46 protein-coding genes and 4 pseudogenes (1 of these 50 only partly in view) are annotated in these 57,671 nt (G+C 45.1%); 27 read left to right on the forward strand and 23 right to left on the reverse strand.

The features are described from left to right. Positions 1-16 precede the first annotated feature (16 nt). The 3 genes from ONT08_RS11440 to ONT08_RS11450 all read left to right on the forward strand — a co-directional run bounded on the left by ONT08_RS11440 (position 17) and on the right by ONT08_RS11450 (position 4,139). The gene (locus tag ONT08_RS11440; protein ID WP_264959984.1) at positions 17-2,089 is read left to right on the forward strand and encodes a glycoside hydrolase family 127 protein; all 2,073 of its coding nucleotides are present in this window, start codon (positions 17-19) and stop codon (positions 2,087-2,089) included. A gap of 194 nt (positions 2,090-2,283) precedes the next feature. Next, positions 2,284-3,723, forward strand: coding sequence for an AAA family ATPase (locus ONT08_RS11445; RefSeq protein ID WP_194252622.1), 1,440 nt, complete (start codon positions 2,284-2,286; stop codon positions 3,721-3,723). A 272-nt stretch (positions 3,724-3,995) separates the two neighbouring features. Beyond that, positions 3,996-4,139, forward strand: a complete 144-nt coding sequence (locus ONT08_RS11450) for a hypothetical protein (protein WP_264959985.1) — start codon at positions 3,996-3,998, stop codon at positions 4,137-4,139. 346 nt (positions 4,140-4,485) lie between these two features. Here ONT08_RS11450 and ONT08_RS11455 read toward each other — a convergent pair whose 3' ends face one another. The 3 genes from ONT08_RS11455 to ONT08_RS11465 form a co-directional block, all read right to left on the reverse strand. After that, a complete protein-coding gene (locus ONT08_RS11455) occupies positions 4,486-4,959 on the reverse strand; it encodes an RNase H family protein (RefSeq protein WP_153091509.1) in 474 nt (157 codons plus the stop codon). A gap of 154 nt (positions 4,960-5,113) precedes the next feature. Then, positions 5,114-6,934 carry an arginine--tRNA ligase gene (gene argS, locus ONT08_RS11460; RefSeq protein ID WP_254974418.1) on the reverse strand — a complete coding sequence of 607 codons (1,821 nt, stop codon included), beginning with the start codon at positions 6,932-6,934 and terminating at the stop codon, positions 5,114-5,116. A 322-nt stretch (positions 6,935-7,256) separates the two neighbouring features. Then, on the reverse strand, positions 7,257-7,448 hold the full coding sequence (locus ONT08_RS11465; protein WP_117587888.1) for a hypothetical protein: 192 nt from the start codon (positions 7,446-7,448) through the stop codon (positions 7,257-7,259). 371 nt (positions 7,449-7,819) lie between these two features. On the opposite strand from ONT08_RS11465, the gene ONT08_RS11470 reads away from it, so the two are divergent. The 13 genes from ONT08_RS11470 (at position 7,820) to ONT08_RS11530 (ending at position 27,613) form a co-directional block, all read left to right on the forward strand. Next, positions 7,820-11,089 (forward strand): glycoside hydrolase family 2 TIM barrel-domain containing protein, encoded by a 3,270-nt coding sequence (locus tag ONT08_RS11470; RefSeq protein ID WP_264959986.1) that lies wholly within the window; start codon positions 7,820-7,822, stop codon positions 11,087-11,089. A gap of 140 nt (positions 11,090-11,229) precedes the next feature. Continuing rightward, positions 11,230-13,170 (forward strand): alpha-L-arabinofuranosidase C-terminal domain-containing protein, encoded by a 1,941-nt coding sequence (locus tag ONT08_RS11475; RefSeq protein WP_117587886.1) that lies wholly within the window; start codon positions 11,230-11,232, stop codon positions 13,168-13,170. 302 nt (positions 13,171-13,472) lie between these two features. Then, positions 13,473-15,662, forward strand: coding sequence for a glutamine synthetase III family protein (locus tag ONT08_RS11480; RefSeq protein ID WP_264959987.1), 2,190 nt, complete (start codon positions 13,473-13,475; stop codon positions 15,660-15,662). 325 nt (positions 15,663-15,987) lie between these two features. Further along, positions 15,988-16,449 (forward strand): 50S ribosomal protein L13, encoded by a 462-nt coding sequence (rplM, locus tag ONT08_RS11485; RefSeq protein WP_006848007.1) that lies wholly within the window; start codon positions 15,988-15,990, stop codon positions 16,447-16,449. A 10-nt stretch (positions 16,450-16,459) separates the two neighbouring features. Beyond that, a complete protein-coding gene (rpsI, locus tag ONT08_RS11490) occupies positions 16,460-16,846 on the forward strand; it encodes a 30S ribosomal protein S9 (RefSeq protein ID WP_006848006.1) in 387 nt (128 codons plus the stop codon). A 158-nt stretch (positions 16,847-17,004) separates the two neighbouring features. Then, complete coding sequence (gene rpsB / locus ONT08_RS11495; RefSeq protein ID WP_022120437.1) at positions 17,005-17,775, forward strand: 30S ribosomal protein S2; 771 nt, start codon at positions 17,005-17,007, stop codon at positions 17,773-17,775. A 108-nt stretch (positions 17,776-17,883) separates the two neighbouring features. Beyond that, entirely contained in the window at positions 17,884-18,879 is a 996-nt protein-coding gene (tsf, locus tag ONT08_RS11500; RefSeq protein ID WP_119236156.1) for a translation elongation factor Ts, read from the forward strand. 120 nt (positions 18,880-18,999) lie between these two features. Beyond that, positions 19,000-19,617 (forward strand): fumarylacetoacetate hydrolase family protein, encoded by a 618-nt coding sequence (locus ONT08_RS11505; RefSeq protein ID WP_022120436.1) that lies wholly within the window; start codon positions 19,000-19,002, stop codon positions 19,615-19,617. Positions 19,618-19,642: 25 nt separating this feature from the next. Next, entirely contained in the window at positions 19,643-23,281 is a 3,639-nt protein-coding gene (gene porU / locus ONT08_RS11510) for a type IX secretion system sortase PorU (RefSeq protein ID WP_264959988.1), read from the forward strand. A gap of 20 nt (positions 23,282-23,301) precedes the next feature. After that, complete coding sequence (porV, locus tag ONT08_RS11515; protein ID WP_264960167.1) at positions 23,302-24,480, forward strand: type IX secretion system outer membrane channel protein PorV; 1,179 nt, start codon at positions 23,302-23,304, stop codon at positions 24,478-24,480. A 23-nt stretch (positions 24,481-24,503) separates the two neighbouring features. Then, on the forward strand, positions 24,504-24,983 hold the full coding sequence (gene ispF, locus ONT08_RS11520) for a 2-C-methyl-D-erythritol 2,4-cyclodiphosphate synthase (RefSeq protein WP_117586436.1): 480 nt from the start codon (positions 24,504-24,506) through the stop codon (positions 24,981-24,983). A 588-nt stretch (positions 24,984-25,571) separates the two neighbouring features. Then, positions 25,572-26,840, forward strand: a complete 1,269-nt coding sequence (locus tag ONT08_RS11525) for a glycosyltransferase family 4 protein (protein WP_264959989.1) — start codon at positions 25,572-25,574, stop codon at positions 26,838-26,840. Continuing rightward, positions 26,837-27,613, forward strand: coding sequence for a glycosyltransferase family 2 protein (locus ONT08_RS11530; RefSeq protein ID WP_264959990.1), 777 nt, complete (start codon positions 26,837-26,839; stop codon positions 27,611-27,613). Before ONT08_RS11525 ends, ONT08_RS11530 begins: the two co-directional genes overlap by 4 nt. Before the next feature lie 218 nt (positions 27,614-27,831). Here ONT08_RS11530 and ONT08_RS11535 read toward each other — a convergent pair whose 3' ends face one another. Next, on the reverse strand, positions 27,832-27,930 hold the full coding sequence (locus tag ONT08_RS11535; RefSeq protein ID WP_228112321.1) for a smalltalk protein: 99 nt from the start codon (positions 27,928-27,930) through the stop codon (positions 27,832-27,834). A gap of 95 nt (positions 27,931-28,025) precedes the next feature. Next, the gene (locus ONT08_RS11540; protein ID WP_153089268.1) at positions 28,026-28,577 is read right to left on the reverse strand and encodes an HU family DNA-binding protein; all 552 of its coding nucleotides are present in this window, start codon (positions 28,575-28,577) and stop codon (positions 28,026-28,028) included. A gap of 540 nt (positions 28,578-29,117) precedes the next feature. Here ONT08_RS11540 and ONT08_RS11545 point away from each other — a divergent pair. Further along, entirely contained in the window at positions 29,118-30,008 is an 891-nt protein-coding gene (locus ONT08_RS11545) for an Abi family protein (protein ID WP_135940365.1), read from the forward strand. 361 nt (positions 30,009-30,369) lie between these two features. On the opposite strand, the gene ONT08_RS11550 is transcribed toward ONT08_RS11545, so the two are convergent. The 14 genes and pseudogenes from ONT08_RS11550 to ONT08_RS11610 form a co-directional block, all read right to left on the reverse strand. Then, complete coding sequence (locus ONT08_RS11550) at positions 30,370-30,846, reverse strand: hypothetical protein (protein ID WP_264959991.1); 477 nt, start codon at positions 30,844-30,846, stop codon at positions 30,370-30,372. A gap of 12 nt (positions 30,847-30,858) precedes the next feature. Continuing rightward, complete coding sequence (locus ONT08_RS11555) at positions 30,859-33,060, reverse strand: peptidase domain-containing ABC transporter (protein WP_264960168.1); 2,202 nt, start codon at positions 33,058-33,060, stop codon at positions 30,859-30,861. 23 nt (positions 33,061-33,083) lie between these two features. Then, complete coding sequence (locus ONT08_RS11560; protein ID WP_118201831.1) at positions 33,084-34,538, reverse strand: DUF6734 family protein; 1,455 nt, start codon at positions 34,536-34,538, stop codon at positions 33,084-33,086. Beyond that, positions 34,535-35,974 (reverse strand): DUF6734 family protein, encoded by a 1,440-nt coding sequence (locus ONT08_RS11565; protein WP_264959992.1) that lies wholly within the window; start codon positions 35,972-35,974, stop codon positions 34,535-34,537. Before ONT08_RS11565 ends, ONT08_RS11560 begins: the two co-directional genes overlap by 4 nt. Before the next feature lie 4 nt (positions 35,975-35,978). After that, positions 35,979-36,425 carry an SPASM domain-containing protein gene (locus ONT08_RS11570; RefSeq protein ID WP_264959993.1) on the reverse strand — a complete coding sequence of 149 codons (447 nt, stop codon included), beginning with the start codon at positions 36,423-36,425 and terminating at the stop codon, positions 35,979-35,981. Further along, a complete protein-coding gene (locus tag ONT08_RS11575) occupies positions 36,419-37,321 on the reverse strand; it encodes a radical SAM protein (RefSeq protein WP_264959994.1) in 903 nt (300 codons plus the stop codon). The genes ONT08_RS11570 and ONT08_RS11575 overlap by 7 nt, the downstream gene beginning before the upstream one ends. An 87-nt stretch (positions 37,322-37,408) precedes the next feature. Next, on the reverse strand, positions 37,409-37,570 hold the full coding sequence (locus ONT08_RS11580) for a hypothetical protein (RefSeq protein WP_182429315.1): 162 nt from the start codon (positions 37,568-37,570) through the stop codon (positions 37,409-37,411). Between the two features lie 63 nt (positions 37,571-37,633). Beyond that, positions 37,634-39,886: a TonB-dependent receptor domain-containing protein gene (locus ONT08_RS11585; RefSeq protein WP_264959995.1), complete on the reverse strand. Its 2,253-nt coding sequence runs from the start codon at positions 39,884-39,886 to the stop codon at positions 37,634-37,636. Between the two features lie 216 nt (positions 39,887-40,102). Further along, positions 40,103-40,836: pseudogene (locus ONT08_RS11590) on the reverse strand (hypothetical protein). Between the two features lie 114 nt (positions 40,837-40,950). Further along, entirely contained in the window at positions 40,951-41,298 is a 348-nt protein-coding gene (locus tag ONT08_RS11595) for a plasmid mobilization protein (RefSeq protein WP_264959996.1), read from the reverse strand. 184 nt (positions 41,299-41,482) lie between these two features. Beyond that, a pseudogene (locus ONT08_RS11600) lies at positions 41,483-41,611 on the reverse strand (DUF3408 domain-containing protein); the annotation flags it as partial. Between the two features lie 401 nt (positions 41,612-42,012). Next, positions 42,013-42,306 (reverse strand): annotated as a pseudogene (locus ONT08_RS16530) (tyrosine-type recombinase/integrase); the annotation flags it as partial. Continuing rightward, a pseudogene (locus tag ONT08_RS16535) lies at positions 42,302-42,478 on the reverse strand (Arm DNA-binding domain-containing protein); the annotation flags it as partial. The pseudogenes ONT08_RS16535 and ONT08_RS16530, both read right to left, overlap by 5 nt. Before the next feature lie 740 nt (positions 42,479-43,218). After that, positions 43,219-43,368: a hypothetical protein gene (locus ONT08_RS11610; protein WP_153073370.1), complete on the reverse strand. Its 150-nt coding sequence runs from the start codon at positions 43,366-43,368 to the stop codon at positions 43,219-43,221. Positions 43,369-43,437: 69 nt separating this feature from the next. On the opposite strand from ONT08_RS11610, the gene ONT08_RS11615 reads away from it, so the two are divergent. Further along, positions 43,438-43,758 (forward strand): Arm DNA-binding domain-containing protein, encoded by a 321-nt coding sequence (locus ONT08_RS11615; protein WP_264959997.1) that lies wholly within the window; start codon positions 43,438-43,440, stop codon positions 43,756-43,758. Here the strand turns inward: ONT08_RS11615 and ONT08_RS11620 are convergent. Continuing rightward, a complete protein-coding gene (locus ONT08_RS11620; protein ID WP_228112311.1) occupies positions 43,736-43,891 on the reverse strand; it encodes a hypothetical protein in 156 nt (51 codons plus the stop codon). The two genes, ONT08_RS11615 and ONT08_RS11620, sit on opposite strands and share 23 nt — an antisense overlap. A gap of 707 nt (positions 43,892-44,598) precedes the next feature. Between ONT08_RS11620 and ONT08_RS11625 the strand changes: the two genes are divergently transcribed. The 9 genes from ONT08_RS11625 (at position 44,599) to ONT08_RS11665 (ending at position 54,175) form a co-directional block, all read left to right on the forward strand. Then, positions 44,599-45,000: a hypothetical protein gene (locus tag ONT08_RS11625; protein ID WP_147380800.1), complete on the forward strand. Its 402-nt coding sequence runs from the start codon at positions 44,599-44,601 to the stop codon at positions 44,998-45,000. A 207-nt stretch (positions 45,001-45,207) separates the two neighbouring features. Then, the gene (locus ONT08_RS11630) at positions 45,208-45,720 is read left to right on the forward strand and encodes a spore coat protein (RefSeq protein ID WP_264959998.1); all 513 of its coding nucleotides are present in this window, start codon (positions 45,208-45,210) and stop codon (positions 45,718-45,720) included. An 18-nt stretch (positions 45,721-45,738) separates the two neighbouring features. Further along, on the forward strand, positions 45,739-48,315 hold the full coding sequence (locus tag ONT08_RS11635) for a hypothetical protein (protein WP_264959999.1): 2,577 nt from the start codon (positions 45,739-45,741) through the stop codon (positions 48,313-48,315). Positions 48,316-48,318: 3 nt separating this feature from the next. Continuing rightward, positions 48,319-48,879 carry a DUF5675 family protein gene (locus tag ONT08_RS11640; protein ID WP_264960000.1) on the forward strand — a complete coding sequence of 187 codons (561 nt, stop codon included), beginning with the start codon at positions 48,319-48,321 and terminating at the stop codon, positions 48,877-48,879. Positions 48,880-49,095: 216 nt separating this feature from the next. After that, on the forward strand, positions 49,096-50,319 hold the full coding sequence (locus ONT08_RS11645) for a transposase (RefSeq protein ID WP_264959370.1): 1,224 nt from the start codon (positions 49,096-49,098) through the stop codon (positions 50,317-50,319). A gap of 65 nt (positions 50,320-50,384) precedes the next feature. Beyond that, positions 50,385-51,359: a phage antirepressor gene (locus ONT08_RS11650; protein WP_264960001.1), complete on the forward strand. Its 975-nt coding sequence runs from the start codon at positions 50,385-50,387 to the stop codon at positions 51,357-51,359. A 262-nt stretch (positions 51,360-51,621) separates the two neighbouring features. Next, positions 51,622-52,119 (forward strand): hypothetical protein, encoded by a 498-nt coding sequence (locus tag ONT08_RS11655; RefSeq protein WP_264960002.1) that lies wholly within the window; start codon positions 51,622-51,624, stop codon positions 52,117-52,119. A 171-nt stretch (positions 52,120-52,290) separates the two neighbouring features. After that, the gene (locus ONT08_RS11660) at positions 52,291-53,124 is read left to right on the forward strand and encodes a hypothetical protein (protein ID WP_153087431.1); all 834 of its coding nucleotides are present in this window, start codon (positions 52,291-52,293) and stop codon (positions 53,122-53,124) included. A 178-nt stretch (positions 53,125-53,302) separates the two neighbouring features. Next, positions 53,303-54,175 (forward strand): Rpn family recombination-promoting nuclease/putative transposase, encoded by an 873-nt coding sequence (locus tag ONT08_RS11665; RefSeq protein ID WP_264960003.1) that lies wholly within the window; start codon positions 53,303-53,305, stop codon positions 54,173-54,175. Here the strand turns inward: ONT08_RS11665 and ONT08_RS11670 are convergent. The 3 genes from ONT08_RS11670 to ONT08_RS11680 form a co-directional block, all read right to left on the reverse strand. Beyond that, positions 54,147-56,471, reverse strand: a complete 2,325-nt coding sequence (locus ONT08_RS11670) for an ATP-binding protein (RefSeq protein ID WP_264960004.1) — start codon at positions 56,469-56,471, stop codon at positions 54,147-54,149. The genes ONT08_RS11665 and ONT08_RS11670 overlap by 29 nt on opposite strands. 162 nt (positions 56,472-56,633) lie before the next feature. After that, the gene (locus ONT08_RS11675; RefSeq protein ID WP_118080249.1) at positions 56,634-56,819 is read right to left on the reverse strand and encodes a hypothetical protein; all 186 of its coding nucleotides are present in this window, start codon (positions 56,817-56,819) and stop codon (positions 56,634-56,636) included. A gap of 246 nt (positions 56,820-57,065) precedes the next feature. Beyond that, positions 57,066-57,671 carry the end of a sigma-54-dependent transcriptional regulator gene (locus ONT08_RS11680; protein WP_118200276.1) on the reverse strand. The gene runs 768 nt beyond the window's last position, so only the last 606 of its 1,374 coding nucleotides appear in the window; its start codon lies beyond the right edge, outside the window — the gene reads right to left on this strand; it ends in the stop codon at positions 57,066-57,068.

Raw genomic sequence — 57,671 nt, forward strand, 5'->3', positions numbered from 1 at the left:
TAAAACCTATTTGAAAATGAAGAGATTAGTTTCAGCAGTATTGCTTTCGGCAGCCGTAGTTGTGCCAACCATGGCGAAGAATGCAAAGACATTGGGCAATGGTTATCCATTTACTCAGGTTCCTTTCACCAGTGTGAAGATTTCACAGAATACTTTCTGGGGTGCCCGCTTGAAGGCTGCCCGAGAAGTAACCGTGCCATTGGCTTTCAGCAAGTGTGAGAGCGAGCACCGTTACAAGAATTTCGATATGGCTGCCTATACCCTGCAGCATCCTAACCACCCGGGCTTGAACACCAAGGAGTGGGATGTGAGCAAGTTCATGGGCTTTTCTTTCGATGATACCGATGTTTATAAGACCATCGAAGGTGCCAGCTACATCCTCCAGACTTATCCGAACAAAAAGTTGAAGGCTTACATCGACAGCGTGCTCGATGTGGTAGCTGCGGCACAGGAGCCAGATGGCTATCTCTATACCGCCCGTACCATCAACCCGAAGCATCCACACCAGTGGTCGGGAAATAAGCGTTGGGTCAAGGACGAGGAGGCGAGCCACGAGCTTTACAACCTCGGTCACATGGTAGATGCAGCCTGCGCTCACTATCAGGCTACCGGAAGCACCAAGTTCCTGAATATCGCCAAGCGTTATGCTGATTGCGTGGTAAAGGAGGTGGGACCTAAACCAGGACAGGCTACCATCGTTCCTGGTCATCAGATTGCAGAGATGGCTTTGGCTCGTCTCTATACCCTGACCGGTGAGAAGAAGTATCTGGATGAGGCTAAGTATCTGCTCGACTATCGTGGCAAGACTCATATCCGCAATCCATATTCTCAAAGCCAGGCTCCTATCCTGGAGCAGAAAGAGGCGGTAGGTCATGCTGTTCGTGCCGGCTATATGTATGCTGGTATTGCCGATGTGGCTGCCCTGACCAAGGATTCTGCCTATATGAAGGTCATCGACCGTATTTTTGAAAACATCGTTGGCAAGAAGTATTACCTTACAGGTGGAGTAGGTGCCCGCCATGCCGGTGAGGCATTCGGTGATAACTATGAGTTGCCAAACATGACTGCCTATAATGAAACCTGTGCAGCCATCTCTATGGTTTACCTTTTCGAGCGCATGTTCCTGCTTCACGGCGAGAGCAAGTATATCGACTGCATGGAGCGTAGTCTGTATAATGGTGTCATCTCGGGTATGAGTATGGATGGTGGCAGATTCTTCTATCCAAACCCATTGTCAAGCGATGGCAAGTATAAGTTTAATGCCGATGGCAACACCACCCGCCAGCCTTGGTTCGGATGTGCCTGCTGCCCAAGTAACTTGTGCCGCTTCATCCCTTCTGTTCCTGGCTATCTCTATGGCGTGAAGGGTAACAATATCTATGTGAATCTCTTTGCCGGCAATACATCTACCATCAAGGTGAATGGCAAGGATGTGGTTCTGGAGGAAACTACCGAGTATCCTTGGAACGGCGATATCAAGATTGCTGTGAAGAAGAGCGGTGTGAAGAATGCCAACCTCCTGGTCCGTATTCCTGGATGGGTTCGCAACCAGGTAGTACCTAGCGACCTTTACAAGTATAGCGATGCAGAGAAGCCTGCTTACACAGTAACCGTAAACGGCAAGGCTGTAGAGGCTGATCTCGATGCCAACAAGGGTTATCTCCCTGTCAAGAACATCAAGAAGGGCGATGTAATCCGCATCCATTTTGATATGCCTATCCGTACAGTTGTAGCTAACGGTAAGGTGGCTGATGATAAGGGCAAGGTTGCCGTAGAGCGTGGACCATTGGTATATTGCGCTGAGGCTGTGGATAATCAGAACGAGCCAGTGCTCCGTGCCGTTATGGCCAAGAAGCCTGCCTTCTCTGTGGTGGATAACTACAGCATTCAGAACACCGAGACCAAGGGCGCTCCAGCCTTCTCTGTCAAGGCCATCAAGGCTGATGCCCAGATTCTGGAAGAGGGTGCCAATGGCGTATCTGTCAAGAACGATGTGTTGACTCTGATTCCTTACTATGCCTGGAATCATCGTGGAGCCAATCAGATGAACGTCTGGTTCTATCAGAATTTAAGTGTGTTGGATAAATAATTTATGATTAGAAATTGATATTCATCTTGCGTCTGAACGATTATCCGATGGCGAAAGTGAAGTATCGGTTCGCAAATGCTAAGTAAATTCTGCTCGAAATGGTATTTTTACCCCATTTCGAGCAAAATAGCGTGCGTTTATTTTGCTCGAAACGATATTTTTTGTATATTTGCAGCAAAATAAACGAAAGGATTATGGCACAGAAAATTATCGGAAGAAAGCAGGAGATTAAGGAACTCCTGGATCTTTACAAGGAAAATAAACCTGTTTTTGCAGTAATATATGGTAGAAGAAGGGTCGGAAAAACCTTTCTCGTAAGAGAATTGTTTCAGGATAAAATGAGCTTTTACCATACGGGTTTATCTCCTTACGAGTTGAGTGGTCAAAAAATAATGGAGCAACAGTTGACTAGCTTTTACTCCAGTCTTGTTCGCTATGGCAGCAAGGGTAAGAAGGTGCCATCCTCTTGGCTCGAAGCTTTTGATGCACTCATCAATCTCTTGGAAGAGCAAGATGCAGACAAACGTCAGGTGATATTCATAGATGAATTGCCATGGCTTGACACTCCCCGCTCGGGATTTGTTACAGCATTAGAGCATTTTTGGAATGGATGGGCTGCAGGAAAGCAGAATATCATGCTTATCGTCTGCGGCTCTGCCACGTCATGGATTTCAGACAAGCTATTAAACAACAAAGGCGGTTTGTTTGATCGCACAACTGATGAAATCAAGTTGCGCCCGTTTACGTTGGGCGAATGCGAAGAATACTATCAGGCTAACAACATCGTGATGTCTAAGTTCGACCAGATACAATGTTATATGGCTACAGGTGGCATTCCTTATTATATTTCCATGCTGCAGAAAGGCAAAAGTCTGGCTCAGAATATGGACAGGCTTTTCTTCGAACCTGCAGCCAAACTCGGTTTAGAGTTCGACCGCCTCTATTCTTCTCTCTTTACTAATGCGGAGGATTGCATGACTATCGTGCGCCTTCTGGCTCAAAAAAGACAGGGATATACGCGAAAAGAAATCGTTTCGCTTACAAAAATACCTAATGGCGGGGGGCTTTCTGCTACATTAAAATCACTCGAAGTGAGTGATTTCATAACATCGTATGTTAAGTATGATTATCCCAAGCGTGAGGTATATTTCCGTCTGACAGATTTCTACAGCAAATTCTATTTGTCATTTATTGATGGCAGAAAGACGACCAATCCACATTTCTGGCAAGACAACCTGCTGACACCTGAGCTGACAGCATGGCGAGGTTTTACCTTTGAATCTCTTTGCTATTATCATCTGCCACAAATCAAGCAGGCACTCGGTATTAGTGGAGTGCAGACAGAGGCGAGTCCCTGGAAAAGCAGAAAAGAGAAAGATGGTGCGCAGATAGATATGATTATTGACAGAGCCGACCGTATCATCAATGTTTGTGAAATGAAATTCTGTGAGGATGATTTCTCCATTAATGCTGCTTATGACAAGAATCTGCGCCATAAACTGAGTACGTTTGCTGAAGAAACGAAATGCAGGAGTTCCTTGCATCTTACATTGGTTACTACTTATGGGCTTAAGTTCAACGAATATGCCGGTCGGGTACAAAGTGTCGTTACAATGGATGATTTGTTTAAATAACTGATATCGTTCTTTAACGCAAGTACTTACGATAGTCGATGTAAGTACTTGCGATGATTGATGCGAGAACCGGAAATAGCCAACTGGCAAAATATAAACAGCCAACTGGCAAACTGCAAACAGCCGACTAGCGCAAGAGTCGCTAGTCGGCTGTTTTACTTGAACAGTTATCGAAACCTCCTTTATTTTATTTTCGTATAGGCTTCCTGCCAAATACTCTTCACTCTTCACCAAAAGCCCCGAAACCCCTGTGTTTATCGGCATTCCGAGGGGTGAAGAGTATTCGGGCACTCTTCACCTACTCTTCACCACTCTTCACCCTTCAGTTCTGGCTGATTTGCAATCCTCCTATCAGTCTTTCGCCTCTGTTTCCGTTCCTGACGGTGAAGAGTGGTGAAGAGTGGGTGAAGAGATAAAAACAACTCTTCACCCCTCGGAATGCCGATAAATACAGGGGTTTCGGGGCTTTTGGTGAAGAGTGAAGAGTATTTTGATGATAGCTTCGTTTATTTCTTAAACTGTCTATCTAAAGGTGATGCTTACTGAATCAGCAAGAACAATCTGGGAGTTTGGTGGTCTCTTTGGTTAAGAATCTGTTGATTTCATTCTCAAATTGATCACGATGAGGACTTCCTATCTTGCCTATATGCTTATCTAATATATCTTCTTCTGTATAAAATCTCATATTATTTCTTTTAAAAAACAAGATTAATACTACGGTAAAATTACAAAAAGAATCCGAAGCGCTAAGGCTGTAAAAACTTATCCCTTTCTTCCGAAATCGGCTGGAATCTCGCCCCATTTCTTCGTTTCCCATTTTATAATAGGTATGTTGATGGGGTGGGTGCGGAGCCAGTTCTCGGCTCGGGCGATGACCTGGTAGAGCTGTTCGGTCTGGGGAGTGCGCTCCAGTTTGGTCTTGCATTGTTTCTTGCTTACCCAGAGCTGGGCATTCACGCTGTCGCTATAAATTATCTTGTCGGTAATGCCCTTCTGCTGCATCAGGGCGAGGGCGTGGACGATGGCGAGAAACTCGCCGATGTTGTTGGTGCCGTGGATAGGACCATAATGGAAAACCTGGGCACCGGTCTGAAGGTCGATGCATTGGTATTCCATCGGACCGGGATTGCCGGAACAGGCGGCATCCACAGCCCAAGCGTTGGCTACTACCTCGTTGGGTAGAGGCAAGACTGTATCGTTTCTCCATGAAGGAGGATTTACGGGCATTTTATTCATATTTTTTTCTTTTTGGGGTTGGAAAACAAAAAGGATTGGCTAAAACTGAAATGAGCATGCGCCTTGGAGTCGAGCTCCAGGGCCATGCTCATTATGTCAAATAGTCAATATTTTTTTATTTTTAAATTGTAGGTTATTATATCTTATGTATATATTACATTCTTTCTGGAACCTCGATGCCGAGCAGAGACATACCATTCTTCAGGATCTTTGCCACGTTGGCTGCAAGAACCAGACGGGTAATCTTCTCTGCCTCGCTCTCAGCATTCAGGATGCTGTAGTCGTGATAGAACTGGTTGAACTCCTTGGTCAACTCGTAGCAGTAGTTAGCAATACCACCAGGGTTGTAGTTGTTGCCGGCATCGGCTACGGCTGCTGCGAAGTCGTTCATCTTCTGGATGAGGTCAATCTCCTTCTCGTTGATAGGAGCATCTGCGCCCAACTCAGCAGGAATCTTGATGCCCTCGGCTGCTGCCTTGCGCATGATGCTGCGGATACGAGCGTAGGTATACTGGATGAAAGGACCTGTATTGCCGTTGAAGTCGATACTCTCTTCTGGGTTGAAGAGCATGTTCTTGCGGGCATCTACCTTGAGGATGAAGTACTTCAACGCTCCGAGACCCACGATGCGTGAAATCTCCTGGCGCTCTTCCTCGCTCATGTCCTTGAACTTGCCAAGCTCATCGCTTGTCTGGCGAGCATCCTTAATCATCTCTGCCATCAGGTCATCAGCATCTACTACGGTTCCCTCGCGGCTCTTCATCTTACCGTTAGGCAACTCTACCATACCGTAAGAGAAGTGAACCAAGTCCTTACCCCACTTGAAACCGAGACGGTCGAGCAGGATAGAGAGCACCTGGAAGTGGTAGTTCTGCTCGTTACCTACTACGTAAATCATCTTGTCGATAGGGAAGTCCTTGAAGCGGAGATCGGCAGTACCGATGTCCTGAGTCATATAAACAGAAGTTCCGTCAGAACGGAGCAGGAGTTTCTGGTCGAGACCCTCGTTGGTGAGGTCAGCCCAAACAGAGTTATCATCCTTGCGGAAGAAGAGACCCTTCTCCAATCCTTCCTCTACCTTCTTCTTACCCTCGAGATAAGTGTTTGACTCATAATATATCTTGTCGAAACCTACACCCATCATCTTGTAGGTCTCATCGAAGCCAGCGTAAACCCAGTTGTTCATCTTCTGCCAGAGTGCACGAACCTCAGGGTCGTTGTTCTCCCATTTTACGAGCATCTCGTGAGCCTCCTTGATCAGCGGAGCCTCTACTTTAGCTTTCTCTGTGGCAGCTTCTTCGTCCATGCCCTCCTTCATGTACTGAGCCTTGAGCTCTGCGATTTCCTCACGATAGTGCTTGTCGAAGGCTACATAGTAGTCGCCGATGAGGTGGTCGCCCTTCTTGCCGGAAGTTTCAGGAGTTTCGCCATTGCCCCACTTGAGCCAGGCGAGCATAGACTTACAGATGTGGATACCACGGTCGTTAACGATATTTGTCTTGATTACCTTGTTGCCGTTAGCCTCCATAATCTGGGCTAATGACCAGCCGAGGAGGTTGTTGCGCACGTGACCGAGGTGGAGAGGCTTGTTGGTGTTAGGAGAAGAGTACTCGATCATGACGAGCGGACTGTTCTCAGTAACTGGCTTCTCACCAAACTTAGGGTCAGCGTTGATGGTGTTCAAGAGTCCTACCCAAGCGGCAGGAGCGATAGAAAGGTTGAGGAAACCCTTAACCACGTTGAAGTCTGCGATAACGTTAGCGCAGTTTTTCTTCAGGTATTCGCCGATTTCCTGTGCTGTATCCTCAGGCTTTTTTTTCGACATTTTGAGGAATGGGAATACGACGAGGGTAAGGTTACCTTCGAAATTACTCTTGGTCTTCTGCAGGGCTACCATCTTCTCAGGTACGTCCTGACCATAAAGCTCCTTCACCGCAGCGATGACCGAGCTGATGATTTCGTTTTCTATCTTCATTATTTAATATATCTTTTTTACCGGTAAAATTATCTTTTTAAACTGATTGAAGAGGGATTTGCAAGTTCCCTTTCCGTTTATGCGGCTGCAAATTTACAAATAATAATTGAATTGTGAAAGAAAAATTGCACATTCTTTTGTTTTTTGTCGCATTCTTTAGTTTTTTATTGCTTTTGCAACAGAAATGAAGTATTGCGGGGCTGTTGAAGACTGTCTTTAAAGGGAAGAACTGGAAGTATAAATGGGAATAGGAGCAAAGACCCCGCAAAAAGGGTCTTTGCTCCTATTCTTATTGTTGGTAGCTGAATATAACTTCCGTGATTTATCCCTCAAGGATAATAGCTGCCACGTCTTCGGGCGAATTCCATAGGATTCCGTCTTGCAACTCGTCGTCGGTAAATCCGTTGAGTGCTTCCTGTGCTTCCCTTGGAGTAATGGCTGGAGTGCCGTCCTCGTTCTTAGCATCGAGCAAAGCCTGCAAGATGGCTGCTCTGTATTCTTCGATTGTCATCATAATTTTTATGTCGTTTCGTTGTTTATTTTATGATGGCAAAGGTAATGCATTTTTTTTGAAACACCAAACTTTTTTGTCATTTTCTTTTGGCGGATATTGAAAAAGTTTTATATATTTATATGCCTTTCTATGATGGTATGGGTACCTATTTCTTGGAAAATGGTGCTCCGGTGTTGAAAAAACAATAAAAAATACGGTCGCTCTGCTTGTTTCTAACTTAATTTTCATATATTTGCAGTTGCTTAGCTGAGGCTACCGGCAACATGGAGGTATATAAGATGCTCCAGGATGTGCCTATATATAATAAGGTATAGAATAACCTATATATAATAAGGTGTAATTTCAATCTAATGTATAAATAACTAACAAACATGAAACAGAGACTGTTCGTAACATTGAGTTTGGCAGGATTAGCAATGTCAACCTTTGGTGCAACCAAACCGAAGACTGCCATTAAGGCGTTGAATAAGACGACCATCCAACAGCCAACTTACACAGAATGGCACGACCTTCAGGTGAATGCCATCAATCGTTTTCCGTTGCACACCAATTTCTTCACCTATCCGGCAGATGACTGGGTTTCAGAGAAAGACGGTAAGATCGTGAGCAAGGATATCCTGCACATGAACAAGACGGAGAGCAAGTATTTCCTTTCGCTCGACGGAACCTGGAAGTTCAACTGGGTGGCTAATGCAGACCAGCGTCCTACCGACTTCTACAAGGAAGATCTTGATGATTCCAAATGGAAGACCATGAATGTTCCAGGCAACTGGGAGATGAACGGATTCGGTAATCCGGAATATGTGAACGTAGGCTTTGGCTGGCGCGGACATTTTGACCAGCAGCCACCAGCAGTTCCTACCAAGGACAACCATGTAGGTTCTTACCGCCGTATCATCGACATCCCTGCCAACTGGGATGGCAAGCAGGTTGTAGCTCATTTCGGTAGCGTTACTTCCAACATCTATCTCTATGTAAACGGCAAGTTTGCCGGTTATGCAGAGGATAGCAAGGTAGCTGCCGAGTTTGACATCACTCCTTATCTGAAGAAAGGCAAGAATCTGATTGCCTTCCAGACCTTCCGCTGGTGCGATGGTTCCTGGGATGAGGATCAGGACTTCTGGCGCTTGAGTGGTGTGGCTCGTGAAAGCTATCTATTTGCCCGCGATGCCCAGTTGCATTTGGAGGATATCCGTGTTACTCCTGACCTAGTAAACAACTACAAGGATGGTGTGCTCAATATCTCTACCAAGGTAAAGGGTAACGGCAAGCTAGTCTTCACCCTCTTCGATAAGGACGGCAAGCAGGTAGCAACCACTACCGGCGTGGCAAAGAACGGTACTGCCAATTTCTCTCTGCAGGTAGCTAATCCTCAGAAGTGGAGTGCTGAGACACCTTATTTATATACCCTGCAGGTTTCCCTGATGGGTGCTCAGAAGAAGGACGCTATGAAGGCGGCTAGCATGACTCCTGTCAAGGTTGGTTTCCGCAAGGTGGAAATCAAGAACAAGCAGTTCCTTGTCAACGGTCAGCCTGTGCTCATCAAGGGTGCCAACCGTCATGAGATTGACCCTGATGGAGGTTATGTATTAAGCATGGAGCGCATGATTCAGGACATCAAGATTATGAAGCGCCTGAATATCAACGCTGTCCGTACCTGCCACTATCCTGATGATCCACGCTGGTACGAACTCTGCGATGAGTATGGTATCTATGTGGTAGCAGAGGCTAACCAGGAGAGTCACGGTTTCCAGTATGGTGATGATGCAGCTGCCAAGAAACCGATGTTTGCCAAGCAGATTATGGAGCGCAACCAGCACAATGTTTCCATGTACTTCAATCATCCTAGTGTCGTAACCTGGAGTTTGGGTAATGAGACTGTGATGGGCGATAACTTCCTGCAGGCTTACAAGTGGGTCAAGAGCCAGGACCAGAGCCGTCCGGTTCAGTATGAGCAGGCTCGCAGAGGCGAGGGTACCGATATTTTCTGCCCTATGTACTATCCTGTAAGTGCTTGTGAAAAGTATGCGAAGGACCCTAACAGTCCGATGCCGCTCATCCAGTGCGAGTACAACCATACCATGGGTAACTCAGGCGGTAACCTGAAGGATTACTGGGCTCTGATTCGCAAGTATCCTATCCTCCAGGGTGGTTTCGACTGGGATTTCGTTGACCAGGGCTTGCACCGCAAGGTATTGAAGCCGATGACCATCAAGAATCCTGAGAAGATGAGCAATGAAGAGCTCCGCAAGATAGAATATTGCTACGGTGGCGATTATAACAATTACGACCCTAGCGACAACAACTTCAACTGCAATGGTATCATCGGTCCTGACCGTCAGCTCAATCCTCATGCCTACGAGGTAGCCTACCAGTATCAGAACATCTGGGCTAAGATGGTGAATGCAGAAAAGGGCGAAGTAAGTGTATACAATGAGAACTTCTTCCGCAATTTGAGCAACTATGCTTTGGCATGGAGCCTCATTGAGGATGGCGTGGAGACTCAGAACGGTACCATCGCTGATATCGAAGTGGCTGCCCAGCAGACCAAGAACTTCACCATCCCTTACGACCTTTCTAAGGTAAAGGGCAAGGAGGTGTTCCTCAACATCGATTTCCGTCTGAAGAAGGCTGAACCTCTGATGGAGGCTGGCCAGATTGTGGCTTATGCCCAGCTGGCAGTGAAGGAGAAGAAGTGCTGCGGTCATTGTGCAGAAAACATGGCTAAGGCTCAGAACGGCAAGAAGGTGAAGGCTAAGCTCATCGACAAGAAGGGCGAGCAGGATATCACCGTTACTACTCCTGATCTGACCGTGAAGGTGAACCGTACCACCGGTCTCATCTCTGAATATACCTATCGTGGCAAGTCGCTCCTCGGCGAGGGCGGTACCCTGAAGCCAAACTTCTGGCGTGCTCCTACCGATAATGATTTCGGTGCCGGCCTGCAGAAGAAGTTCCAGGTTTGGAAGAACCCTGTCATGAACCTGAAGGGTGTAGCTGTTGAAAAGGACAAGAAGGCAAACACCATCAGCATCTGTGCAACCTATGAGATGCCAGAGGTGAAGGGTGAGCTGGAAATCGATTATCTCATCATGCCTAACACCGGTGCGATGAAGGTAAGCCAGGAGTTTGATGCTTCTGATGATGCCAAGGTCAGCGATCTGTTCCGTTTCGGTATGCTGATGCAGTTGCCATACGATATGGACAAGAGCCAGTATTACGGCCGTGGTCCTATCGAGAACTATTCTGACCGTGAGGACTGCATGCGCATCGGAATCTACAGCGATGATGCCGACAACCAGTACTTCCCATACATCCGTCCACAGGAGAGTGGAACCAAGGGCGATATGCGCTGGTGGAATCAGACCGATGCTTCCGGTTTTGGATTCAAGGTGAAGAGCAGCAAGCCATTCTATGCTTCCGCCATCCACTTCGATACAGAAGAACTGGATGATGGTGATGACAAGGATCAGCGCCACAGTTTCAACCTGAAGAAGTCAAAATTCACCAATCTTTTCCTCGATGCAGAGCATTCAGGTGTGGCTGGTGAGAACTCTTGGGGTGCATGGCCTTTGGAGAAGTATCGCCTCCATTATGGCGATAAGAACTTCACTTTCGTGCTCATTCCATTAGATAAATAGTAGAAAAGCAGGGATTTGTACAAAAATCCAATATATTTAAACAGAAAATCCACCTCATTCGGGGTGGATTTTTTTATCTTTGCACCACCTATCACGGAAAAGTGTAGGTACAGCCTAAAAATAAAACAATAACGAACAATATGAGAAAAGCAAAATTTTTCGCAGCAGCATTGCTGGCGATGTCTTCACTCGGAGCTTTCGCACAGCATCAGTTTACTGTTCAGGCTAACAAGCCTGGAGCAGAAATCCAGCCTACCATGTATGGTATCTTCTTCGAGGATATCAACTTCGGTGCCGATGGTGGTCTTTATGCAGAGATGGTAGAGAACCGTTCTTTCGAGTTTCCACAGCGCCTGATGGGATGGAATACATTCGGAAATGTAACCCTCAGCGATGTAAAACCTGCCTTCGACCGCAATCCTCATTATGTAACACTTGAGAGCGCAGGCGCACGTGAGAAACAGACTGGTCTTGAGAACCGTGGCTTCTTCGGCATGGGCTTGAAGAAGGATATGAAGTACGATTTCACCGTATATGGCCGTCTTCATCTCATCGATGGCAAGCAGGGCAAGATTCGCGTAGAACTCGTCAATTCCAAGAATGATGTCATTGCCAAGCAGGTCATCAACATCACCAATAATAAATGGCAGAAGCTTACTGCTACCCTTACTTCTCCTCAGACCGATGCCAAGGGTTTGATGCGTGTTTATCTGGAGAAAGGTTCAGAGAGCGTAGATCTCGACCATATCTCTCTCTTCCCTGAGGACAACTGGAATGGTCTCCGTGCCGATCTCGTACAGGATCTTGCCGACCTGAAGCCAGGTATCTTCCGTTTCCCTGGCGGATGTATCGTTGAGGGAACCGACCTCGATACCCGTTATGAGTGGAAGAACTCTGTGGGTGCTCCTGAGAACCGTCCTCTGAACGAGAACCGCTGGAGAGATACCTTCCCACATCGCCTTTTCCCTAACTACTATCAGTCATTGGGCTTGGGCTTCTATGAGTATTTCCTCCTTTCAGAGAAGATTGGTGCTGAGCCATTGCCTATTCTCTCTGTAGGTCTGGCTTGCCAGTATCAGAACGATGATAAGGATCCTAATGCGCATGTAGCAGTCAAGGATCTCCAGAGCTATATCGACGATGCACTCGACCTCATCGAGTTTGCCAATGGACCTGTCACCTCTAAGTGGGGTAAGCTCCGTGCCGATATGGGTCATCCTGCACCATTCAATCTGAAGCAGATTGGTATCGGTAACGAGCAGTGGGGACCTATGTACCCTGAGCGCTTGCAGAAGTTCATGGAGCAGATTCATGCCAAGTATCCAAAGATCAAGATCTGCGGTTCATCTGGTCCATCTGCTGATGGCAAGGACTTCGACTACGGTTGGGAGCAGATGCGCAAGTTGGGCGTAGACATGGTGGATGAGCACTACTACAAGAGCCCGGAATGGTTCCGCAGCAATGCCAGCCGTTACGACAAGTACGACCGCAAGGGTCCTAAGGTCTTTGCCGGTGAGTATGCTGCTCATGCCGAGAATGATCCAAACTCTTGGGAGGCAGCCCTTTCTGAGGCAGCTTTCATGACCGGTTTGGAGCGTAATGCTGATGTGGTTTATCAGGCTACCTATGCACCTCTCTTCGCTCATGTAGAGGGATGGCAGTGGCGTCCGGACCTCATCTGGTTCGATAACCTCAGCTCTGTCCGTTCTGCCAACTACTATGTTCAGCAGCTCTACGGCGAGAACAAGGGTACCAACGTGTTGAAACTTACCGAGAACGGCAAGGCTGTAGCAGGCGAGAATGGTCTCTATGCCACCGCTTGCTTCGACAAGGCTACCAAGAGCTACATCGTAAAGATTGCCAACACTTCTAACGAGGCAAAGGAAATCAATGTAACCTTTAATGGTATCAAGAAGTTGAACCCAGGTAAGGTAACCGTTCTCCATGCCGACGATATTCAGGCAGAAAACAAGATAGACAATAAAAATGTGGTTGTTCCTGTAGTATCAGATGCACAGGTTCAGGGCAATGTATTGAACGTGAAGATGAAGCCAAACAGCTTTGTTGTATACCGTTTCTAATTGCCTACCTCCAATCTTCAATAAACCCTTAAGGTACAAATAGATAAGTGGATAATGTGAATCCCTTGCGACTCTAGTGGTTGCAAGGGATTTTTTCTCTTCTAATGCCCTTGAAATTACATGGCGACGCAGAAGTTTCTGTGTCAGGACGTAGGAAAGATTACGTCGCCATGTAGGAAAAAGGCACTTTATGTATAAGAAAAGTTTGAATTTTGCATAAAAAATACGCTCAAACGCTAGCAATTTGCTCATTTTTTCGTAACTTTGCACCCGCAAACTTATAATTAATAATAAAAGAAAGAATGGCTAATTTGAGATTTGAGGTTGTAGCCGAGGCCTTTAAGAAAAGACCTGTAGAGGTAGAGGCTCCCAAGGTGCGCCCTTCGGAGTACTTCGCCAAGTATGTATTCAACCGCCAGAAGATGTATAAGTATCTGCCATCTGATGTGTACGAGAAACTCATCGATGTGATAGATAACGGTACTCGTCTGGACCGTTCCATCGCTGATGCCGTGGCTGCCGGCATGAAGCTCTGGGCTGAGGAAAACGGGGTAACACATTATACTCACTGGTTCCAGCCATTGACAGAAGGTACTGCCGAGAAGCATGATGCCTTCGTGGAGCATGACGGAAAGGGTGGTATGATTGAGGAATTCTCTGGCAAATTGCTTGTCCAGCAGGAACCTGATGCCAGCTCATTCCCTAACGGCGGTATCCGCAACACCTTCGAGGCTCGTGGCTATTCTGCATGGGATCCAACATCGCCTGTGTTCATCATCGACGATACCCTCTGTATCCCTACCATCTTTATATCTTATACCGGTGAGGCTTTGGACTACAAGGCTCCATTGCTCCGCTCGCTCCATACTCTGAGTGAGGCGGCTACCGAGGTTTGCCACTATTTTTACCCTCAGGTGAAGAAGGTGCAGACCAATCTCGGATGGGAGCAGGAGTACTTCCTGGTAGATGAGAGTCTCTATTCTGCTCGCCCTGACCTGATGCTTACAGGCCGTACCCTGATGGGACACGACTCTGCGAAGAACCAGCAGATGGACGACCACTATTTCGGAACAATCCCTGAGCGCGTGCAGGCTTTCATGAAGGATCTTGAAATCCAGGCGCTCGAACTCGGCATCCCTTGCAAGACCCGTCATAACGAGGTGGCACCAAACCAGTTTGAGCTGGCACCTATCTATGAGGAGTGCAATCTTGCCGTAGACCATAATATGCTCCTGATGAGTCTGATGAAGCGTGTGGCTCACAAGCACGGTTTCCGTGTGCTCCTTCACGAGAAGCCATTCGCTGGTGTGAATGGTTCGGGCAAACACAACAACTGGAGTCTCTGCACCGATACCGGCGTACTGCTCCATGCTGCAGGCAAGACACCAGAGGATAACCTCCGCTTCGTAGTCTTCATCGTAGAGACCCTGATGGGTGTCTATAAGCACAACGGACTGCTGAAGGCTTCTATCATGAGTGCTACCAATGCCCATCGTCTGGGAGCCAACGAGGCACCACCAGCCATCATCTCTTCATTCCTCGGCAAGCAGTTGACCGACCTGCTCGACCATATCGAGAAGGCAGACAAGGAAGAACTCTTCGCCCTGGCTGGCAAGAAGGGTATGGAACTGGATATCCCTGAGATTCCGGAGCTGATGATCGATAACACCGACCGCAACCGTACCTCTCCATTCGCCTTCACCGGAAACCGTTTCGAGTTCCGTGCCGTAGGTTCAGAGGCCAACTGTGCGTCATCTCTCATCGTACTGAATGCTGCCGTAGCTGAGGCTCTCGAAAATTTCAAGGCTCGCGTGGATGCCTTGATTGCCAAGGGCGAGGACCAGACATCGGCTATTATAGATATTGTACGCGAGGATATCAAGACCTGCAAGCCTATCCGCTTCGATGGCAATGGCTATTCTGATGAGTGGAAGGAAGAGGCTCAGAAGCGTGGCTTGGACTGCGAGGCATCCTGCCCAGTGGTCTTCGACCGTTATCTGGACAAGGAAAGCATCGAGATGTTTGCCAAGACCAACGTGATGAGCGAGAGCGAGTTGAAGGCGCGCAACGAGGTGAAGTGGGAGACCTATACCAAGAAGATTCAGATTGAGGCTCGTGTGATGGGCGACCTGAGCATGAACCACATCATCCCTGTGGCTACCCACTATCAGAGCCGTCTGGCAAAGAATGTAGAGGGCATGATTCACATCTTCGGTGGCGAGGAAGGCAAGAAGCTGACAGCCCGCAACGTGAAGATTATCCGTGAGATAGCCGAGCGCACCGAGGCAATAGAGCGTGGTGTGGAGGCATTGGTAGATGCCCGCAAGGTAGCCAACAAGATAGAGAACGAGCGCGAGAAGGCAGTAGCATATCACGACACGGTAGCTCCAAAGATGGAGGAGATCCGTTATCAGATAGACAAGCTTGAGCTTCTCGTAGCCGATGAACTTTGGACATTGCCAAAGTATCGTGAGCTGCTGTTTATCAGATAATATATCCTGGATAAGGAATTGATATAATAAAAAAAGAGTGCATTGTTTGTTACAGTGCACTCTTTTTTGCTAATCCTGAGCAGAAAAGCGCAAACTAAGTTAAATATTCATAAAAGTTTGGGGTTAAAACTCGTAACCTACACATAATCAAATAAAAATGTGTAATTTTGCAGTCCGATTATTTCGGGGATACACTTAGAGTCCCCAAGATATGGTGTGTTAATAGCATGCCCTGTGGCCGGGGTATGTGGTTAGTGAATCACCTGTCTGAATAGTGAGTAAAAAAGATTAAAAACGTTTTTTAGTAGTAAATTTAAATTTTAAAATGGACACATTAAGTTACAAGACTATTTCCGTAAACAAGGAAACAGCTAAGAAAGAGTGGGTCGTAATCGACGCTACCGACCAGGTTGTAGGTCGCCTCTGCTCTAAGGTTGCTAAATTGCTCCGCGGAAAGTACAAGCCAACTTTCACTCCACACGTAGATTGTGGTGACAACGTAATCATTATCAATGCCGCTAAGGTAGTTTTCACTGGTAAGAAGGAAACTGATAAGGTTTACACTCGTTACACTGGTTATCCAGGTGGTCAGCGCTTCAACACTCCAGCAGAGTTGCGCAAGCGTCCTGATGGAATGGACAAGATCCTCCGTCACGCTATCAAGGGTATGTTGCCAAAGGGCCCTCTCGGTCGTTCTTTGATGGACAACCTCTTCATTTACGATGGCACAGAGCACAAGCACGAGGCACAGCAGCCAAAGGCTATTGATATTAACCAGTATAAATAATTAAGGTAGAATGGAAGTAATTAATGCAATTGGTCGCCGTAAGAGCGCTGTAGCTCGTGTATACCTCACAGAGGGTACCGGTAAGATCACAATCAACAAGAAAGATATTGAGACATATTTCCCATCAGCAATCCTTCGCTATGTAGTAAAGCAGCCATTGCAGTTGCTCGAAGCTGAGGGTAAGTATGATATTAAGGCAAACCTCGACGGTGGTGGTTTCACTGGTCAGAGCCAGGCTCTCCGCCTCGCTATCGCTCGCGCACTCGTTAAGATCGACGCTAACGATAAGAAGGCTTTGAAGGATGCAGGCTTCATGACACGTGACTCACGTGCTGTAGAGCGTAAGAAGCCAGGTCAGCCAAAGGCTCGTCGTCGCTTCCAGTTCAGCAAGCGTTAATCTTATACATATTTTATTATATATATACAGATTATATATAGCTGAGCTAAAAAGTTTAGTATCTAAATCGGTGAGATTCCATTAATCGGGGACTACTCATCGACTGATCTAACATTAGATTCAAAAAGAAAGTAAACACAATTAAAAAAGAAAAAACAATGTCAAGAACAAATTTTGACCAGTTACTTCAGGCAGGTTGCCACTTCGGACACCTCCGTCGCAAGTGGAATCCAGCAATGGCTCCTTACATCTTCATGGAGCGTAACGGTATTCATATTATCGACCTCAACAAGACTGTCGCTAAGATCGACGAGGCTGCTGAGGCTCTCAAGACAATTGCCAAGACAGGTAGAAAGATCCTGTTTGTCGCTACTAAAAAACAAGCTAAGGACGTAGTTGCTGAGAAGGCAGCTTCTATCAATATGCCATACGTAAACGAGCGTTGGGCTGGTGGTATGCTCACCAACTTCCCTACAATCCGTAAGGCAGTTAAGAAAATGACAAACATCGATCGTCTGTTGAACGATGGTACATTCTCTAACCTCTCTAAGCGCGAGTTGCTTCAGGTAAGCCGCCAGCGTGCTAAGTTGGAGAAGAACCTCGGTTCTATCGCAGATATGGCCCGTCTCCCAGTAGCCCTCTTCGTTGTTGACGTAATGAAGGAGCACATCGCTGTTAAGGAGGCTAACCGTCTTGGTATTCCAGTGTTCGGTATCGTAGATACCAACTCTGATCCTAAGAATGTTGATTACGTTATCCCAGCTAACGACGATGCTAAGGATTCTGTAGATGCTATCCTTACTGCAGTTTGCGGTGCTATCGCTGAGGCTCTCGAGGAGCGCAAGGCTGAGAAGGCTGACGACAAGGCTGCTGCTGAGCAGAAGGATCAGCCTAAGAAGAAGGCTGCCCGCAAGGACGAGGCTGAGTAATTAGGCAAAGAAATATATACTGAAGCCATTGATTCTGTTTATGATTCGATGGCTTTAGTAGCTTTTAAGCAAAGATTATTATTAACTTTTTAATATAAAAATATTATTATGGCTGTTTCAATTGAAGATATCAAGAAACTTCGCGCTATGACTGGTGCTGGTCTTGCTGACGTTAAGAAGGCACTCACAGAGGCTGAAGGTGATTTCGATAAGGCAAAGGAGTTGCTCCGTGAGCGTGGTCTCGCTATCGCTGCTAAGCGTTCTGACCGTGAGACTTCTAACGGTTGCGTTCTCGTTAAGAAGGTTAACGATTTCGCTGCTATCATCGCTCTCAAGTGCGAGACTGACTTCGTAGCTAACGGTGCTGACTTCATCAAGTTGACATCTGACATCCTCGACGCTGCTATCGCTGCCAAGGCTCACACTCTCGACGAGGTGAAGGCTTTGAAGGTTGGCGAGTCTGATGCTCAGGCTGCTGTTACACAGCGCTCTGGTATCACTGGCGAGAAGATGGAGCTCGACGGCTATTGTGTTCTCGAGGGTGACAACATCGAGGTTTACGACCACATGAACAAGCACACTTTGTGTACTATGGTTCAGCTCAACGAGAACAACGAGGAGGCTGGTCACAAGGTAGCTATGCAGGTTGCTGCTATGCGCCCTGTAGCTCTCGACGAGTCTTCAGTTTCTGAGGAGACTAAGAAGACTGAGCTCGAGGTTGCTGTTGCCAAGACTAAGGAAGAGCTCGTAGAGAAGGCTGTTAACGCAGCTTTGAAGAAGGCTGGCATCAACCCAGCTCACGTTGACTCTGAGGATCACATCGAGAGCAACACCAAGAAGGGTTGGTTGACACCTGAGCAGGCTGAAGAGGCTCGCAACATCAAGAAGACTGTTGGTGAGGAGAAGGCTGCTACTTTGAACCCTACTATGATCCAGAACATTGCTAATGGTCGTCTGGCTAAGTTCTTCAAGGAGAACTGCCTCGTTGACCAGGAGTTCCAGTTCGGTGACGGTGACAAGCAGACTGTTGCTCAGTACCTCGCTTCTCAGAGCAAGGATCTCAAGATCGTTGCTTACCAGCGCTTTACTCTTGCTGCTGAGTAATCATTACTCAAAAGCAAGCGTTAATTTGACTTATAGTTAAATTAGAATACCGGGAGTTATGAAGTTAAGCCTCGCTTTGCTTCTAACTCCCATTTCTTTTTTATATAAAAATTTGATGTTATGAAGATATTTGCCATCGGTATGAACTATACCGAACACAATAAATCGCTGCATGGTACGTTATCTAAACCAGAGCGTCCTGTCATCTTTACCAAGGCAGATTCTGCTTTGCTCAATAACGGCAAGCCTTTCTTCATCCCTGATCATCTGGGAAGAATTGAGTATGAAACCGAAGTAGTGGTCAGAATATCCAAGTTGGGAAAGACCATTCCGCAGCGTTTCGCCCACCGCTATTACGATGCAGTAACCGTAGGTATCGACTTTACGGCACGCGAGATGCAGAAGAAACTGCGCGAGGCTGGCCAGCCTTGGGAACTCGCCAAGGGATTCGACGGTTCTGCGGTTATCGGCGAATGGGTCGACATCCAGAAGTTCCGTGATATCCAGGCACTGCACTTCCGTCTCGACCTCAATGACAAGACCGTACAGGAAGGCTGTACGAGCGATATGCTCTACAAGGTAGATGAAATCATCTCCTATATCAGCCAGTACTTCACGCTCAAGACGGGCGACCTGCTCTATACCGGATGTCCTACAGGCTGCGGTCCTGTCAACATAGACGACCATCTCGTAGGCTATCTCGAAGACAGGAAGGTGCTCGATTTTCACTGTAAATAAACAATATTGCAAGTAATATATCGATATGAACACAACGAAGGTTTGGAAATACATGCTGCTGGCATGCCTGCTCATGCTGGTGGTTCCTGCTCAGGCACAGCGATTCTTCAATCTGACCTCTTCTGAAGTCAGAGTAGATTCCGTGTTGCCCCGTTTCGTGTATTCCATTCCTTTGACCGGTGCATATCGTGACTCCGTATATACCGTCAGCCTGAAATATGGCGAGTATATTGATATGACTGCCTCCGATATCGCCAATTACAACCGCCTTTCGGGTGCAGTTCCTCCTGAGCAGGTATTACCCCAGCAGCGGGTTACCGAATGCCGTAAGCAGGGCGTACTCCAGATAGATTTCAGTCCTGTCGTATTCCGCAATAACCGCTATCAGCTGCTGGTCAGCTTCATGCTCCAGGTAGATGCCCGTCCTCTGAAGCGCTCCGAGCGTTCCAGTCGAGGTTCTCTGTTGGCTAAGGGCAAAGTATCAGCCTTCACTTCTTCTGATGCTTTGCGCTCAGCCTCTTCCCTCTATGCCTCCCATTCCGTCCTGGCCTCAGGCAGATGGGCGAAGATCAGAGTCAGCGAAACCGGTTTCCATCAGCTTACCGAACAGGTAGTGCGCCAGGCAGGTTTCTCCGATATCAGCAAGGTGAAGATTTACGGCTATGGCGGCAATCTGCAGAACGAAGCCCTTCTGGCGAGCGAACTGCAGGCTACCGACGATCTTCAGGAAGTTCCTCAGTGCATCGTTGGCGGCAAGCATTATTTCTATGCCCAGGGACCGGTTTCCTGGAAGTCAAAAACCGCCCTCCAGCGCGTCCGTAATCCTTATTCCGATTACGGCTACTATTTTATTACCCAGACCGATGGAGAGCCTCTGGTGCAGGATTCAGCCACCTTTGTCTCTTCCCATTATCCGCAGTCTTACGATTACCATTCTCTCTATGAGTCAGATGGTTACAGCTACTATCATGGCGGCAGAAACCTCTTCGATGCAGAAGAGCTGAAGGTGGGCGATGAAAAGAAAGTGGTAATCACGAATACCACCGGTTCTGCGGCAGGCAAACTCTCTGTAGCCCTGACTACCGCCACAAACAGCGTGGTTCAGATACTGAAGAATGGCAAGGTTTTGGGCGAAATCACCCTTTCTCTCAAGGATGACAATCCGTTGGAGGATATATCTTACCTCAAGGCTACAGAGCGGGTTGTCACTTATCCCATTTCCGATTTCCAGGATAAGGATACCATCTCCATCAAGGTCTTGTCAGGTGCTTCCATCCGCCTCGATTATATCTCCGTAACGTGGGCAGAGCCTAGAAGCTGTGCCTTTACCGCTGCCAACCTTGCCGCCGGTGGAAAGATTCCGGCTGCCCAGTATGTCTACGGCATCACCAACCAGAATCATCATGCCGATGGAGCAGCCGATATGGTCATCGTCATACCCGCCTCACAGAAACTGCTGAAACAGGCACAGCGGCTGAAAAAATTTCATGAACAGCACGACGGACTGCGCGTTACCATCGTGCCTGCCGATGAACTCTATAACGAATTTTCTAGCGGTACCCCCGATGCCAACGCCTACCGCCGCTACCTGCGCATGCTTTCTGATAAGGCGCAGAGCGAGGCAGATATGCCGAAATATCTCCTGCTCTTCGGCGATTGCGTATGGGATAACCGCATGCTTACCTCCGGTTGCAGAACCCTGAATCCAGACGATTATCTGCTGTGCTTTGAGAGTGAAAACTCCTTCAGTGCCGTTTCCTGCTTCGTCAGCGACAGCTGGTTCGGCATGCTCGGCGAGGGAGCCGGACTGTATCCTAACCGCGAGCTGCAGGATGTAGCCGTAGGCCGCTTCCCGGTAACTTATGCAGAAGAAGCCCAGGTGCTGGTAGACAAGACCATCAGCTATGCTCAGAATGCCAATACAGGCGCCTGGCAGAACACCCTGATGTTTATGGGTGATGACGGAAACGGAAACCTCCATATGCAGGATGCCGATGATGTGGCAAATGATGTGCTCACCACCTATCCCGCCTATCTCGTCAAGAAAGTGATGTGGGATGCCTATACCCGCGAAACTTCCTCTTCGGGTAATACCTATCCCGAGGCAACGAGAATCATCAAGCAGCAGCAGGCTGCGGGAGCCCTCATCATGGATTATGCCGGACATGGCGATCCTACCCAGATGTCGCACGAATCAGTTCTGAAACTCACCGATTTTGCCGATTTCCGCAATACCAACCTGCCGCTCTGGGTAACCGCCTCCTGCGATATCATGCCGTTCGACGGACTCGAAGCCAACATCGGCGAATATGCGCTGCTCAACGATAAAGGCGGCGCAGTAGCCTTCTATGGCACCACCCGTACCGTTTACGCCCAGTATAACAGACATATCAACCGTGCCTTCATCCACAGAGTGCTCAGTCTGGTAGATGGCAAGCCTGTCACGATAGGCGAGGCGCACCGACTGGCGCAGAACGACCTGGTGAGCGGCAACGGACCAACTTCCGGCTCCGATGTCACGGTGAACCATCTCCATTATTCCCTTCTGGGCGACCCGGCGCTTGCACTCAATCTGCCTAAGTATCAGATAGTAGTAGATTCCATCAACGGCATCCCTGTTGCCGGAGCCGCAACCCTGCCGATGCTGAAGGCAGGCTCTATCGCCCGCATGGCAGGTCATATCGAGGGAGCAGACGACTTCCGGGGTGTGATTACCGCTACCGTAAGAGATTCCAAGGAAACGGTTACCTGTCGCCTGAACGATACCGGCAAGGATGGCGCAGAGAAGGCTTTCGAATACAAAGACAGAACCAAGACCCTGTATCAGGGCACCGATAGCGTAAGAGGCGGCAAGTTTGCCTTCTCCTTTGCCGTTCCGCTGGATATCAATTATTCCAACCAGAGCGGTTTGGTCAACCTCTATGCGGTGAATACCGCCAAGACCCTCTCTGCCCACGGCTCCAGCGAGCAGTTTACGGTAGGCGAGAGCGAGGAGCAGAAGAACGATTCCATCGGTCCTTCCATCTATTGCTATCTCAATTCGCCTTCCTTCGTAGATGGCGGCAATGTCAACACCACTCCGTTCTTTGTGGCAAAGATAACCGATAAGGACGGAATCAATGCTGCCGGAAGCGGTATCGGCCACGACCTGAAGCTGGTGATAGATGGCGATATGTCGAAGACCTACGTGCTGAACAGCAATTTCACCTACGATTTCGGTACCTATACCAGCGGTTCTACCTATTACAGCATACCGCAACTGGAACCGGGCAAGCACGAACTCACCTTCCGAGCCTGGGATATCCAGAACAACAGTTCTATGGTGAAGCTCCGTTTCAATGTGATGAAGGCACTGAGTCCGGCGCTCTTCGATGTGGGCGTAACCGCCAATCCGGCTAAGACCTCCACCACCTTCATCATCAGTCACGACCGCACAGAGAGCGATATGGACGTGGTGGTAGAAGTGTTCGATTCATCGGGCAGACAGCACTGGCGCCATTCCGAAAGCGGTGTACCTACCTCGGGCAGCTATACCGTAAGCTGGGACCTCACCTCCGATAGCGGCACCCCTCTGGGCACCGGCGTATATCTCTATCGCGTCAAGGTGGCGAGCGATGGCAGCAGCTACACCTCTAAAGTCAAGAAACTTATCATCATCAAATAAAAAATATATTTACAATGGCAATGAAAAGAATCTATAAGATATTCATCTTGGGATGTCTCGCTCTGATGGCATCAGAAGTGAAGGCGCAGGATAAGAAAGATCTCTTCAATCCTGTGAACTATGCAGTCATTTCGCAAACCATAGCTCCTGATGCCCGTGGTGGCGGTTTGGGAGATGTCGGTGCGGCTACCGATCCTGATGTCAACTCCCAGTACTGGAATCCGGCAAAATATCCTTTCACCATTTCGCGTGCTGGTGTGTCGCTCAGCTTCACTCCTTGGCTGCGCTCGCTGGTCAATGATATGAATCTTGCCTATCTCTCTGGCTATTACCGCATTGGCGATTATAGCGCCGTATCAGCATCGCTCCGTTATTTCAATATGGGCGAAGTGTTTACCAGTCAGGAGGGTGCCGAGAGTGGTACGGGTATGACCATCAATCCTTACGAGATGTCGGTCGATGTGGCTTATTCTCTGATGCTCAGCGAGAAGTTCTCTCTTGCTGCCGCCATCCGCTGGATCTATTCCGATATGCGCTTCGATTATACCGAAGATAATTCGCCAGCCTCCGCTTTCGCAGCCGATATCGCCGCCTATTACCAGAACTATGTGGTTATCGGCCAGCGCGAATGCCAGTTGGGTTTGGGCTTGAATATTTCTAACATCGGTAGTAAGATTACCTTCAGCGGCAAGGAGTATGGCGAGTTCCTGCCAGCCAACATGCGTCTGGGTGCCTCGCTGATGATTCCTATCGACGAGTACAACCGCGTTACCCTGGCAGCCGATGCCAACAAGTATCTGGTGCCTACCGTTCCTAAGCAGGAAGAGGGTGAGGACAATTCAGAATACGAAGACCGTGTGCATCGTGAGTATGATGATATTTCGGGCATCAGCGGTATCTTCAAGAGTTTCAGCGATGCCCCTGGCGGTTTCAAGGAAGAGCTGGAAGAAATCAACTACGGTCTGGGTGCCGAGTATGTATACAATGATAAGTTTGCGCTCCGTGCCGGTTATCATCACGAGAGTCAGAGCAAGGGTAACCGCAAGTACTTCACCGTAGGTGCCGGTTTCAAGATGAATGTCTTCTCGCTCGATGCTGCCTATGTGGTGGCTACCGCCAAGAGCAACCCGCTCGACCAGACCCTCCGCTTCACCCTGTCGTTTGATATGGATGGACTGAAGGACCTGTTTAAAAGGTAGTGCTTAACATTAATTATAAAGTTATGAATATACGTGTAGGATTTGGATATGATGTCCACAAGTTGGTGGCTGACCGCGACTTGTGGCTGGGAGGAATCAAGATAAATTATGAACTGGGATTGCTGGGCCACAGCGATGCCGATGTGCTGATACATGCCATTTGCGATGCCCTGCTGGGCGCTGCCAACATGCGTGATATCGGATACCATTTCCCCGATACGGCAGCAGAAACACTGAATGTGGATTCTAAAATTCTGCTCCGCAAAACGATGCAACTGATAGCTACCAAGGGCTATACACTGGGCAATATCGATGCCACAGTCTGTGCCGAACGCCCTAAACTCAATCCGCATGTGCCAGCCATGAAAGCCTGTCTGGCAGAGGTAATGGGGGTAGACGAAGACCAGATATCCATCAAGGCAACAACCACCGAGAAACTCGGATTCACAGGCAGAATGGAGGGCATCTCCGCCTATGCCACCGTTCTTATCCAGAAAGGATAGAACAAAGATAAGGCACGGATTACACGGATTACACGGATTTATAGTGCTAATAATAAGTAAAGCGATTATCATCTCTCTTAAAACTTAAAAATCCGTGTAATCTGTGCCTAAAAACTGCAAAATGTAGGAAAAGTATCAGAAAGTTGTTAATTTCCGTTCCTTTTGTTCATTTTTGCTTGATATATATCAAAAAAATGCAAAAACGTCACACTTTCTTGGCTAAACATTTGGTGGATAGCCGAAATAGTAGTAATTTTGCAGCGTCAAAAGGTTAATAGATTGTTTAGGTTAGTAGTAATAGATTTAGGTTTTTAGTTATTAGGTTTTAAGGTAGATTGTTTAACCGATAATTGAGAAGGTCGTGAGACTATTTTGATTAGATTTTTTAAGTTAAACATATTGCATGCCACAGCTCGTTGAGAGTTGTGGTATGTTTTTTTTATGCCCCATTCTCCCCCCTTCCGTTTCCTCTTTTCCGATTTCTTCGAAAAAAACATGCCCTTTTATTTTGTTTTGTCTCCGATTTGTACTATCTTTGCAGTATCAATCAATATACGCAGCTTTTTGCGGTATCAAAAATATACGCAGATGAGAGTACTCATAGTAAATACAAGTGAAAAGACAGGCGGAGCGGCAGTAGCAGCCAACCGCCTGATGGATGCCCTTAACAACAATGGCATTAAGGCAAAGATGTTGGTACGCGACAAGGAGACAGAAGACATCACCGTGGTCAGTCTGCCCCGTTCGCTCAGGTTGCAGTGGAACTTCCTGTGGGAGCGCTGGTGCGTGTTCTGGCATCTCCATTTCTCCCGCCAGCGTCTCTGGGAGGTAGACATGGCAACATCGGGTACCGATATCACCAGGCTCCGCGAGTTTCAGGAGGCAGATGTCATCCATCTCTCCTGGATTAACCAGGGCATGCTCTCACTCAAGAACATCCGCAAGATAATCCGCAGCGGCAAACCGGTGGTATGGACCATGCACGATCTCTGGCCAGCTACCGGCATCTGCCATTATGCGCGCGGCTGCAACCGCTATGCCTCCGCCTGCGGCAACTGTCCGCTTCTCCCCAATAAAGGCAGCAAGAACGACCTCTCAGCAAAGATATTCCGCCGCAAGAAGGAACTCTACCATCGCGGTGCCATCTCCTTCGTCACCTGTAGCCGTTGGCTCGAACGGCAGGCTAAGGGCAGCGGTCTCTTCATAGGGCAGCGCATCACCAACATCCCGAATCCGATAGACACCCACGTGTTCTGTCCGCAGGATCAGGCAGAGGCGCGTCTGCGTGCCGGTCTGCCAGCCGACAAGCATATCATCCTCTTCGTATCCCAGCGCGTAACCGACGAGCGCAAGGGCATGCGCTATTTCATAGAAGCCATCGACCGGCTGGTAGCGCGCTATCCCGAGATGAAGGAGAATACCGCCATCGCCATCCTGGGCGGCCATTCCGAGGAAGTAAACCTCACCCTGCCGTCCTATTCGCTCGGCTATGTCAGCGATGAGAAGCAGATTGTGGCAATCTACAATTCAGCAGATGCCTTCGTGCTGCCATCGCTCGAAGATAACCTCCCTAACACCATCATGGAGTCGATGGCGTGCGGCGTGCCGGGCATCGGTTTCAGGGTAGGAGGTATACCGGAGATGATAGACCATCAGCAGAACGGCTACGTGGCCAACTATCGCGATACCGAAGACCTGGCGAGTGGCATCCATTGGGTACTCGAAGAGGCCGACAGGGCGGCTCTGAAGCAGGCATGTCTGCAAAAGGTAGCACAGAGCTATTCGCAGCATGCAGTAGCATTGAAATATATTGAAGTTTATAACGAGGCGATGGCCTACAAAAACTATAAGTTATGATTAAGTTCACCGTCGTAACCTGTACGTACAATGCCGAGAAGGTGTTGCAGCGTACCCTCGACAGCGTGCAGCGCCAGACCTACTGCAACATCGAACATATCATCATGGATGGCGGTTCCCGCGACCGTACTCTCCAGCTGGTGAAGACATATCAGCATCGCAATGCAGTAGGCGAGAGCTCGCACGAAATCGTGGTCATATCAGAGCCCGACAAGGGACTTTATGATGCCATGAACAAGAGCATCGACCGTGCTACGGGCGATTACCTGGTGTTCATGAATGCCGGCGACACCTTTCCTACAGCCGATACGCTGGAGTATGTAGAAGGCTGTGTAGGCGAAGGCGAAGTACTGCCCGGCGTACTTTACGGCGATACTGATATCGTGAACGGGATGGGTTGTTTTCTGCGTCATCGCCGCCTGGCCCCACCCAAGAAGCTCACGTGGCGTTCGTTCATCTGGGGCATGCTGGTATGCCACCAGTCATTCTATGCCCGCACAGACATAGCCCGTGAGATTCATTACGATCTGCACTACCGTTATTCGGCAGATGTAGACTGGTGCATCCGCATCATGCGGGAGTCATCTCGCCGCAAGTTGCCGTTGCGCAACGTCCATGCCGTCCTCACCCATTTTCTGGATGGTGGCATGACCACGCAGAACCACAAAGCCTCCCTGAAGGAGCGTTTTCAGGTGATGCGCACCCATTACGGCCTTCTTCCCACCCTTGCAGTTCATGCCTGGTTCGTGATAAGAGGGGCTGTAAAGAGATAGAATTTTTTAAAATTGTTTAATAATATTTGTTTGCAAAGTATTGACTATTAACTAGTTAGTATACCATGTACGGCGAAATACCGTATATGGGTAGCCGACTGCTTAAAGGGTTTTAAAAAAGCCCCCGATGCGTGATGCACCGGGGGCTTTGCTATGTCGAATCAAAATTTAAAAAACATCTTTTTTTTTTACCTTTTTACCTTTTTACTTTTTTACCTTTAAAGAGTACAGCTGGTAACTCCGAGCGTAGTAGCGATGGCTGTGAGGAAGGAGATTGCAATCTGCAAAATCGTTTTCCAGGTATTTGCTTTCATCATCTTTATTTTTATTTTTAATGTTAAGTGTTAAATGTTAATGTTAACTTGGTGAGGGGATACGCTAGCTTTCTACTTGCCGCCCTCAGGCGAGGGCTTTATTCAAGCCCATCGCCGCCCTGCTCAGTACCGCCGCCGGTAGTACCTGAGCCGCCCTGGCTGGTGTCAGAGCCGCCGCCCTGTTCAGTGCCGCCACCGGTAGTACCACCGCCTGTGGTGCCCTCTCCGTCGGTGCCGATATAGCCGCCGTACTCCTGAATCTTGCACTTCTTGCGCAGCTCAGTATTGCTCCAGCTCTTCGTGTTTCTCACAATCAGGTGCACGCCTTCCACGCTGGCAGCTGTCACCTTCTCCTTGGTATCCTCCGCCTTGGAGCTCATACCGATGGAGAACAATCCGAGGTCAGAGAGACGCACGCTCTTGCCGTCGAGAATCAGCTCCTGCAGATGGTCGAGTGCATCCATCAGCACACCGTGGATGGTACCACGAGAGTAAGGCGAGCCGTGGTCGGAGATATGCGATACGAATCCCTCGAAGTCCACTTCGCGGTCGGTTACCGAAGTAGCATACCACTTCTTCTTACCTGCGTTTTCACCAGTCTGAGGTGTGCGCTGTACTTTACGATATTTCAATGTTCCTTTTACTTCCATGATCTTAAATTTTTAAAGGGTTAATAAAATATTGATTGTTAACTTTTTGGGGGGGCGCTTTGTCGAGTGCAGCCTTTCTTCGAACGACAGTGCAAAGATACTGCAATTTCCCGATACCACCAAATTTCAGCGTGTGATAAGGCGCGATTTTCAGCACGCTTTCAATCCGAAACCTGTTAAATGTTATAACTCACACTAAATTGGACTTTGGTTGAATATCAATAAGTTAGGCGTTTGCCTTTATAATATAGGTAACAATATGGAAACGAGCGGACTTCTGCTCGTTTCTGTATTTTGCAATATGCAAAGAACGCCTTAATTCGGGGACAAAGATACGATATTTTTCTAAATCTCGCATAGCTTACAAGGAGAAAACCTTGGAAATTAGAACTTTTTACGTTAAAATCCATATTTGACAAGCAGATTTTGAAGAAAATATTTGGAGTTTCCAATAAAAAAGAGTATTTTTGCAGCAACAAATCCCACCACGCCTCTCAACGATGCGTACCACGGTGGGACTTCGCTTTTTATAAAGGGTATATGGATTACGACAAACAACCGATAAACGTAGATGAACAGGTTGCCTTGCTCCAGAACAGAGGGCTGGTGATAGAAGATATTGCAACTGCCAAATTGCAGCTTCGCAATATCAGTTATTTTCGTATTGCCAGTTACCTACGATATATGGAGGAAGACAGACAGTTTCATCATTATAAACTGGGTAGTACATTTGAACAAGCCATCGACCTTTATCTCTTTGACAAAGAACTTCGTCAACTTATATTCAAGGCAATTCAAGATATAGAGATTTCTCTTCGGACCAAAATGATTCAGATATTTTCCATGGAGCATGGCGCATTTTGGTTTATGGATGCATCATTGTTCAAGAATGCAGACTTTTATGAAGGCTGCCTTGACAATATCAAGAAAGAGGTATCTCGTTCAAATGAAGATTTCATCAAGGAGCATTCCGAGAAATATACTTTCCCTTCTCTCCCTCCTGTGTGGAAAACATTAGAGGTCGTTTCGTTTGGTACGCTTTCCAAATTATTTTGTCTGTTCAAGGACAATCGTCTCAAAAAGCAAGTGGCAAGAGAGTTTGGACTACCTCAATACACTTACTTGGAAAGTTGGATAAGGTGTATAACCGTGCTTCGCAATTGTTGTGCTCACCATGCCCGTATATGGAATAGGCGTTTTGCCTTGAAGCCACAATTGCCAAATCGGCTTCCACTTTTTTGGATTGCTCCAACCCAAAAGCCTATCAAACTTTACCATCAGTTATGCACCTTATTATATATGGAGCAAACTATAACTCCTTGTATGGATTTAAAAAGCTCTCTGCTCAGATTGTTCGCAGATTATCCCAATATTGATTTACATGCCATGGGCTTTCCACAAGGATGGGAAAACGAACCTTTATGGAGATAGCAACAAGTGTTCGGATATAAGTCTATCCAAGCACTTGCTTGTTGAATTCGCGCTTTGGCTGCTTTAGAGCTTAATGTTAAGCCTCATAACTCGCTCTAATTTGGACTTTGATTGAAAATCAAGAAGTTGGGCGTTTGCCTATATTATATAGGTAACAATATGGAAACGAGCGGACTTCTGCTCGTTTCTGTATTTTGCAATATGCAAAGAACGCCTTAATTCGGGGACAAAGATACGATATTTTTCTAAATATCCAATGATTTACAAGAGGAATTTTATGGAAATTAGAACTTTTGCGTAAAATCTGATGCTTAGCAACACAATATGTATCCAAAAACAAACAGCAGTATTCGGATATAGCTTATCCGAATACCTGCTGCCATAACGTTTTGTTGCTGACGATGATTCTGACATCGGCTTTCATGTACTTTTGCAACACAGGGGACTTTTGTCCCTGTGTACTCACAGTGGCTATAGCCATAAAATAGTTACCATCTTCCCTATGTATGAGCCTGGCTTTATGGCTTATGATGTTGCAGTTATAAGATGCATTATCGTTGCCCTCGAAAGATACATGAGCCGTCCTTGGCTCATCGAAAAGGTACAAATACTTATATGGCACAAACACTTGCACTGTTCTTTGATTGAGAACCTCACCATTAGCCTCTATGGATATAGGATAAGGTATCTTGTAGAAAGCAACTGCGAGGGCGAGGACTATGATCGTAATGACAACCGTTCCCAAGCTGACGAGGCGAGGAGGAACCTTGCCTATCACGTTCCTCACCTTCTCGCTTCTCAACTCGATGTTATCTGATTCTTTTTCTTTCTGTTCCATATCAAAAGCATTTTAGTTTCCCAATTCCAACTGATTCTTCACAAGGTTATAGTATGCCCCTCGCTTGGCGGTCAAAGACTCATGGTTACCTTCCTCAACCACTTTGCCATGGTCGATGACCACGATTTGGTCGGCATTCTTCACCGTACTTAGGCGATGAGCCACTATCACAACCGTCTTTCCTTTGTAGAATTTATCCAAGTTCTCCACAATGTTTCTCTCATTGTTGGCATCGAGCGAGTTGGTCGCCTCGTCAAGGAAGATGTAGTCGGGATTCTTATACACCGCCCTTGCTATCAAGATACGCTGTTTCTGTCCCTGGCTCAGTCCCACTCCATCACGTCCAATCTTGGTATTGAACTTCAGCGGCAAGGCCATCACATAATCCTTGATACAAGCTATCTCTGCTGCTTTTAGCAACCGTTCCTTGTCTATGTCACCATCATCAACAGCAATGTTTCGTGCGATACTCTCCGAGAAGATGACACCTTCCTGCATCACAACGCCACATTGTCTGCGCCACCATTTCTTGTTGAGCTTGTTGATGTCAGTATTGCCTATGTTGATTTGTCCCTCCAAGACGGGATAATAACCAAGCATCAAACGGATGAGGGTGGTCTTTCCACTGCCAGATGCACCAACGATGGCTGTTACCTTACCTTGCGGAATGTGAATGCTCACATCATCTATGGTCTTGCGCAAAGCATGTGGGTCGTATTTGAACATGATGTTCTTGATGTCAATGCCCTCATTCTTATCTTCAATAGAAGTTAGCAAGCCTTCCTTTCCATTCTCATCATCCATCTGGTGAATCTCGTTGATTCGCTCCAAGCTAATCTTCACATCTTGCAGAGAATAGAAGAAATTCATCAGTTGCTCCACTGGCGAGTTGAGCTGTCCGATGATGTATTGCACGGCAAGCATCATACCGAGTGTCATTTGCCCATGAATCACGGCGGTTGCAGCGACTACCGTAATGATGATGTTCTTCACCTCGTTAATAAAGATGCTTCCTGCCTCCTGTGTCTGTTGGAGTTTGAGTGATTTCATCTGCACTCCAAACAAGTCTGCTTGCGTGTCCTCCCATTCCCACCGTCTACGCTGCTCACAATCCTGCAACTTGCTCTCCTGTATGGTTGTTATAAACTCATAAGTCTTGTTGTTGTTGATGGCTTGTTGCTCAAACAATTCGTAATCAAGCAACTTCCTTCGCTTCAAGAACAAAGTCATCCATGCACCATAGAGGATGCTTCCCAACAAGAAGATAGCAAACACCAACTTATTGTAGAAGAACAACACCACCGAGAACACCACGAAAGTAAGCATGGCAAAGGTGATGTTGAGCGTCTGCTGTGTAAGGAAGTTGTTCACACGACTATGGTCATTCATTCTCTGCATCAAATCCCCCATGAGTTTCGTATCAAAGAAAGACATCGGTAGCTTCAAGAGCTTGATAAAAAAGTCGCTTACTAAAGAGATGTTGATACGTAAGGAAATGTGGAGTAACAACCACCTACGGATAAAGTCGATTGCCGTTCTACTGATGGTTAGCATCAATTGTCCCAACAGGATAAGCCAAACAAAGCCGATGTCTTGATTTTTAATACCAACGTCCACGATTGACTGTGTAAGGAATGGAAGGACAAATTGCGAAAGACTTCCGACTATCAAGCCCAAGATGACTTGTCCGAAATACTTGCGGTATTTCTTCACATACCCAAAAAGAAAGTGAAAAGATCTCTTCCCGCTGATTTTCTTTTTGTCTTCCATCTGATGGGTAAAAAAAGTGGGAGTAGTTTCCAAAAACATAGCTATGCCTTTGTCCTGTCCATTAGAGTTTGTACTAATCCAATGTTTTTTGAACTCTTCAAGACTATAAGTCACCAATCCTTTTCCTGGGTCGGCAATGTAGAACTTATTCTCATTTTTTACTCTATATAAGACTACAAAATGATTTTGATTCCAATGAAGGATACTTGGTAGAGAAACCTCTGTTAAAGTTTTAACTGTACACTTAACATTTACTACATGAAAGCCCAAACTTGTAGCAGTTTCGCTGATTCCAAGCATAGAAACTCCTTCCGTTGTAGCAAAACATATTTTTGACAAGGAATCAAGGGAATATTCTTTGCCATAATAGTTACATATCATTTGTAAACATGCTATGCCACATTGCATACTATCATGTTGTCGTTCTACCTTAAAATTATTCATCAAATTTTATATTCTTACTATGTCTATGAAAAAACTAAAATATTACTGTAAACAAGTGAGCGAAATACCCTATCTACATCTTTCTCATATAGTTTTTTGCTTATGCCTTCACCTTGTTGCTTTACCTCTAAGCAGTTTTTAATTTCTTTAAAGGTTGCATTTTTTACATTTTGCAAATACCATATAATTTGCATTTTGACACCTGCTAATAAGAGCTTTTGGGGCTGTCCCAATGTTGCATCTGGTGTTATGACAACAGCGAGGTCTTTTATATTCGTCACTTTTCTTAAAATATTATCATCTAGATGGAGTACATTACGAATTATATCTTCATGTGAAATACTTATGATTTTACACTTTGGATTAATCATTACCTTTTTCTCCAAAAGAGAAATATTGCTCCATAATAAGTCTCTGCATTTACTTTGTTCCTGAAATATTTCAAGTATATCCTTTGATAATTTTATATTAATCTCATCATAAGCGGTTGATATTTCATGCACTTTAGATTCATTGTTATTTTCCTTTGCTAATTGTTGCATAGACTTACTCTTCTCTAAGAAAATTCCAAGCTCTGGAAAATTTATCAATGGTGAGATATTGTGTTCATAACAGTATTTTGTAATATGATTACTTACTGTCGGATTTATGTAATGCAAGTATTGCGAAACAAACACATATGATTTGAACTGTCGTTTAATTCCTGCAAGCATATGCATGTAACCTGTCTTTGGAGAACATGAAAAATCCATAGGAAGCCAATCGAATTTTGTACTAAGTTTGTCGCCAACAGTGCAGAGACCTATTTCTTTCCTATGTTTTTGGGAAAGAATGTACAAGAACAACTGCTCATAGATAGAATTGACAAATCCGTCATTGATTTTTCGCAATGTATCAACATTGGCATGTATAAATTTCTTTATAAGCTCAACATACTCTTGGATGAAAGAAATGTCTTGTCCTCCTAAAACTCCTGCGTTTATAACTCTAAGAATAGAACTAGACTCTGCAATGTCTTTTATCCATAAAGGAAATTCACAACCATAGCTCAACATTTTTTCAAATGTTCTTTTGTTATAATATTGGTCGTCGTACTCTATATTTTGTCCTATGACATCAGACTTCTCTATTTGTGTTGAGAGTCTATCGAACATAAACCAATCGCAATCAACATGCAAAAAGGGAGTTTTTTGTTGAGAATATGTATATATCTTAGGCAAAGCCCAAAGGTTACAACCTTTGTACTCTTGCATAAAATCTGGAATCACAACAATCTCATCATAAGGAATTTTCAATTCGCTTACAATCTCTTTTACACTACCGTTGCAATATAAGGTGACGCTTCCGTAATGTTTTTTGAGAAGAAGGCAGCTGACAGCCATGCTTTTCCAATTCATGTCAGCAGTAAGAAAACCTGCAGTATCATAAATCGGATTTTTGTTATCAGCATAACTATAATATGTTTGGACTATTTTCATTTTTTTTCAATATTTATAATTCCGTCAAAAACGCATTGTCTTATAAAAGTGTTTAAATCAGAATCTTTTTCTAATGCTTTACCATATGCTTGAAGCAGAAGTAAGTTTGCATTTTCTTCTCTAAGAAGTTCTTTAAGAAATTGCACTTTCTTATAAGACCAAACAAACTCATCTACTTTGTTCAATATAGGGTTGTAAACCCATAGAATGCACTTGGATGGTATATGATGCTTAGACTTAAATACAAGCAAATCAAGCAGGGATTCTTTGCATTCAATAAATTTTAAAGTATGAGACAATTCCATTTCTATTTTATGCTCATCAGATATTAACGAATTTTGAAGCATTTTTACCATTTGTATTTGGTGCTGCTGTATCTTGATAAGCTCTTTTCTGTTTTTTAGAAAACTATTTTTGTAGTTTTCCTTTAAAGTTTCGTATGCATTTAATTCCTCAGATTCCAACTTTGTCAAGTTTGTTAAACTTTTAAGTTTTTCCAATCTTAAAGATTTCTTTGATACCAAGTCACTACTTAATATTGGGCAATCTATTCCTATCTCGGCACAAGCTGTAAGAATTTGCTCGTATTCCTTAGGGAAATCATTTAACATATTATAAACAATAAACCTATTGCAACGAATATTATCTTTGTATTCCATAACATGCATATATTTCAAAGGTGTGCCAGAAACAGTTTGTGTCGGAACAGTAGCATCTTGCATGTCAAAATCTGTAATTACTTTTTTATAGTATGTACGCACCTCTTTATGCTCAAAAGTGGTCATTCCATAATATAACCACTGTTCAAAAACTACATTGTATAAAAATTTGCGAGAAGCTTTGTCTAAATTACCTTTATTCTTTGAAACAAAATTTATTATATTATTAATATATCGCTGCAAGAACAATAGGTCATTTCCACCAATAATCCCTGCATTAAATGAGGAAATATATTTGTCCCCAATACAATGTTGCATTATGTACTGTGGCAGTTGGATATTATCCTTTTTTATTTCATTGAATACTTCTCTATAAAAGTTAGAGTCTCTTTCTTTATGTTGAGCCACCAATGGAGCTTTCAATAAAGCTTCAGGTATTGGAGTCCACATAAAAATATCGGAATCTATATGTATAAATGGCTCTTTTTGTCTTTGATAAGTTAAAATCTTGGGCCAACAATAAAACCATTCATTGTAATCACCGTTGTAATCACAAATATAATATTTGTCATATGGCAACTTAAACAAATCCTTCAAGATGTGAACAATTGTTTCATTACCATAAAACAACAAGCGTAATGTAGGGTTATTACGCTTGAGAAGTAAACAACTATATGCAATTGATAACCAAAATACAAATGAAGATAAGTAGCACCCTCTATAATTTAAATTTTGGGGTGTTATACGTTTGTTGAAAAATGATTGAATAATATTCATCTTTTTATTTCTTTATTTTTGCTAGATAATCCAAATATATCCTATCTTCAATATTGTATATGAAAGAAGGACATCGTGGTTCTTTTTCCAATAAGCCAAGTGGACATAGACCTCCGCAAAGAGGGTAAAACTTACAGTTGTTGCAAGGATGTACTCGTTTTTCAAGTAACATTTGAGGAACATCATGCAAACAGCTACGTTTATTCGGAACTATTATTTTTTGTTCTACATTTCCCAAAACAAAACCTTTGGACTTATAATACTCGGAATAAGAGGTTTCTGAACAATCCAGAATATTTCCATCAGCATCATACATTTCTGCATCATTGTCTGTTCCTATACATTGGTAAGGAGCAACTCTTTTCGGAAGAATTGTAACCTTGAAATTATGATTTATCATATATTCTATATGCTTTGAAGACAACTTTCCTAACAATTTATGTCCTAGCATACTACCTGCTCCATTGTTAGACCATGAGACAACAGGGGTTGTATAGAAATAATCTTATCCTGCATATTATGCTTATATAGCATTTCCAACAAAGGCATAACCCCTTCAATATTTCTTTCATCTACATTGCATCTAATACTAATCACACATGTATTTTTATCATAGAAAGGGGATTGAGTGATTGCCTTTAAATTGTTGAAGATGATATCGAAAGAACCAATTCCGCATGTCGTTACTCTTCTTTTGTCATGAAATTCCTTGCTACCATCAAGAGTAATTTCTATACGATACACATTGAATTCTTCCTTCAGCATTTTGTATATAGAAGGAGACAATGCGTAACCATTAGTTGTTATGTGTCCTGAATATTTTAGGTTACGACTAATTGCAATACCTTTCAATTGTTCATTTAACTTTTTCATCTTGGAAAAAGCCATCAATGGCTCACCACCAAACCATCCTATCTCTAACGACTTTGTATCTTTTAGGGATATTTTTTGCTTGATGCGACAAACTATTTGCTCTATCAAGCTATCCGTTAAAAACTTGCGAGAATGAGCTTGTCCGCAATAGTCGCAAGCAAGTTGACAAGCGGCTGTTGGCTGGATTGACACATACAATCGATCAGTGGATTTTTTTGATAATCGCACTTTATTTTCCTTGTTGATTTCATCCAATTCATCTTCTGTGCTTGGAACTAGAACTTTCTCTGATATTAAAATTTCCAATACTTTTGGCTGAAGAGTGGTAAATTTTCCATTCTCAACTATAGAAAAAACTTTTTTAGAGACTAAAATATTTTTGCCTGTTCGTCCAGAAAACAGTAAACAAATTTCCTGACCACTAGAAGTGCGTTTAGAAACTGCAAAAGTGTATTTTGATAATATGTAATTCATTTCTATTCGTTTGTAAAAAACGAGAGTTGACTTTTTATGTCACAAGGCACAAAAGGCCAACTCTCAAAAACATACTAATGTACCATTTTAGGCACAATTGCCAAATGAACAGTTGTTGTAACTGCCACAGACAAACTTGCCGCCATAAATGTCATCAGCACGTTCATCCTCAAGGACAATGCACTCGTCCTCTAATCCACGAAGCCCCATTTTTTCTGAGAGCTTCAACAAATCGTTGTTTGTTTCCATAATGTATAAAAATTAAATCATACTCCTACTCTTTTAAAGATTTTCGGATACCTCTTTTAATTTTTAGAAACGACTCAATTCTTCATTGCCAGCACCCTTACCTTTATATAGGTTTCTTGTTGTATTGAAGTTATATTGCAATGTCAAGAGCAAGGCACGGCTATCAGTCGTCATGTTTTGCCAAAGTGTAACATCCTTGTTGTAGAATGTTACATTACGGTAGCTCTTGTTGAAGATGTCATTGGCTTCAAGCGACACGGAAAAATGGTCTTTCCCAAAAGCCTTGTAAAGTTTGGCATTCAGGTATGAGGAAGAACTGAACTTCATGTTGTCCTTGTTGCCACGACTGTTCCATTCCATATCGATATTCATCCAAATGTCGCCAGGCAGATGGATGGCATTCTGGAACTGCACGATTCCCAAAGGATTGCTGAAGGATTTGCGTTCACCCATATATTCGCCAGTGAACCACTGTTTGATGATGCCTGCATTCACTTTAGGTTCCCAAATGCCAACCTTAAATTGTGCGCCAACAAATGCTTGTAGTTCATCTATCTTTGGAGTATTCTCCATGGTCAGCAACTTTACCTCTCCATCCTCGCCATAAGATTTCGTAGTCTGGATAAAGGCATCCTTCCTATGTTCGTATGAAACCTTTGCAAAGAATTGCTTCCATGCACCCATCAACTCCACAGAATGAATCTTCATAGGAGATAGGTAAGGATTTCCACTTTCCAAGGTCAAGCGATTGACATAGCTGACTGTTCCGTCAAGGTCATCGTATGATGGACGTTGAGTCTTGCTTGTGTAGCTCAATGATAATTGCGTTTTTCCAATCTCTGTAGAAATAGCCAAAGAAGGGAACACGTTGTTGTAAGTCTTGCTTTGGTCTTCTTTGAGTTGTCCATTTTCTGTGTATTTGAAGTTGACATGCTCGTAACGAAGTCCTGCCTCTACAGCAACCTTTCCGTATTGCTGACCTATGGAGAGGAAACCTGCCATGTTCTTCTCATTGCTCTTGGTGTTGCTATTTCCAATAGTCGCCATGTTGGTGTTGAAATCATTCAAAGTCTGTGAGGCGGTGTATTCATTTCCAACCTCTATTTGTCCTTTCCACAAGGGATAGCTCAACACCAGTTTCTCGGCAAACATTCGTGAGTGTCCGATACCATTGGATGTAACCGAATTGTTCTCATTGTTTATGTTTTTCTCCGACAGATTGGAAGTCTTGCGCTTTTTCCTCCACATGTAATCCATGTTGAAGTCAACGCCAAGTTTTCCCACTTCTCCATTGTAATAGATGTTGGCATGATGCTTTGGAACGGCATGTGTCCTGTTGAGTCCTATTGTGGAAACCTCGTCTTTCAGTGTTCCATCGTCATACGAAATGGACTTATAATCAGGATATTCCTTTTGCAATCCAGCTCCATTCACATAATAAGCACCGATGGAATGATGTTCGTTGAGCATCCATGACAATCCAAACTTGCCGAAGAACTCATTGTTTCGCATACGACCGATGCTTTCTATGTTTTGAAGCCAATTGGTAGAAGCTTTCGTTTCCATATTTGTGACTCCATAACTATAGAATTGGCCGGTATAATAATTAAGATTGGTGAATACCTCCAAACCACCTTTGCGATATTTCAAGTTTGCTTGTTCCATGCTTGAAAAATAGTGTCGGAAACCATTTTGGACACGAAGGGTTCCACCAAAGCCTTCGCCTCGCGATGGCTTGGTACGAATGCGGATGACTGACTTTACGGAAGCATCATACTTTGCACCAGGATTGGTGATAATTTCCACATTCTTGATGTCTTGTGAGTTGAGTTGTGCTAGTTCATTCTTGTCTTGTACGACATGCCCATTGATATAGATGAGTGGCACACCCTTGCCAAACACTTCGAAGTTGCCATCTCTTCCTGTGACCATTGGCACTTGGCGCAATACGTCATTTGCCGTGCCTGCATGAGACAGTTGAGAATTAACTACAGTAGTAACCAAGGCATTGCCCTTGATGGCAATAACAGGGCGTGATGATTTCACCACAACTTCACCGAGCATCTTGCTGTCCTCTTCCATCTTGATGACACCCACATTTTCACCCTCGCAATCCTTGCAGATGGTTTTGTAGCCCACGGATGTTACCTTGATGATTCCGCCATTGCAGACGGAGTCTATTGAGAAGCTACCATCCTCTCCACTCACCGCTCCCTTGACGAACGCGGAGTCTTGCCGATTTAGGAGCACCACATTGGCGAAAGCCAAAGGCTCACCCTTGGTGTCCACTACTTTTCCCATGATATTCTGTGCCATCGTCGAGGTCATTACAGATAGGCACAAGGCCGTTGTTAAAATCCCCTTATTATTCATTGTATAATTATTTTTTTTATTGCTTAATCTATTATATTCTTATCAATCCTCAGTATATAAGGAATCATGACGTTGCAAAGGTACTATATAAAAATCACAGCGTATTTGCGGAAATATTAAAATTGTGTTACATAAAGAAAAAGTCCTTTATTTGGCTTTTCAAGGCATATTCTTACCTTCAATTTCAAGTAATTTGCAATTGGTAAGACTATCCTTGTATGTTGCCATTTCTATCATTTTATAATGGTGGCGAACAGAATCCTCGTAAGCAGCAACACGATTCCTCACATTATTTATAACATTTTCGTCTCGACATATAGAGAAGTACTTTTCAATGTAGTGAATGTTTGGGTCATCAGTAGAAAGCACCATCTTCAATGCCCTATATTTCAAGTCTGCCTCCTCCCAATCTTGGTAATCTCGCCATTGGGTGAGATTGCCCCAATGGAAATGACAAGGGATAGAGCCAAGCCACCAATGAAAAGAAGAACATTCTTTGAGGTTGGCTCGAAGTGATGGGTTACAACCTTCTTTTGAGGTGATTTGTTCATCAATTCAAGTTTATCTTGCAATGCCTTTGAGGTGACAGTATGCTCTTGTTTCATCTGCTTGACAGCATCAACCAAGAACTTGCTTCGCTGCTCATTTTTGCCAAGTTCAACCTTAATAAGGTCAGCAAAAACGATAATGGCATCTCTTAATTTGGATATTTTACCTCTGACTTCCTCTTCTTTGATAAACATCGCATTGATTGACTTATCCAACTTGGTTATGTCATTACTTGCAGGAACGGTTTCCGCTCCTGCGTTCTTTGTGGAGGCAGAAAGTTCATCGACTTTCTGCTCCAATCTCTCAACTGTGCCGTAGATGGCTTCCAATAGTTCTTCTTTCATGTTCGATTCTAATTTTAAGTTTGTAACTTGCATCAAAGGCTGAAGCCCTTTCTGCGTTTTCTCTTTTTCTTCTTGGCGGATTCATCCTCTGGGAATGGCTCATAAGTTTGGGCATTAGACGGAGCGAACAAGCCGATGGAAGAAATACCACTCCAAGGGTCTTGGGTATGTTCTGCCGTTGGTTGAGTCTGTTCTACTTGGTGACAACTTGGTTGTCCTCCCTGCATAGATTCGGCTCTTGGCGATGGCTACCGTCTCTGCGTTGTGTCCGCTGACCACCTCGCCGTTCAAGGCGGACTCACGGATGTACTCCGCCAACTTGCGGTTGGCTTTTCTCGCCCTCAGTCTCAAAGCCTCGTAGCTTGGCTTTGAGAACTTCACCGTGACAGACTTCGACAATTTGCGAACCCTGCCTGTGGGCGGTCTTCCGCCCTTCTTGCTCTGTTCCTGTATGTTTGTCATTCGATATACTGTTTACAGTTGGTACACTCACTTTCTGCGACCGTCGGGAGCAAAATTCCTCCGCCCTCATGGTGGAGCGAGGCGTTTTGGGGTTCCCAAAACATAACCTCGCTCCCTCTCAGAACACGTTAGTTGGAACTACAGCCTTTCAGCTATCCACGTCCAAGGTCGCAGACCTTAATTCTCACAATTTGCGCCAAGCCTCGAAGTCTTCTTCATAAAGGCTTAGGTGGTGGCGCACGATGTTCTCGATGATGCCCGATACGCTCATGCGCCTTCCTCCGAGGATGCGGACGACACGGTCAAGACGATCCTACATCTTTTGTTTTTGCCATAACTTACATTGTTTAAATTGTTGGTATAGTGGTCACGGTTTGCACCATTGACCGATTGTCGGGTGCAAAGTAAGTGTACTGAGTGCAGCCATGCAACTGATTGGGTGTAACGTGGCAATTTAGTTGTGGCTTGCTTATTTGCATACCGAGATAGTTGTGAGAACTTCAACGTATTTCTCAACTCATCATTGTTCATGTATTCGTTGCAGTCGTGCAAGTTTTTCTTGTTGTTTTTGGCGTTGAAGTCGGCAAACCCCGGCAACATACTGCCACAGAAATTGAAAACGCTTGTTTTTAAAATGTACTTCTGCTCATAGTTGTTGTCCTTATAATATAATAATGTAGTTGAAACTGTAAAAAGAAAAGTTGAAAGCCTTGTTCATAATGCGAGAATAAAGTCCTTCTCGATTGCAGCGATGAACTTGTCCATGTCCTCAAACAGCTTCTTTTGGGTCACTCTCGCATACCGCTGCGTCATCTTCACATCCTTGTGACCGAGCATCTTGCAGATGGTCTCCATCGGCACACCAGCCTCCAGCGTAATGAGGCTGGCGAACGAGTGTCGTCCCGAATGGTAGGAATAGGTCTTGCTCGTTTCCGCCAACTTGCAGATGGTGATGAGATCGATACGAACACGATTCGTGCTCAGCAATGGGAAAAGGGTATCTCTTGCCCTCCAATCGGCTGGCACGAGGATTCCAAAGCGATGGAGAGCAAGACAACTTGCAGGAGAACTGCGCCATAGTCCTGTTCACCGTGATGCGTCCCATGATGGGAGCTTTTCCATTCTTGTCCATTCCGCTCTTTTTTAGGTAGAGCAACACCTTGAATTTTTCGATTTTCATAACGCTTACATTTTGAGTGTGCAAATATAATCATTTTGTAAGCGTTCCTTGATACGCAAAACATTGAGAATCAGCGCAATAAAATCCGTTGATGCACAAAGTTGCCTTTCCGCATTGTTACCTGCTTTGCATAGGTAACTGTGGCTCACGATTTAGTAACTGAACTACTTCAATATTCCTCACTCGCTTGCTTTATGCCGATTTGGCAACTTTGTGCAAATCTGCTCATTCCCAACTGTTTACGTTCCAACCTCTCTTATTCTCCTTTGGCTGCTTTAGAGTTTTATGTTAAACAATCTAACTCGCCGTTTTGCGCCCCGCAACTCATACTTTTTCAGAAGAGAAAACATAGAGTTGAGCGCTTAAATACTATATCTACAACAAATAACAAGATACAAAATGGCATAAGAAATCTTCCTCAGTTCCTCAGTTCCTCAGTTTTTCTCTGCCCCTTCACTTTTATCTTTATTTAGAAGTTTATTATATATATAATATTATTATATATATAATAAAATATAATTACTTACAATTTGTAAGTATCAAGTATACCCCCTAGAACAAAACTGAGGAACTGAGGAACTGAGGGACTGAGCTGATTTACTGATGATGATTTTATCATGCTGGTTGTTGGGGGAGGGTGATAGCGACTTGTATCGTTTGAATCTATGTCGTTAATCCTACCCATGCCCCCTAAAACAGGGGGCATGGGTAGTTTTTTGTCAGTGATTGTTAATAAGTTATTACAATGGCTTGTACTCCACGAAAGCCTCCATGGCCTCATAGCATGCCAGACCCAACTGGTCGTAGAGCGATGCTGTAGCACGGTTACGGTCCTCGGCTCTCTGCCAGAACAGACGCTCATCATTACCCAAGAAAGGACCATTCTGCACCCGCTTTCTTCTCTTCGTCGATAGCTGCCAGTATCCACCAATTATCCCAAGCAGGTCTAACCATCGGAAATGAAAGGAAATAAAATGGGACGAAAGAAGAAAGAAATCCGTTTGAAGGAGCCTGTGCGCATCCGAGAGAAGAAGATAGCAGGTGGCAACATCAGCCTCTATCTTGACATTTACCAGAAGGGATTGAGAAAGAAAGAGACTTTGAAACTCTATCTTGTACCAGAAATCAACGCTGCTACCAAGTTGCAAAACGCCAATACAAGAAATTTGGCAGAGCAAATCAAGGCGCAGCGCATTCTTGACATCCAGAGAGAGGGTCTTGTGGATTGGGACAAGGTGAAGAAGTCACGCATGACACTTACCAAGTGGATGACTTTGTGAAGTACACAACATTTTCGAGGAAGTGGACATGGTCAAGCGGAATTTCATTATAGGTACAAGCGGTACGAGCCTTACCACGGCGGATGGTTCCTCCCATAGAGATAACATCATCGTCTGGGTGTGGAGAGAACACGATAACCTTCTTAGCAATCCTACGCCGTGGTTATACAGCCGGTGGTGGTCCTGGTCTTCATGTCAGTGGTATGGATATCAAATAGAATTTCTTCATACATTTTGTTAGGTATAATTATCAGGCATAACAGCCTATAGGATTCGTAAGTGTTTTGGGGCATGGAGTTTATCTCCGTGCCCTTTTTATTTATGGACTTCTGATGATGATTTTGTGTATAACTTATACTATACTTGTGCTTAAACTTATTTTCTATTACTAATTGTGTTAAAATCGTGTTAATATTAAGTTTATTTTGCGAGCATATTAATATTTTTTATATATTTGCATCTCAAAAAATAGGAGGAAGATAGTATTAACCGGCCTTAGATACTGAAAACGCATCTTTTGGTCATATTATTAACTTAAATTTTCAACAAAAGGAAAAAGATGTAGAATCGGTCCCACGTCTCACGATAAGAGACGATCACCAGCACTCCAGCTGCTTACGCCCTCATAAATTGTTAGCGCAAACAATCATACTCTGCTATAATGAGGCAAGAAAATTTAAACAACTACAATAAGAATACAATATGAAGAAAAACTTAAGTACGCGAATCAAGCGCAATCTGTCGAGGATAAAGTCTCTGTGTATTTTCATAACAGATGTCTATTTAAGTCTGGACAGTGAGTTTATTGTAAATTATATAGAATCTAAAAACATAGTAATTATGAGTGATAATAGAACAATTGAATTGCACGATAATGCAACGTATATTGAAAATTATGGTGATGGACCTAAGAAGAAGGAAGAAAAGGCAAAGGCAGAAGAGAAATTCCGTCCGCTGCCAGAATCTCTTGCTAATCCTCAGGGGTTAATGGTGCTCTCCAGTTTGGCGATACATGGCTTTCTTGATGAGCATTTCCAGCCTAAGGGACTCTCTGTAGCTAAAACTGCAGTTCTTGCGTCCCAGATTTCTACCAAACTCGGCATACAGAATGTATGGGTGGTGTTCGGTACCTTTTGGAATATTGACAAGGAGAATCTTCGCTCTGCCTTTAATAAAGGGATGGAGCAGCAACAGATGTCTGGATTTATCGGAGAAACTGCAAAATCGATAAATATCTGTTAGTTAGTCTGTTATATAACGTGAATGACGTTTCATAAATTAATTCGTACCTGGTACGCGTACCAGGTACGTACCAGGTAGGTTTCAGCATCTTGTTGTACTTTTGCCCCCGGAATTCAGAACCGATATGGTCTGGGTTTCGGGGGCTTTTGTGTATAGGCACATCAACCGTTGTGGGAGCGCCCAACTTTAAAAAAAGGAATATTGAAAATGAAAGCAATGAAACCTTTTTATTTTACTCATCCGCAGTACGGAAAACTGAGGGTGGTGGTGATTGGAGGCAAAATCTATTACTGCCTGATGGACGTGAAGAACATCTTCAAGAAGTCGGTACAGAAACTCTATGAGACGATTGCTGACTCGGAGGGGGAACTGAAAAATCTGAACATCATGATGATGAAGGATATGAAAATCAAGTATAACCTCTTCTTCGAGAACCAGGAAATGGGGAAGGAAGAAGCGGAGGCTGAGAACGTGAATGCGGATATCAACTTCTGCGATGAACAGCTGGTGAAAGACCTTGTTGACAGGCGTGTTGCTGCCGAGAAGATTGCGGCAAAATGGGTAATAGGCTTCGTCAATAGCAGACTGAATGATGCTGAGAATGCTTCGCTCTTCGAGGCGAACGGGGTCGACGAAATTTCTGATAACTCGCTGATTCTGCCTATCAATGTAAGCTATGGCTCAGGGTATATCATGATTAACAGCGAAGTGTTCGATTAATAAAAATATGGAGGTAAAATGGAGACAGTACATGTAGTGGCAATTAATCCTTATCGTAAGGGAAATAAGGGGAAAGTTTTTTCTTACAATATCGATACTTATGATAAGGTCATCGGGTCGAAGGAAATCAAGAAGATGATTCAGCAGATTCGGGGTGAATTGCCGATTGACGGAGTGGATTTGAACGATGCGCAGGCGGTGAAGAAGGCGCAGGAGAGGCTCAAGAGCGAGCTGCCTTTCTTCTGTCCGCACTACGGCATGTTCAAGAATAATGTGCGCAGACAGGAGAATGCGATGCCGGAAAGCTTTCTCTTCCAGACGATTATTGATGTGGATGATAAGGAGTATGTGGAAAAGGCGATTGAGAAGGCGCGCGAGCTGAACTGCTCTTCGGGGATATGGAACGGCTCGTTGCTGCATCTCTGTTATAGCGCTCGCAAGAAGCTGCATATCGGGATTAGAATGCCGGTTGGGAAGACCATCGAGGAGACGCAGAAGGCGTATTGTGAGGCGCTCGGTGTGCCTTATGATGAAAGCTGCATCACACCAGAAAGAATGATTTTCCTGACGGATAAGGACTCGGAAATCTACCGGTCTAAAATGTGGTGCGCAGTGATGCCGGAGAGCGAGATACAGGCTCGCAGAAAGGCTTTTCTGGACCGTGGACTGACGGTTGACGGAAGAGGCGTAGCAGTTAATAGTTTACAGTTTACAGTTAATAGCAATCTTAAATTTCAAAGTAATGAAAACAATAGACTTTCGGGCAATCATGGCGATTATGCTGCTCCTGCTGGCACTGCTGTTCAGCCTGCCCAATCTGGTAATAGCAATTATGTTGATGCTCCTCATCTCGGGAATCCTGGAGGCAATCATGGCTCTGGTGAACTGGGAGAGGCCAGCGAGAAGAATCTGATAGCCTTTGATCTGTTCGTGCAGTCGGCTGGGCTTGAAGGAATGGCGATTGATACCGTCGGGTCTCGGCACTCTTCGCTCCTCGCCATTATGAGCGCAGGCGCTTCGAGGGTGATGAGTGAGGAGGAACTGATGAAGGTGGTGAGGACGAAAATGCCGAGCTACTATCAGGAGGATGACTGCCATCAGCTGATACATGATTTCTATGCGAAATATGCTGACAGCTCCAAGCCGATGTCGAGGGATGTGATAAGGGTGAATGCGCTGGCGGAGCAGAAGGCGAATGAAGTGAAGAGTGAAGAACGAAGAGTGAAAAATTCAAATGCAGATGGTAATTATACAGTTCAAAGTTCAAATCTCCAAGTTCAAAGTAGCGACGAGGATTATCCGGAACCGCCAGCGATGCCGGAGAAACTGCCGAAACTGGTGGAACTGCTGATATCTCGGACTCCGGAGATTTATAAGCCGGCTGTGGCGCACGCTATCTTTCCACCGCTCGCTACGCACCTCTGGCAGACGAGCTTCCGGTATATTGATAATGTAGTGCATGAAGCTACGCTTTCTACGTGTTTGCTTGCCGGTACGGGCGCAGGTAAATCGTCTGTGGATAAGCCGATTAGGTATATCATGGAGGATATCCGAAAGCGGGATGCGGAGAATCTGAAACGTGAGAAGGAATGGAAGGAGGAAGTGACGCGCAAGGGTGCCAACAAGGATAAGCGCAAACGACCGGATAATCTCGTTATACAGGAGATTGATGCTGATATGACCAGTCCGGCATTCGTGATGCGAACCGCAGAGGCGCAGGGGCGTTTCCTCTATACTTCGCTTAACGAGCTGGACCAGTTTGATGCACTCCGGGGTAGCGGTAACCAGCAGTTCCGCATCATGTGCCTCGCCTTTGATCCATTCAACCTCTTTGGCCAACAGCGCGTGGGCGTTCAAAGTGTGACAGAAAGGGTAACGATAAGGTTCAACTGGAATGCATCTACCACCATTCAGAAAGGGCAGCGCTACTTCTCAAAAGTTTTGACAGATGGTCCGATAAGCCGTATCAATTTCTGTACCATTCCGGAGCGTGAAATCGGTGATGAAATGCCTGTTTACGGCGATTACGATGATGCTTACCGTGAGGCGCTGAAGCCTTATATTGAGAATCTGAACAACGCCAGGGGACTGATTGACTGCCCTGAGGCGTTCCAGCTTGCCTTCCGGCTGAAGGATGAGAATGCTGAGTTCTCGCGCCTGTCGCAGGATAGGGTTTACGAGAACCTTTCCTTCCGTGCCAACGTCATCGCCTACCTGAAGGCGTGTGTGCTGTATGTGGCGAACGGTTGTAAATGGGAGCCGGAGATAGATGAGTTCATCCGCTGGAGCGAGCGTTACGACCTCTACTGTAAGATGCGTTTCTTCGGTGATGCCATCAAGAGGGCTAATGATACAGGCGAGAAGTCGAGCAAACGAGGACCTTCCAACATGCTGATGCAGTTGCCGGATGAGTTTACTTACCAGCAGGTGATAGACTTGCGTGTAGCAAACGGGATGAGTCAGAAAGGTACTTCCAAGATGTTGGGAAACTGGAAGGATCGCCATTACATCAGGGCTAAGGAGAACGACTCAGTTCCTCAATTCCTCAGTTCCTCAGTTTTTATTAAACTTAAATTCCGAAAGGAGAATTCATAGCGTATGGAAATAGTAGTAAAAAGAATAGCAAAGAAGAAGACTTATACGATAGGTCATCTTTATATCCTGAGCGATAAGGATGTGAAACGTACTTGGCGTTCGGGGGTAAAAATAGGCGACAAGCGTGTCTTTGAACATAGCTTCGATAAGGCGAAGTTGGACAAGGAGCATTACTTCTGTGATACCCTGGAGTCTACGTGGAGAAACCTCCTGGGTATCGAACTGAAACCGGAAGAGGAGGATGGACGGTACAGTAGGGTGTCGGGCAAGAAAGCCCGCAAGATACCGGGGCATACGGCGATACCGGAAGGCTCGTATCCTGTTGTTATCTCGAAATCGCCAAGGTTTAAGAAGTGGCTTCCGCTGGTGCAGGGTGTTCCTGATTTTGAGGGCATCCGCATTCATGCCGGTAATTATCCTGATGATACGCAGGGCTGCATTCTGGTAGGTGAAAATAAATTACAGGGTGCCGTCTTTAATTCCCGCATCTGGCTGTACAGGCTTATCAATGCCATTACCGCAGCGAGGGAACGGGAGGAGAGCGTTTGGATTACCGTTTTGTAATGTTGAGTGTTGAATGTTGATTTTTGAATGTTGAGTGTTGAATTGTTAGTGATTATTTTAAAAACAAATTATTATCAATACTGCGTTAAATTAATATTTAATCGTCTGCAAATCAATAACTTATATTAAGAAATGCTTATGAAAACTTAACTATAAAAAGTTGGTCAAGTCGCTGATTTTCAGTAACTTTGCAAATCACGACAAACGCAAAATTATATGAATACAGGACTTGACCAATATATGGATATCTTTAAAGATGCAGTTGAAGATTCGGCTGCAAAGTTAACAAAAAGTTTCGAGAAAATACTCATCGAGGTGATAATTTTGTTCATGGTAATACCAAGAAAGATAAATTTCACCCAAATGGGGAGGTATGGCTCGCATGTTGAGCAAACCTATCGCAACGCATTCGGCTTAAAAAAGTCGAAAAGCATTGACTGGCTCAAACTTAATGTCTCACTTGCCAAGCGCTTCTTTGGTAAACAGGGAAGATGGGCTATTGCCATTGATCCCAGTTACATCAGCAAAGCTGGCAAGAAGACTCCACATATCGGTCGTTTTTGGTCGGGATGTGCACAGTCTGTTAAACATGGTCTCGAAATCATGGGTATTGGCCTCATTGATATTGATGCCAAAGACTGCATGATGTTAAAAGCCCACCAGTCGCTAAGTAATAAAGAACTGAGTCTTAGAAACAAGACTATGGTAGATTTCTATATCGGCGTCATTAAGCGTTATCGCAAGGAACTTCTCAAACTCTCAACCCTCATAGTTGCAGATGCTTACTTCTCTACAAGTACATTTGTTAATGGGATAAAGAAAGAAGGGTTCTCTTTGATAAGCCGCTTTCGTGACAATGCTTGTCTCTTTTATGTCTATGCTGGTCCACGTACTGGAAAACGTGGTCGCCCAAAGACCAAGGATGGCAAGATTGATATGAAGAATCTTGACCTCACTCGAATGGAGAAGATGGAGATGGAAGATATAGAAGGAACAGCTTATACTTTGATAGCCTATTCCAAGGCACTCAGGTGTAAAGTTAGACTTGTCATCTGGCAGATGCCGAATGGCAAGAAGAAACTATTCTTCTCTACAGACACCTCACTTTCGGGTGAAGAGGTACTTCTTTATTATAGAACCAGGTTCCGGATTGAATTTTGCTTTCGTGACGCCAAAGGCTATACTGGTCTTATGGACTGCCAGGCTCGCGATAAGTGGAAACTCGATTTTGCTTTCAATGCTTCGTTCACATCACTAAATGTTGCCAAGGTAACTATGAAGGAGATGGGAATGGAATATTCTATGTCTTCATTCAAGTCACTGATGACCAACATTTATCTGGTGAAACGAATTTTTAAAGCAAGCGGGTACACCCCGAACCGAACTTTAATTAGCAAGATTTTCAAAAATCTCTCGTGCTTACAGCGTATAGCTGCTTAGCACATTATTGAATTATTAACGAACTATTGATTATGGTAAAGTCAGTTAATACAAATAAAGTAGAAATGGATAAGAAGGCAGCAATTGCTGTCGTGTTTGAAAACTCTGAATTCGGTAAGGTTCGTACCTTGACCGATGAGAATGGGGAGCCATTGTTCTGTGCAAAGGATCTCTGTAATGTACTGGGATATAAGAGAGCGAATGATGCTGTAGATCAGTTAGTTAAACCACTTGATACGGCGAAACGCCGTACATGGGTAGCAACCGGTCTGAAGAAAGATGGAACCTCGGCGATGCGTCGTACTCTGATGCTCTATGTCAACGAGAGCGGTTTCTATGCTTTAGTTCTCGGCTCTAAGCTTCCTACTGCCGTGAAATTCAAGAACTGGGTTACTTCAGATGTGCTGCCGCAGATTCGCAAGACGGGCGGTTATATTCCGGTGCAGCAGGGAGAGAGCGATGAGGAGACAATCCGACATGCTGAAGAAATTCTCCGTGCTACGCTCAAGGAGAAGGAGAATCTGCTGAAGAAACAGCGCCTGCAGATTGAACAGCAGAAGAAGCTTATCGGCGAACAGGATACGGAAATTCGCCGCTTGAATGATGTGGTGGATGAGCAGGTGGTTCGCAACGCCAAGAGTGGTGAGAACATCATACAGTTGGAGAATCAGGTGGGTAATCTTCTGCCGAAAGCGCTCTATAGCGATAACGTGCTCGATTCCGTTTCCTGCTTCACCACTACGCAGATAGCGAAGGAACTCGGTATCACTGCCCAGGAGCTGAACCGCTCGCTCTGCGCTCTGCATATCCAGTATTACCAGAGCGGTCAGTATCTCCTCTATGCTGATTATGCTCACATGGGTTTGGCCAAGAGCCGTACCCGCTACAGCGCCTTCCTAGACCCGAAGAGTGATGGCAGACAGGAGAAGATGGGCAGAGCTTACACCCATACCTATCTCGTATGGACCGAGCGAGGACGAAAGTTCATCCACGACCTTGCTCAGCGATACTGGGAACTGTGTGAAAAGGTAAAAGGGTAAAAAGGTAAAAGGGTAAAAAGGTAAAAAGAGCCTAGCGGAATGTTAAAAGCCCCTGATGTGTGCTGCATCGGGGGCTTTTTTTGTTTTTGCGAGTCCGCTAGGCGTTCTGTATTTTATGTCTTTAAGTATAAAAGAACTTAAATAACCTCTCAGAAAGGCATATAAAGGCAAATCTGTTCTTCAGTTATGGATAATTTTTATATCTTTGCATTAAAAATTAAGTTGCTAAACGTAGAGAACAAACAATTAAAATTAGAATGATATGAAAAAATATTTTTTATTGATATTATGCCTGATGCCTTTGTGCCTATTGGCGCAAACCTATAAAATGTATCAAACTCGTAACTACCATAACCAGTTACGATTAAATACCGCTACAGGAGAAGTGTTACAAGTGCAAGATGATGGTCAATCATGGAAAATTTGTGATGCGAGGGAAGAAAGCGGTAAAGTTGATAACCGCTTCTGTCTTTATGAAACACAGAATATGTGGACTTTTCTTATGCTTGATACTTTTACCGGAAAAAATTGGCAGGTTCAATTTAGTACAGAAGGTACTGATTATATGTTTGCTACACCAATTAATTACTGGTCAAAAGCATTTCCTTCTTCTTCTGATAAATGGGTAGGAAGATTCCAAATGTTTGCTACTCAGAATATGTGGACATTTATTATGCTCGATAGTTATACTGGAAGGATTTGGCAAGTGCAATACGACACTAAATCATTAGACAACCTCCTTTGCGTTTCAATTAATTAAGAAGTTCTTGAATCTGGAGATAGAAGCATTTTTTCAATACAACCGATGACAAGTATGTTCCAATATTATTTGATAAGCAACAAATCCGGTGCAATGTGGCAATTTCAGTGGACTACTGAAGGTCCTGACTATAGATGGATTAAAAGGGTTAATTGATAAATTGTATTTGTTATGAAAATCAAAAACATAAATGACATTACATTGTTTAGGTACTTGTTTTGTCTTGATAAAAGAGAATTGCCACAAAGCATTCTTAATTGGTGTAATAATATCGGTAGTGCAATTGATTCTGATAGAGAGAATGCGATAAGAGAATTATCTGCAGTAAAAGGTAACTGCCGTAATTTGGTCGTTTTCTCTAAGACATTTGTTGATACGATGGACAAATCCTATTTGAAATTTACACAATTTCATATTGATATTCTCCAAGAGCTGGATAATGAGAATGGTATTGTTCGTAGTCCATACTTTATAGAAGGATGTTATGTCGTATATAGGATAAAGAATGGATGTCTTACTTTATGGATATTCCAAGACAGCATTGACAAGTATTTGTCAATACCTACATTTTACATTTGTGTATCACCAAAGGATAAAATTAAGGGAAATGGACATCAGTTAGACTGCATGGTTCTACCTCTTATTAATGGTTGTATGGAAGCAAATATCAGAGATTACATAGATATGGTCTTAGATTATTTGTGCTTAAGACAATGGGCAGAAGTACAATTAGGTAAAGTTTCAACCACCGTAAGAAAAGAAGTTAAGAAAAACAAGAAAACCCAGAATGTCATAGAACCAGGGCTTGATTACTATCGCTTTGATAGCAAGTGGTACACTGAAATATGTAATGATGAATCTTTCAAGGTTAGTGGTCATTTCAGACTGCAACCTTATGGTGATGGCACAAGGAGACTGATATGGATAAACGAATTTACAAAGAATGGTTATCATAGAAAAGCCACTATAGACAAGGTTAAGGATGGAGAAGTTTCTCTTACTTAAGTAAAGGCTGACAATGAAAAGAAATACTATACCTAGACCAATTTGCAGTAATTGCACTATACGGGAGGAAAAAGATTTTTTTTATCAACATTTCAGCTCATTTTGCCTGAAAAATGTCTAAAACTCTTGGGCGAATGGAAATAATGTCGTAACTTTGCGCTATAGAATTTTAAAACAGATGGTTATGAAGTACTTAGATCCTAAGGCATACCTCACGTTCAAGAAGATATTCGGCAATCATCCTAAAAGACTGATCAGCCTTCTTAACGCCCTCCTGCCGCTCAGTGACGAGGAGCAGATACACGAAATAAAGTATCTGCCAACAGAACTTGTACCCCAGCTCGAAGGGGGCAAAAACACCATAGTGGATGTACTCTGCACAGATGCTAGAGGCAGGAAGTTCTGCGTGGAGATGCAGATGGAATGGTCTGACGCATTCCAGCAGCGAGTACTGTTCAATGCATCCAAGCTCTATGTGAGTCAGGCTAAAAAGGGAGGCAAATACAGCGAACTGCAACCCGTATATTCCCTGAATCTTGTGAATGATATCTTTGTGCATGATACTCCAGATTTCATCCATAATTACCGCATCGTGCATGACAAGGACAGTAATAAGGTCATTGAAGGCTTGCATTTTACCTTCATTGAACTCCCGAAGTTCACTCCTCATTCCATTGCCGACAAGCGCATGATGGTCTTGTGGCTCCGTTTCCTTACGGAAATCAATTCCAATACGAAGGAGATTCCTTCCGACTTGCTAAATGACCCAGAGATTGGAAAAGCCGTAGAGGAGCTGGAGATTTCCGGCTTTACAGATGCCGAGCTCCGTGCCTACGACAAATTCTGGGATTTCGTAAGTGTAGAAAGGACCCTTTTGGATGACAGATACCAGAAAGGCAGAGAAGAAGGCATGAACCAGCGCAGCCTTGAGATTGCCAGGAATATGCTGGCTAAAGGGATGGATGCATCGACAGTCTTGGAAATAACAGGATTGTCGATGGAAGAGATACAAAAGCTGATAGCTAGAGGAGAGCCTTCAGGTCGGCGATGATGGCCTGGGTGTAGGCTCTTATCTGAGATTCTGACAGATCGCTGATATGCTCGGGAGCGAGGGCGGCGATGTGCTGTCGGGTCTCCATCTCTATCATCGTGGCGATAGGGAGGAGCTTGTGGGCTGTCTTGCCGATGGCTTCTATTGATAACTCGCCTTCTGTTGCCTGCTGGAGGTTCTGGAGATGGGATGACAACTCCTGCTTGACGGTGCTGAGTATCTCGGCTTCTGCCTCCGGATCGCCTTCTGCAAAGGTCAGGAGGGCTGCAAAGCGGGATTTCTTATTGGTTTTCTCTGTAATATCCTCTGCTGATGCAGTATCCCTTGTTTCCTCTGCTATTTCCTCTGTTTCTGATGCTGCATCCTCTAATCCGAGGATTTCTCTCAGCTTCTCTGTGCTGAATGGCTTGAAGAGGCAATCGTCGAAACCTGCTTCTTTCAACTCTCTGATGATGCTGGCATCGTGGGCGGTCATCGCTACTACCTTCATGTGGCTGTGGTTGATGTGCTGAATCATCCTGATGCCGTTCATCTCGGGCATTTCGATATCCATCATCATCAGCGCAGGATGCTCGTTGTGGAGCACGGTGAGCGCCTCGGCTACATGCAGACAGGCAAAGACTTGCCAACTGTCGCCTACCAGCTTCTTCAGCATCTCCTGAAGCAGACGGAGCTGCAACGGGTCGTCATCGAGCAGCAGTATCTTGTGATTTTCGAAATGGGGCTTGGCTGGGGCGAGGGGCTTCTGCTCTTCTGCCTCTTCTGCTGCAGGAGCGGTACCTAAGGCAAGCGGAATGGTGACGGTGAAGGTGCTGCCCTTGTCCTTGACGGATTCCAGACGCAGGGTGCCCTGAAGCAGATTGACCAGTTCCTGGGTGATGTTCAGCCCGAGACCGGTGCCCTCGATGCCCTGGGCACTCTTCAGACGGGTGAACGCCTGGAACACCTTCTGGCGCTCTTCGGTGGTCATGCCCTTGCCGGTATCCCTTACCGAGAAGGTGAGGAGGTGCTGGGGACTGATGGCTGCCTGGATGGTGACGCTGCCCTTATCGGTATACTTGATGGCATTGCTAACCAGGTTGTTGAGTATCTGACGGATACGGAAGGCATCGGCACGGTAGTAGGTCTGCGGACTGCTGATGCCATCGAGCTCCAGATGCAGTTCCAATCCCTTCTCCTGGCTCAGGATCTGCATCTCTCCGGCACACTGGCGGAACATGTCGGCAGGCGAGAAATCTACAGGGTTCAGCTTCATCAGTCCGTTTTCCAACTGGTGATAATCGAGCAGGGCGGCAACGAGCTGGGAGAGATGGGTGGCAGAACCCTTGATGCTGTTGAGACAGGAGATGCCTTGCGGGGTGTCGACATAATCCTTCATCAGGTCGATGAAGCCCGAGATGCTGGCAGCTGGAGCCTTGATATCGTGGGTGATGGTGAGGAGCAGGCGTTCGCGCTGGTTCATGATGCGCCTGATTTCCTCGTTAGCCTCTTCGAGATTCTCGCGGTAGATGCGTTCCTTCTGCGTATCGCGGTAGATGTAATAGACGAGGATGACGGCGGCTGTGATGGCTACGATGGCAAGCAGACCTATCTGCCAGAGCAGATTCTGGCGCGCCTGCATCGCCTGGTTGATAGCCTGCTGCATCGCCTGACGTTCGCGCTGGTGGATATCGTTGAGCTGCTGGGAGGAGCGCAGGGCGAGGCGGGCATTGGTTATCTGCAGGTCTCTCACCTCGCGGTTGATGGCATCGTGGTTATCGCGCGTAGACTGCTTCTCCTTGCGGTCAATCTGTTCCAGGATATCGGCTACGTTTCCGGCTAAGTTGACCGGGGTAGAGAGGGTATCGGTGACAGCCTGGTTGCTGTCGCGTCTGATGCTGAGCGTTTCGGCATGTTCCTTCTTGAAGGCATCGGCAAGGCGGCGGAAGAAGCCCTTGCGGGTTTTCATCACCTCTACGGTAGTGTTCTTTGCTACGTGGGTCTTGGGTGCCTTGGAATGCACGACAACGGAATCTTCGCCACTGTTGAGGCTGTTCATCTTCTCGTGCAGATAGTTGTGGGATGACTTGCCCTGCATGGCGCGGGTAAGCTGCTGCAGATTGGTCTGTTCCTCCTTGAGCAGGTTGGACATGGTGCTGTCGGCTGCCTGTCGCTTTTCGATATAGTCGCGGGTTGCCTGGTTGATAGCGAGCACGGTTGTGGTGTTGCGATATACCAGCCCTATCGCCAGAATCAGTACGATGGCGACGATGATGTAACCCAGGGCTACCTTGAAAGGAACGTTTGTTTGCTGCATCTTCTTATCTTTTAATGTTTTGAGTCTTTTTGCTATTTGCGTGCAAAGTTAATCAAAAATGCGATATAAACCAACGAAAACAGGAGATAAATGCCAAAATCTGGTCATCTATCTCCTGTTTCATTGAAAGCGACGCGTAATTACTATTTTCTGAAGGTGGATTTACTTTGCTACGGTTGAATCCACTGTTGCTGCTGGAGTCTCAACAGGTGTTGCTGTTGTGTCGGCTGGAGCTACTGTGTCTACTGGTTCTGAACCTGCAACGCTTACCATTCTGTTACCTGCAAATACATTGCTAACTGATACCATTGCTACTGCTGCGATAACTGCAAATACTAACTTTTTCATAATTCTTTTGTTTTTTAATTGTGAATATTATTTGTTTATTAATTCTCTTGCTGAAACTCATTTGCGAGTTCGCTAAATAATATCACAATAGGCGTGCCAAAAATCGATGAATTTTGTTAAGTATCTGATAATCAGGGTTTATGGTGTTTTGCGCCAGAAACGGGATGTGGGGAAAGTGGGGAAAAGGTGTAGAAAAATTCCCCAATATAGTGTGGAATATATTGGGGAATCGGGGTGTGGCATGTTTTACTCCATGCCGTATTTCTTCATTTTGTTGTAGAGTGTCTTGCGGTCGATGGCAAGCAGTTGGGCTGCCTTGCTCTTGTTGCCGTGGGTGGCTCTCAGGGCAGCGGCGATGCTTTCCTGTTCCGACTGTTCGCTGTGCAGCTGCATATTGATTGGTCGGGCTGTGGAGGTTTGTGCCATCGTCTTCTCCAGTTCCAGAGCACCGATATACTTGCCACGGGTGAGCAGGGTGGCGCGCTTCATCACATTGTTCAGTTCGCGCAGGTTGCCCGGCCAGTCGTATGAGGCAATGATTTCGGAGGCTTTGGCATCCATTCCGAGCACATTCTTGCCCAGTTCCTGGTTGGCGTGCTTGATAAAGAGGTTGGCAAAGAGGAAGATATCGGCACCTCTGTCCTTGAGGGCAGGCATGTAGATGGTAAACTCGTTGATGCGGTGATAGAGGTCCTCTCTGAACTTGCCTTCGGCTACCGCCTGCGCCAGATTCTCGTTGGTGGCACAGATGAGTCGGATATCCACATCAATCTCCTGCGTGCTGCCCAGCGGACGGATTTTCCTCTCCTGCAAGGCTCTGAGGAGCTGCACCTGTACTTCGTAGTTGAGGTT

Source organism: Segatella copri (assembly GCF_026015465.1).
GTDB classification, from domain to species: Bacteria; Bacteroidota; Bacteroidia; order Bacteroidales; family Bacteroidaceae; genus Prevotella; species Prevotella copri_E.

Excerpts from the sequence above, each read along its gene's own strand:
- ONT08_RS11575 (WP_264959994.1), bottom strand. The coding sequence starts at position 37,321 with ATGAATTACATATTATCAAAATACACTTTTGCAGTTTCTAAACGCACT.
- ONT08_RS11585 (WP_264959995.1), bottom strand. The coding sequence starts at position 39,886 with ATGGCACAGAATATCATGGGAAAAGTAGTGGACACCAAGGGTGAGCCT.
- ONT08_RS11445 (WP_194252622.1), top strand. The coding sequence starts at position 2,284 with ATGGCACAGAAAATTATCGGAAGAAAGCAGGAGATTAAGGAACTCCTG.
- ONT08_RS11555 (WP_264960168.1), bottom strand. The coding sequence starts at position 33,060 with ATGAATAATTTTAAGGTAGAACGACAACATGATAGTATGCAATGTGGC.
- ONT08_RS11625 (WP_147380800.1), top strand. The coding sequence starts at position 44,599 with ATGAGTGATAATAGAACAATTGAATTGCACGATAATGCAACGTATATT.
- ONT08_RS11525 (WP_264959989.1), top strand. The coding sequence starts at position 25,572 with ATGAGAGTACTCATAGTAAATACAAGTGAAAAGACAGGCGGAGCGGCA.
- ONT08_RS11470 (WP_264959986.1), top strand. The coding sequence starts at position 7,820 with ATGAAACAGAGACTGTTCGTAACATTGAGTTTGGCAGGATTAGCAATG.
- ONT08_RS11655 (WP_264960002.1), top strand. The coding sequence starts at position 51,622 with ATGAAAAAATATTTTTTATTGATATTATGCCTGATGCCTTTGTGCCTA.
- ONT08_RS11670 (WP_264960004.1), bottom strand. The coding sequence starts at position 56,471 with ATGCAGCAAACAAACGTTCCTTTCAAGGTAGCCCTGGGTTACATCATC.
- ONT08_RS11505 (WP_022120436.1), top strand. The coding sequence starts at position 19,000 with ATGAAGATATTTGCCATCGGTATGAACTATACCGAACACAATAAATCG.
- ONT08_RS11465 (WP_117587888.1), bottom strand. The coding sequence starts at position 7,448 with ATGATGACAATCGAAGAATACAGAGCAGCCATCTTGCAGGCTTTGCTC.
- ONT08_RS11550 (WP_264959991.1), bottom strand. The coding sequence starts at position 30,846 with ATGGAACAGAAAGAAAAAGAATCAGATAACATCGAGTTGAGAAGCGAG.
- rplM (WP_006848007.1), top strand. The coding sequence starts at position 15,988 with ATGGACACATTAAGTTACAAGACTATTTCCGTAAACAAGGAAACAGCT.
- ONT08_RS11615 (WP_264959997.1), top strand. The coding sequence starts at position 43,438 with ATGAAAGGAAATAAAATGGGACGAAAGAAGAAAGAAATCCGTTTGAAG.
- ONT08_RS11650 (WP_264960001.1), top strand. The coding sequence starts at position 50,385 with ATGGATAAGAAGGCAGCAATTGCTGTCGTGTTTGAAAACTCTGAATTC.
- ONT08_RS11480 (WP_264959987.1), top strand. The coding sequence starts at position 13,473 with ATGGCTAATTTGAGATTTGAGGTTGTAGCCGAGGCCTTTAAGAAAAGA.
- ONT08_RS11640 (WP_264960000.1), top strand. The coding sequence starts at position 48,319 with ATGGAAATAGTAGTAAAAAGAATAGCAAAGAAGAAGACTTATACGATA.
- rpsB (WP_022120437.1), top strand. The coding sequence starts at position 17,005 with ATGTCAAGAACAAATTTTGACCAGTTACTTCAGGCAGGTTGCCACTTC.
- ONT08_RS11565 (WP_264959992.1), bottom strand. The coding sequence starts at position 35,974 with ATGAATATTATTCAATCATTTTTCAACAAACGTATAACACCCCAAAAT.
- rpsI (WP_006848006.1), top strand. The coding sequence starts at position 16,460 with ATGGAAGTAATTAATGCAATTGGTCGCCGTAAGAGCGCTGTAGCTCGT.
- ONT08_RS11570 (WP_264959993.1), bottom strand. The coding sequence starts at position 36,425 with ATGCTAGGACATAAATTGTTAGGAAAGTTGTCTTCAAAGCATATAGAA.
- ONT08_RS11665 (WP_264960003.1), top strand. The coding sequence starts at position 53,303 with ATGGTTATGAAGTACTTAGATCCTAAGGCATACCTCACGTTCAAGAAG.
- ONT08_RS11535 (WP_228112321.1), bottom strand. The coding sequence starts at position 27,930 with ATGATGAAAGCAAATACCTGGAAAACGATTTTGCAGATTGCAATCTCC.
- ONT08_RS11530 (WP_264959990.1), top strand. The coding sequence starts at position 26,837 with ATGATTAAGTTCACCGTCGTAACCTGTACGTACAATGCCGAGAAGGTG.
- ONT08_RS11475 (WP_117587886.1), top strand. The coding sequence starts at position 11,230 with ATGAGAAAAGCAAAATTTTTCGCAGCAGCATTGCTGGCGATGTCTTCA.
- porU (WP_264959988.1), top strand. The coding sequence starts at position 19,643 with ATGAACACAACGAAGGTTTGGAAATACATGCTGCTGGCATGCCTGCTC.
- porV (WP_264960167.1), top strand. The coding sequence starts at position 23,302 with ATGAAAAGAATCTATAAGATATTCATCTTGGGATGTCTCGCTCTGATG.
- tsf (WP_119236156.1), top strand. The coding sequence starts at position 17,884 with ATGGCTGTTTCAATTGAAGATATCAAGAAACTTCGCGCTATGACTGGT.
- ONT08_RS11540 (WP_153089268.1), bottom strand. The coding sequence starts at position 28,577 with ATGGAAGTAAAAGGAACATTGAAATATCGTAAAGTACAGCGCACACCT.
- ONT08_RS11455 (WP_153091509.1), bottom strand. The coding sequence starts at position 4,959 with ATGAATAAAATGCCCGTAAATCCTCCTTCATGGAGAAACGATACAGTC.
- ONT08_RS11580 (WP_182429315.1), bottom strand. The coding sequence starts at position 37,570 with ATGGAAACAAACAACGATTTGTTGAAGCTCTCAGAAAAAATGGGGCTT.
- ONT08_RS11595 (WP_264959996.1), bottom strand. The coding sequence starts at position 41,298 with ATGACAAACATACAGGAACAGAGCAAGAAGGGCGGAAGACCGCCCACA.
- ONT08_RS11560 (WP_118201831.1), bottom strand. The coding sequence starts at position 34,538 with ATGAAAATAGTCCAAACATATTATAGTTATGCTGATAACAAAAATCCG.
- ONT08_RS11635 (WP_264959999.1), top strand. The coding sequence starts at position 45,739 with ATGGAGACAGTACATGTAGTGGCAATTAATCCTTATCGTAAGGGAAAT.
- ispF (WP_117586436.1), top strand. The coding sequence starts at position 24,504 with ATGAATATACGTGTAGGATTTGGATATGATGTCCACAAGTTGGTGGCT.
- ONT08_RS11675 (WP_118080249.1), bottom strand. The coding sequence starts at position 56,819 with ATGAAAAAGTTAGTATTTGCAGTTATCGCAGCAGTAGCAATGGTATCA.
- ONT08_RS11660 (WP_153087431.1), top strand. The coding sequence starts at position 52,291 with ATGAAAATCAAAAACATAAATGACATTACATTGTTTAGGTACTTGTTT.
- argS (WP_254974418.1), bottom strand. The coding sequence starts at position 6,934 with ATGAAGATAGAAAACGAAATCATCAGCTCGGTCATCGCTGCGGTGAAG.
- ONT08_RS11545 (WP_135940365.1), top strand. The coding sequence starts at position 29,118 with ATGGATTACGACAAACAACCGATAAACGTAGATGAACAGGTTGCCTTG.
- ONT08_RS11645 (WP_264959370.1), top strand. The coding sequence starts at position 49,096 with ATGAATACAGGACTTGACCAATATATGGATATCTTTAAAGATGCAGTT.
- ONT08_RS11440 (WP_264959984.1), top strand. The coding sequence starts at position 17 with ATGAAGAGATTAGTTTCAGCAGTATTGCTTTCGGCAGCCGTAGTTGTG.
- ONT08_RS11630 (WP_264959998.1), top strand. The coding sequence starts at position 45,208 with ATGAAAGCAATGAAACCTTTTTATTTTACTCATCCGCAGTACGGAAAA.